Genomic DNA, 57671 nt, shown 5'->3' on the forward strand with positions numbered 1-57671 from the left:
GTACGCGAACGTTAGAAGAAGTAGGAAAAGTATTTGGGGTTACCCGTGAACGTATCCGCCAAATTGAAGCAAAAGCACTAAGAAAATTGCGTCATCCTAGTCGAAGCAAGCGGTTAAAAGATTTCCTAGAATAAAGTGCATTGGAATATAAAATTCAACTGGTCTTGTTCAAAATTAGCGTACAAAGGGGTACTTTGTATTAGTTAGTTGAGAACAGGCCTTTTGAGTTTTCTGTAGTTCTGCTTGGAGGAGAAAATGGACAAGCAAAGAAAAGAAATCATTTTAAAAGAAATAAAGTATTGGAAAGAAACTAAATTATTGCCTGAAAAGTATTGCGATTTTTTAATTACTCTCTACACAGAGGGTGACCAAGCAGATAATGAATCAAGCATTAAGAAAAATTCACCATTGCAAGCCATTTTAATATTCCTTTGCATCCAAGCAATGTTTCTATTAGCTATTCTTGTCATTTATTTTACTGATTTTTCGATTGTATTGCAAATGGGTATCGTGGTTTTTATTGCAATGACTATCATCATTATTGCGAGAAAAACGTCAAATGAACTGTTATTTAGCTTATATTGTATGAATGCAGCGTTTATTATTTTTTTATTGACGATACATATCGTCTTACTATTCGCTAATAATAGCACCGTTAGTTTAATAGTAGCCATTTTAGCTCATTGCCTAGTATGGTTTTATATTGGTTGGAAATGGTCTATACGATTCTTTACAATTGCAGCTGTTTTAACATTACTTTTCTTGGTTATTTTTCTCCTGAGATAAAAGAGTGACAAAAAAAGCAAAAAACAGAAGTATCCCTTTTCATTGTGGTTAATTTCAAGTAGAATGAGAAGGGAATCTTTAAGCGTCTACATAGCTGTTTGACGATATGTGTTGATCCGATATAACTAAAAGGAGGATAAGACGATGAAGGGAAGACCACTATTACCATTTGCAGTTACTGCAGTTATCGGTATTCTGTTAATGGTTGCTCTTTCTTTTGTAGGACTGAATCAACGTGCTGAAATGAACGCAGATCCTGCAGAAGAGGCAGAAGAAGTAACAGAATTTGAAGATCCAGTAAGTGCTGGTCGTGATCTAGCTCAACAATCTTGTATTGGCTGTCATGGTGGAGATTTAGGTGGCGGTGCAGGTCCGGGTTTAACAGGCCTTGAAGGAAAATATTCTGTTGATGAGATTGCTGACATCATCACAGGTGGTTATGGTTCAATGCCAGCTATTTCTAACCTAAATGATGTAGAAGCTGACGCTATTGCGCAATATTTATTAGCTGAATCTGAATAATAACGAAAAAGACGAGAGCAGAGAAACTCTCGTCTTTTCTTTTATCTCATCAGTTGAAATCACGACCTAATATAGTTAGTATGAAAAGAAAATAGTGATAGGTGATAAAATGAATGAAAAACAATTATCTGAACGGTTAATTAAAGTAGCTAGTTACGTTCCAAAAGGAGCAAAAGTAGCGGATATTGGATCAGATCATGCATACTTGCCATGTTATTTATGCTTACAAGACCCAAGCATCAGAGCAATTGCTGGAGAGGTAAATGAAGGCCCTTTTCAATCTGCACAAAATCAAGTTATAAGAGTTGGTTTAGCGGATAGGATTGAAGTAAGGAAAGGAAATGGTTTGGCCGTTCTTGAACAGGGAGAAGTTGATACTATTACGATTGCTGGTATGGGCGGCGGTCTCATTGCCACCATATTAGATGAAGGAATAAACAAGTTAGAAGGAGTCACAACTTTAATATTACAACCAAATGTTAGTGCCGATTTAATTAGACATTGGTTAAGAAAACATGGCTGGTTTCTGTATTCAGAAGATATCATAGAAGAAGATGACAAAATATATGAAATTCTTGTTGCAAAGCCCGGAGATGACAAAGAGCTTTATAAGGAGCAGACTCAAGAAAAATTACTTTTAGGCCCTTATCTTATGAAAGAACGAAACGAGGCTTTCAAGAAAAAGTGGAGCTATGAACTAGCAAATTGGCAAAGGATCTTAAAGGAGTTTGATAAAGCTTCAGGTAACGATCAAATTGAACAGAAACGAACTGAGCTAAACAGACTAATTAACACGGTGCAGGAGGTTTTAAAATGAGAAAGTACATAAACGGACAAGCTGTTATCCAACATTTTGAAATGTGGTCACCGAAGTCATATGCAGTTGAAGGTGATAAGAATGGATTAATGGTAGGAACATTAAATAAACAAGTAAAGAAAATAATGATTGCCTTAGATGTGCTTGAAGATGTAATGGATGAAGCGATTGAAGAACAAGTCGATTTAATCATTGCTCATCATCCCTTATTGTTTCGCCCGCTAAAGAAAATTGATGTTGATACCCCTCACGGAAGAATTGTTGCCAAAGCGATTAAACATGATATTACAATTTACGCTGCTCATACCAATTTAGATATAGCAAATGGGGGCGTAAACGATATGATGGCTGAAGCGCTAAATTTAAAAAATTTAGAGGTTCTAGCTCCAACACAAACGATTCCATTAAAGAAAATAGTTGTTTTTACTCCGAAAACGCATGAGAAGGAACTAAGAGAAGCGCTAGGTAAAATTGGTGCAGGTCATATTGGAAACTACAGTCATTGTACGTTTAATACCATTGGGACTGGGATGTTTAAGCCCGAAGAAGGATCTAATCCGTTTCTTGGCCAACAAGGTGACCTAGAGGAAGTGGAGGAGGTAAAGGTAGAAACCATTATTCCAAGCAACCTGCAGAAGAAAGTTGTTTCTACGATTTTAAAAACACATCCGTATGAAGAACCTGCATTTGATATATATCCATTAGATAATAAAGGGGAAGTTTTAGGGTTGGGAAGAGTTGGTGTTCTTCCAAATGAAATGACTCTTGCAGATTTCGCAGAGTATGTGAAGAAGGCATTTGATGTAACAGGAGCACGAGTCGTTGGAAACTTGCAAGCACCTATTAAAAAAGTAGCCGTTCTAGGTGGCGATGGGAATAAGTATATGAAGGATGCCATTATGAAAGGTGCGGATGTGTTCGTTACAGGTGATGTCTACTATCATGTTGCTCATGACGCGATGATGGATGGATTAAACATTGTGGATCCAGGTCATAATGTGGAAAAGGTTATGAAAGAAGGAGTGAAAAAGAAATTAGATCACTTCCTAATTGAAAAGCGCTATGAAACAAAGGTAATTGCATCTAAGCTGAATACAGATCCTTTTCAATTTGTGTGAAAAAAAGGTTCACCCGAAAGTATCAATTATCCTTTCGGGAGAACCTTAATAGTTTCACTATTGTTTTGCTGCTTTAACTTTTGGAAGAATCTTTTGAAGAGCAACTTTGCGTTCAAGTACCCAAGTAGATTCATCATCTGGAGAGTAACCCTCTAAGAAGGTAATCACTTCCTTAGTGATTGGAGTTGGAGTGGAAGCACCTGATGTTACTCCTACTGTTTCAACACCTTCTAACCATTCTAGCTTTATTTCGGATATGTCACCAATTCGGTAAGCGGTTGTTCCAGCGATTTGTTCAGAAACTTGAGCAAGCCGATTCGAATTATTACTCTTAGGATCTCCGACTACAATTACCAAATCGCATTCTTTAGCTTGTTCTGCTACCGCTTCTTGACGAACTTGTGTGGCAAGACAAATCTCATTATGAACTTCAGCTGATGGATAAGCTTTCATGGCTTTTTTCATGATGTCACTTACATCCCACTGGCTCATTGTTGTTTGATTTGTGATGATAATTTTTTCTGTTGTAATTGCCAGTTGTTCAACATCTTCAACCGACTCAACAAGATGAACAGAGTTTGGAGCAACACCTATCGCCCCTTCTGGTTCTGGATGTCCTTTTTTACCTACATAGATAATTTCATAACCATTGGCAACCTGTTCTTTTATTAAGTCGTGAGTTCGGGTAACATCAGGACATGTTGCATCCACTACGGTTAATCCTTTTTCTTTAGCAAGCTTTCGTACTTCAGGAGATACCCCGTGAGCGGTAAAGATGACAGTACCTTTATCGACTTGTTTTAAGATCTCAACACGATTCTCACCATCTAAAGAAATGATTCCTTCTTCTTCAAAGGCATCTGTAACGTGCTTGTTATGAACAATCATTCCTAAAATATAAATAGGTCTAGGTAAGTCCAAGTTTGCTGCTGCTTGTCTTGCAAGAACCATTGCATCTACAACACCGTAGCAATATCCTCTTGGAGAGATTTTTTTTACTTTCATGAGACGCTCCTACTAGTAGAATTACTCGTTCAAGTATTCTTCTAAAAAAAGAATAGCACCATCCGTATGTACGAATGGTGTATGCTTTTAACATATTTAGTATAAAGGAGATTTCATTCGCTGACAATGCTTACGCTTCTTTTAACTCTGTAAGGGCATCGTCAATGAATTCGTATGCTTGCTCCTCGGTCATATCATTCACTAGTACTAACTCACTCACAATCATTTGGCGAGCTTTCTGAAGGTGGTTACGGTCTTGGATGTGGAGGCCATTTGCCCGTTCTGTTTGTTTCCTAGAAAGGGAAGAAATCAAGTGAGCTGCATCAATAATAGAGCCGCTCTTCAAGAGATTTTCAGTTTCACGAGAAAAATGACTTGTCGACGGTGGAATTTCTGGTCCGTTTTGAAGCGCGTCTACAAGTGAATCTAACTCTGATTGGTCTATAATCTTACGCAAACCTGAATCATTGATTTTGGTCTCGGGTAGCATAAGCTTTACATCAACGAGTGGAAAATTAAGAATGAAGTAAGAGTGAGTTTCTCCTAAAACATCCTTTTCTTCAATATCTTGAATTGTTCCAGCACCGTGATAAGGATAGACTACGTGGTCGCCAACTTTAAACATGGGCATTCCTCCAATCGGGTAGTAATCACATTATAACACAAAAAAAAACAAAAGTAAATTTTACTATCCTCTGATGTTTTTTGTCAATAAAAAAATGAAAAAAGTCGGGCTTTTTATCAAATAGTGTACCCGACTTTTGACTAAACATACAATTTAGGAGCAGGAATGCCATCAATTGTTTTTGGTTTTATTAAGGTTGGAGAAAGAGTTGGATTCTTTTTTCTTTTTATTGGTTTTTCTTCTAGTGAGAAAGGTTGTGTCTGGTCTTTGTTTGCTTGAATCTCATAATGTTGAGTGTGCTGTCTGTCTGACTGAAGTTGATTATATTGTGTTTGTTCATGTGTTGGTGCGGAAGACGAATGACTTTCTGAATTCTCGTCAGAAATGGGAACTTGGGTCGACATTTGAGCTTCAGGTGATACAGTTGTATCCGAATTTGAATCACTACTTCTCATAAGTTTTAAAAGTGCCGGAGCATTTCGGATTAAAGGACCATATTGTTGAACCATCGGTAAAACTTGTTGACCTAAACCTAATACTTTTTGTGCGTTTGTAAGCATGGTTGTAAAGTTCATCCCCCCAGCTCCAGCAGCTTGAGAAAGACCTCCCATCATAGGGGCACTAGCAGCGTTGCTTCCCCCACCTAGGCCTCCAAGCCCGCCTAGAATTCTTGAGAGAAATCCTCCCCCTCCTCTTGCAGCTTGACTACCTAGCCCTGCCATTGCATTAGTAGGTCCTGCACCTTGCATCATGTTAGCAGCTTGTGACATACCTTGCATGGGGGCTTGCATTGGCATTGAACTAAATGGTGGTCCGAAAAATGGTTGCATAAAAACGTCTCCTTTCCTAGTTTCAGAAGAACTAAAAAGTGTACCTTACGTTATTTTTGGTAAGAATATAATAGACACTATAAATGAATGATTTTATCTCTTTATTAGTTATATGCAATCCGTAAGTATCCGGTGAAAGGAACAACTAATTAGCCATGATCCGACAAAGTATGATAAAATGAACTATTGCATAAAGGAATCGGAAGGAAGATGAGTAATTATATGAAAGCAGAAAATTTTAAGAGGTTTGAACTAAAGCCATTTCTTATTGAGGCTCTTAGTGGACAAGGATTTACATTACCGACAGATATCCAAGAACGTTTAATTCCAGCCATTCGTAATGGAAGAGATGTTATAGGGCAGTCGCAAACAGGAACAGGAAAAACATTATCGTTTTTACTTCCTATTTTAGACCGAATTGACTACACGAGACATGAAGTTCAAGCAGTAATAACTGCCCCAACTCGAGAACTAGCGGGACAACTATTTGATGAGTTAAAAAAGATCCTTGAATATTGTCCTGAAAATGAAACGATCCAAGCTAAATTACTAGTTGGTGGTACAGATCGCACACGTGCTATTGGAGGGCTTAAGAACCAACCTCATATTGTGGTTGGAACTGCTGGGCGAATAGCGGATCTTATCGATGATCAAGCACTTCAAGTTTACACGGCAAGTATGCTTGTTGTTGATGAAGCCGATCAAATGTTAGATATGGGGTTTATCGACGATGTTGATAAAGTAGCATCAAGAATGGCTGAAAAATTACAAATGATGGTTTTCTCTGCAACTATTCCTGAAAAACTACAACCATTTTTGAAGAAATACATGACGGATCCAAGACACGTACAAGTAGAACCTAAACATGTGACAGCTACCAAAATTGAACATCGTATTATCCCGCTTAGACATCGTGAAAAAATTAAGTTCGTTGTTGATATAGCAAAATCAATTAACCCTTATTTAGCTATTGTGTTTACAAATACAAAAGAACAAGCTGATGAAGTGGCTAACGCAATGAGTGAAGCTGGATTAAATGTTGAAAGACTTCATGGTGGGCTACAACCTAGACAGCGTAAGCAAGTAATGAAACTTGTGAAAGAAGTTAAAGTGCAATACTTAGTTGCAACTGATCTAGCGGCTAGAGGAATAGATGTAAAAGGGGTAACACACATCATTAATTACGGCTTACCTAAAGATTTAGATTTTTATATTCACAGAGTGGGAAGAACAGCTCGCGCTGGAATGGACGGGTTAGCCTTTACGATCTATGAAGCACATGATCAGCCAGCAATTGAAAAGCTATTAAAACGTGGAGTGAAATTTACTTACTACGATTTTAAACAGGGTGAGTGGGTCAAGTTGGACCGAGCTCCTCTTGGCGTTCCTGGTAAGAAAAAACCAGCAAAAACAACAGATGCGAAAGCAACTACTACGAAAAAACCAGAAGAACAAAAGCGTACTGGTGGAAAAGCGGTTGCCAAAGCGAGAAAAGTTAAACCAGCTTACAAAAAGAAAGCTCGCTTTAAACAAGCAAAAGAAGAACAAAGACAAAGACGAATTAAAAAGAAAAAGTAATGGATTGAATGTAAAAGGGGAGAGGAAACATGGCAATTAAATTAGGATCTCATGTATCTATGAATGGGAAAAAGATGCTTCTTGGAGCAAGTGAAGAAGCAACTTCTTACGGTGCTTCTACATTTATGATCTATACAGGTGCTCCTCAAAATACTAGACGTAAAGCAATTGAAGAATTAAACATTGAAGCTGGGTTGGACCACATGAAAGAAAACGGAATGTCTGATATTGTTGTTCATGCCCCGTATATTATCAATATTGCTAATACAACTAAGCCAGAGACATTTGAACTTGGTGTTAGGTTTCTAAGATCTGAAATAGAGAGAACAGAAGCATTAGGATCTAAACAAATCGTTCTACATCCAGGGGCCCATGTAGGTGCAGGAACCGAAGCGGGTATAAAGAAGATTATCGAAGGCTTGAATGAAGTATTTGAAGAGAAACGTGATGTGCAAATAGCGCTTGAAACAATGGCTGGAAAAGGATCAGAGTGTGGTAGAACATTTGAAGAGCTGGCAACCATTATTGACGGTGTAACACATAATGAAAGACTTTCTGTTTGCTTTGATACTTGTCATACTCATGATGCCGGCTATGATATTGTTTCTGATTTTGATGGAGTATTGGAGTCCTTTGATCGCTTAATCGGAATTGACAGATTAAAAGTACTTCATATTAATGACAGTAAAAATGAATGTGGTGCGGCTAAAGATAGACATGAAAATATTGGTTTTGGTCATATCGGGTTTAAAGCACTTCATTATATTGTCCATCACCCGCAATTAGCTCAGGTACCAAAAATTCTTGAAACTCCTTTTGTCGGAGAAGACAAAAAAAATAAGTTTGCTCCTTACAAACATGAGATCGAGATGCTAATTGCAGGGCAATTTGATGAAGACATTCGTAATAAAATGGTTCAATAAAAATAAGGCTGTTTCGTAAAAATTGTTGATTATAAAAGTTTTTCCTATAAGTAATAGGGTGCGCACTGGAACGAACATGTGAGGAACGTTAGACTTAAAACAACAAATGATACGAAACACTAGCCTATAAAAAGGGGTTATCACAAATCTATTTAGATCTGTGATAACCCCTTTTTTCTATGATATGCTTATAATTTATAGGTATTGACTAAATTGTTGTAATAGTTGTTGAATCACCGAAGATACATATGGATCTACTTCCGTCTGTAAACGGTGAATAATTCTATGCACTTGTGCTTGATTGGCAACATCAATTTGTTCTGTGCGCAAGATGGCAATGACTTTTTCAGCTTGATTGGCAGTAAGCTGAATGTTGTACTGAGTAGCAAGGTCCAATAAATCTTTGGTAGTAAGTGAATTCACCTTATTATTGACAAGTTGTTGCATAATAACATTCATGAAAAGCACCCCTTTTCTTGAGTTAACCATAGTGACAGTTTATGAAGCCCAAGAAGAAAATGTGCAGAAAAAAAAGGAACTGTAAAGGGAAGTAGCGAATTAAGGAGTGAGAAGTAAATCGTGAATTGTAAAAAAACGTAGAATCGATAGAAATAGAGGGGGTAGGTCTAATGGAGAAAAAGGACCTAAATCTAAATAAAACCCCAAAAGGGAGTTCGTTTATGGCGATGAAATCGACTAATAATCGAGAAATGGTTCAAACATCGACAAGAACGGATGAGAGAATGATTGAACATGATTTATTAATTGAAGAAATGGGGATTCCCTTTCTTGAAGTTGATGTTCATTTACATATTCTAAGATGGAACCAAGCTTTTCTAGAGTTAACAAATATAAAAGAAAATGAGTTACGAATGTTTACAATAAAAGAATTAGGAATGGAAGAAAAATGCTTTTTTGTTAGTTCAGAGCTTATAGAGAAAACCTTCCAATTAAAAAGTAAACAAGAAATTGATTTTGAAGAAGAGGAAAGGGTCTATCGAATAAAAGCTGTTCCTTCTTCTTTGACTGAGGTTGTTTATCTAATATTTGAAGATCGCTCCCTTCAAAAACAGTTTGAGAACCTTCTTACGTTTCATCACCAAATGGAAGCAGTATCTCATATAGCTGCAGGAGTAGCGCATGAATTAAGAAATCCTTTATCAGTGATTAAGGGATTTTTACAACTGGCTAAACTTACAAATGACCATAAAAAATATTATGATACCATTATGTCTGAATTAAATCGAATGAATGGAATTTTGGAGGATTTCTTATCCGTTTCGAGACGCAAAATGGACCGGAGATGGCAATCACCTGTTACGATTATGAATTCACTTATAGAGATAATAAAAGCAGAATGTCTCTTACACGATGTTGAATTCAAATTGGAATTAAGTGAAACAGACAAACAAGTATTTGTAAATGAGTCAATGGTCAAGCAAGTGATGTTAAATTTACTTCGTAATTCTGTCGAAGCTTATGGACAATCAAACAACAACAGAAAATTAACAATTGAAACGAAGATACACCAAGATGACTATATTATTGAAGTAAAAGATAATGGTAAGGGAATGCCAGAATCAATCTTAAGCCAATTGGGGAAACCTTTTTTTTACAACAAAATCAAGGGGAACTGGTATTGGTATTCCACTTTGTAAGAAGATCATTGAAGATCATGGAGGTAATTTTCAGATTATAAGTACATATAATATTGGAACGAGTGTTATTATCTCGCTTCCATTAGAATCAAAACGAGAGGGTAACCGAAGTCTGAATGACTAGTTGAACTAGCATTTCGATTTTGAGTTATGCTCTTTTTTTTACGAATGCACTCATTATTTACAAGAGAGTAAATTCAGACTATAATTAACCTTAAGATAAAAGTTTACTTAGGGAAACTTTTATTCCCTATATAAAGTTTTGCACCTTTTTACTGTAAGATCATAATATGTTGTATCTGTTTAGTAGAAGTGTCTCGGCAACTTCATCCAATAGTAGGAGACTAAGCTTGTTTTAATGAAGCATCTCTTCACAAAAGTAAGGAAACTTGAACTCAAAAAGTTGCACTGTGGCAAAACTAATGTGTTCAAAAGTTGGGAGGAAAAGTTAATGGTAGATGTATTAAAAGTTGAATCACTCTCTGTTTACTATGAAAAAAATCCCGCTGTTCAAGATATTAACTTTAATGTCCAGGAAGGAAACTTAATCGGAATTGTCGGTCCAAACGGAGCTGGTAAATCTACATTAATAAAAGCTATTTTAGGTTTAGAAAAGTCTTCTGGTTCAGTTTCGATATTTGGTCAAAAGGTAAATGATGTCAGAAAGCAAATTTCATATGTACCTCAGCGAAATCAGATTGATTGGGATTTTCCTGTTTTAGTGGAGGATGTCGTTTTAATGGGCCGCTTCACACATATCCCTTGGTATAAAAAAGCGAGCAAATTAGATCGAGAAATAGTAGTGGAGTCTCTTGAAAAGGTTGGAATGTTAGAATATCGCAAAAGACAAATTGGAGAATTATCAGGAGGACAACAGCAGCGTGTCTTCATTGCTAGAGCCTTAGCACAGCATGCAGATTTGTTTTTCTTAGACGAACCTTTTGTTGGTATTGATGTGACCTCAGAAGAAATTATTATTAATCTTCTTAGAGAGCTTCGTGACGAGGGGAAGACGGTTTTTGTTGTTCATCATGATTTAAGTAAAGTAGAACAGTACTTTGATCAGTTATTGTTAATTAACAAGGAATTAGTTGATTTTGGGTCAGTACATCAAGTCTATCAACCTGAGATTCTTGCGAAAACATATAAAGGAAGTATACAACTATTTGGTGCCAATGAAAATATAATGGTGGTGAGTGATTAATGAGTAACATTATGATGTTCATTGATCAAGTAGCGCGTTATGCGTACTTGCAGCAAGCTTTAGTTGCTGCAATTTTAGTCGGGATTATTTGTGGAGTTATTGGCTGTTTCATTATTTTAAGAGGAATGGCCTTAATGGGAGATGCGATCTCACATGCAGTATTACCTGGGGTCGTCATTGCATACATGTTAGGGGCGAGTTTCTTTATTGGCGCAACTATAACAGGGGTTTTGACCGCGTTAGCTATCGGTTATGTTTCTCAGAATAGTAGGATAAAAGATGATTCTGCGATAGGGATTATGTTTACGGCTGCCTTTGCGCTTGGGATCGTTCTTATTACTGGATTAAGAGGGACTGGGGTTGACCTATGGCATAGTTTTATTTGGAAATGTCTTAGCTGTTTCTAGAGGCGATTTGCATGTAACTTTGGGTATCGGTGTTTTTGTTTTACTGATGATTCTTCTTTTTTATCGCCCTTTGTTATTAAGTACATTTGATCCAGTTATGGCTAAAGCTACTGGTATTCCAGTAAAAATGATTCATTACTTACTAATGTTACTTCTTTCGCTAGTAACGGTAGCTTCGCTTAAAACAGTTGGAATTGTGCTTGTTGTAGCAATGTTAATCACGCCAGGAGCAACTGCTTATTTACTAACGGATAGGTTACCGGTAATGTTGTCATTATCGGCAATAATAGGGGTTCTCTCTGCTGTAATTGGAATGTTTTATTCTGTTGTATACGATGTTGCTTCCGGAGCTTCAATCGTATTAGTAGCATCTTTTTTCTTCGGATTGGCTTTCTTCTTCTCACCTAAGCAAGGAGTCATTACAAGAAAATGGCGTGCTAGAAATATATAGACGAAAAAACCTGGAGCATTTATTCTGCCTCAGGTTTTTTCAGATTCTATATATTATTCTTCGCTTTTTGTAAATCTAGCCGCAAGCTGATGAAACTTTAATTGACTTTGAACGGGTTGTTCATCTTCAGGCCGATTGACATATTGGTAGCTCCCATCCTCGAATTGCTCGCGTGTTTTCATGTTATCATCAAGGGTAATTTTAAGTATTTCTTTTATTCGCTTTTTATTCATTTTTGAAAGAATTGGAAAAAGAATTTCTATTCTTTTTTCCATGTTTCTAGTCATCCAATCGGCTGAAGATAAATATACCTTCTCACTTCCATCATGGTGAAAATAAAAAATTCTACTATGTTCTAAAAAACGATCAACTATACTAAATACGCGAATGTTCTCACTAACTCCTTTTATCTTCGGCCTTAAGCAACAAATACCTCGTACTATTAAGTCTATTTTCACACCTGCTTGCGAAGCTTCATAAAGCTTTAGAATGATTGGCTTGTCAGTAAGTGAATTCATTTTAGCAATAATGTGTCCATTTCCGTTTTTGGAATGAATTTCAATTTCCTCGTCAATTAATTGTAGAAACTTATTTCTAATTTCAAATGGAGCGATACTAAGGTGATGCCATATAGGTTTCTCACTATAGCCACTAAGGTAATTAAAAAAGTTAGTGGCGTCCACACCAAACTGCTCATTTGCGGTGAGATAGCCGATGTCCGTATATAACTTTGCAGTAGAATCATTGTAATTTCCAGTTCCTAAATGAACGAAACGTTGTATTTGATCGTCTACATGACGAACGATTAATGTAATTTTGCTATGTGTTTTTAAGCCAGTTATACCGTAAATAACATGAACACCAGACTTTTCCAATTTCTTTGCCCACTGAATGTTATTCTCTTCATCAAAGCGGGCTTTTAATTCAACTAGAACGGTTACTTGTTTTCCCTTTTCAGCAGCTAGCGCTAGAGCGTTTATAATGGGTGAATCGCCACTAACACGATAAAGTGTTTGCTTAATAGCTAAGACCTGAGGATCATTTGCGGCTTTAGCAATAAAATCAACGACTGGTTGAAAGGATTCATAAGGGTGATGAAGTATAATATCTTTTTCTAATATAGCTTGGAAAATATCATCATGGCCCGCTAAATCTTCGGCAGGTTGAGGAATAAGCGTTTCGTTGGCTAGGTGTTCATGGTCGTTAATTAGCTCATTATAAAGTTTAAAAAGGAAGGATAGATCTAGGGGACCATTAAAAGTATACACATCATTTGGGTGTAGCTCTAACACATCCAATAATAAATTTAAAACATTTTGATCCATTAAGCCTTCTTGCATTTCCAGACGAACTGCCGATCCCCATTTTCGCTTTTTCAATTCCTTTTCAATTTCAAGCAATAAATCACGTGCTCCTTCTTCATGAATCGTCATATCTGCATTCCTAGTGATTCGAAAAGGAGAAACAGATTTAACTGCAAAACCGTTAAATAGGTCGTTAATAAAGTAACCTATTACATTCTCAAGCAATATAAATTGTTGTTTATCTCCTTCTGTAGGAAGTTTAATAAAACGATTTAAAACAGCTGGTACCTGTACAATAGCGAGCTGTTCCTTTTCCTCCCAATTTCCTAACTTCTTCAAAATAACTGCGAGGTTTAAACTCTTATTTAAAAGCATAGGAAAAGGGCGATATGCATCAATTGCCATCGGAGTTAACACGGGAAAAATATAATTTTGAAATCGTTGCCTTAAAAATTCAATCTGTTTTACGGAACATTCCTCGACGTTCATGAACTGAAAGCCTTCGTGAAAGAGCATGGGAACAATAGTCTCTGAGTAAACAGTATCTTGTAAATGAACTAATTTATGATTTTTATCAGCAATGTGTTTCAATTGTTGTTTAGGAGTGAGGCCAGCCTTGTTTTCAGGTTTATTGTATCCCGCTTTTACTTGATCTTTTAACCCTGCAACACGTACCATGAAAAATTCATCTAAATTCGAACTGAATATAGCTAAGAATTTCAAGCGTTCCAAGATGGGATTTTTCTCATCAATGGCTTCTTCTAAAACTCGTTCATTAAAAGCTAACCAGCTCAATTCACGGTTGTTATAAAAGGTTGGGTTATTGAGATCAATGTGTTCAAGACGATCATAATTTATCTTCATTGTACTCAACCTTTCTGCTTGATTCATCCATTTCAGTTTAACAGCTCATTGTAAATTTTATGTTAAGATTTAATTTTAAGAACCTTATTTAGACGGCATGTACTGAAACTCAATCGTTTGTTTAATTGCCTTTTCAATTTGTTTTTTACTTTTGCTCGCTTGAATATTTTCAAAAAAAGGATCTTCCTTATAATAGAGAGGAATTAATATTTCACCACTCAGTTGTGTGACTTCACCCACTTTGCTGATTACTTTTCTTCGTGTCCGATCAAGTGAGTAAGCTAACTTCATAATAGAACCTAGGAATTCAAATAATTTTAACTCTTTCTTTTGGATCAATTGCTTAAAAGGTTCGGCGTAATGCATCATTAATGATTTTGACTTGAAAGATGAAATAAAGGCAACGGCCAGTCTTTCCTTATGAGATAAACCTTCTATTGTCATATTAGTTAGAAGATAGAAGGTATTTTGGCTACTTGCTTCACTACTAATCGATTCACCTATATACAATACTCTTGCACTGTAATTAAGCAGCTTTAAGGCTTCTTGTTCATCATGTGAAACTTGAGCATATGGAGCTAATTGTTTGTACAATTGAAGAGCTAAAGTTGAAATATGATTAGCATGATCGATTTGTACATGGTAACTATTAGTAATTTGATGAATACTTTCTTCAACGACGTTTGGGAATCGCTTTGTATCCATTTTCTCTAACAATGCTTCATAGAAGACTCCATCTCTAAGTCCTTTCCGACTCATAATAAAAGTATTTGCTTCTACATATGAGACGAGAGAAGAAATAACTTCAGCAGCTGGGATAATGATTTCTACTCTGTCTTTAGATAATCCATCAAGTAATAAGCGCTGTTCAATAGTTGACTGTTGTAACATTGTATTAATAGTAGAAAGATCTTCATTTCCCATTTCATATTGATGAATTCCTGCGAGAGGGTAATCGCTTTGGCGCTGATGGATGAGAGCAAGGTTTCTAGCGCTACCACCTATGCCGATAATAGGATAATCTTCTCTCCCTTTTAGCCAACTAAGGGTTTGAAGTTGTTGATTTATGTATTTTTTTAATTCTGAGATAGCGGCAGGGGCTTGTCCCTCTGAAAAAAACTGTTGCTGTAAGGTGATAGCTCCAAACGGAAAGCTGTGAAAATGTTTTAACTCACGATCAGTAAATAACGTAACTTCAGTACTACCACCACCAATGTCAATTGTAATCCCATTTTGAATAGATGTAGAATTGATGACAGCAAGGTATCCATAAAAGGCTTCCTCGTATTCACTCAAAATACGAATGCTAAGACCCAGTCGATCTTGAACCAGTTTAGCAATGTCCTTTTGATTTTGAGCTTTTCGCATAGCGGCTGTTGCAATGATGGTGACGTCATCTATCTGATGATAATCAAGTACTTCTTTAAAACGTTGAAGGGTTTCAAGAATCAGTGATATACCAGCTTCTTGAAGAACACCATCATCATTTATAAATGTACTAAGCCTAGCAACTGTTTTAAAATTATAAAGTTCTTGATAACGCCCGTTATTATCTATTTCATTAATGACTAATCGAAATGAGTTTGAGCCCATATCAATGATTGCGTAATGTTTTCTAATCATAGTAACCAACCACCTCATTCTTTGAATGTTAAACCTGATTATACCAAATACATGAAGTAGTTCTCAAAGGTAGACAGAATTTAAATAACCATTATAATAGAAAGGAATGTTATAAATCGTAATTGTTCTTATAAGTAGGTTCTTTAGCAAGGATTGTTGTTGTTCCTTGACATAGCAGTGGAACAAAGAACAAGTGCTTAAAAAAGTGCAATGTACCATATACGAAAACAACTTAAATGGGAAGGAGAGTTGACAATGAAAGTTTCTATCCAAACAGATGCCGTGGAAATAGAAAATGTCTCATTCTATTATGGAAATCAACAAATTCTTGAAAATATATCACTACAAATTCCGAAAGGATCTTTTTTAGGTTTAGTGGGTCCAAATGGTTCTGGAAAATCAACATTAATTAAATTAGTTCTCGGTTTATTAGAACCTCAACAAGGAGAAATTCGTTTATTTGGAGAGAAAACGTCTAAATTTCGTCAGTGGGAAAAAATAGGGTTTGTATCTCAAAAAGCAAATAGTTTTAACACGGGTTTCCCCGCAACCGTTTTTGAAGTTGTTTCAATGGGGTTGTACGGCAAAGTAGGATTATTTCGTTTTTTGAATAGGAAACATAAACAATTGGTAAGGGACGCCATTACACAAGTGGGAATGGAAGAATTTATTAACAAAAATATTGGTGAATTATCGGGAGGACAACAGCAACGTGTTTTTATTGCTCGTGCATTAGTAAGTGAACCCGAGTTGTTAATCCTTGATGAACCAACAGTTGGAGTCGATGCAAAGAGTGTTCGACAATTTTATGATATGCTTGATCATTTGAACAAAGAGAAAGGAATAACTCTTGTCATGGTCACACATGACATTGGAGCTATGACTGATCATGTAACCGATGTGGCATGTTTAAACAAAACTCTTCATTTCCACGGAAATACAGCAGATTTCGAAGCAAACCAAGATTTGTCGACATTCTATGGCCACGATGTTCATTTATTGACTCATAATCATAGCCATGGAGGACATTAATTGATGTTGGATGCTTTTTTTCGATATGAATTTCTTCAAAATGCATTTTATACAGGTGTACTAATCGGTTTACTAGCGCCAACATTAGGGGTTTTTCTAGTTGTAAGAAGACTTTCTCTAATTGCCGATGCACTATCTCATATTACTTTATCAGGAATCGCAGCTAGCTTGCTACTTGGTAAATATATTGTGTTTTTCCAAACACTTAACCCTCTATACATGGGGTTAATTTTTTCAGTTGGTGGATCATTGTTAATAGAGCAGCTAAGAAGTGTTTATAAGTTCTATAAAGAAATCGCCATACCGATCATTTTATCCGGAGGAATAGGGATTGGGGTTGTATTTATCTCGCTTGCTGATGGATTTAATAATGATTTGTTTCATTACTTATTTGGAAGTGTAATGGCTGTTAGTAAATCTGATTTATGGACTATTAGTACAATTACAGTGATTGTATTAGGGGTTTTAATATTGCTTTACAAAGAATTATTCTTCTTATCATTCGATGAAGAACAAGCAGTTGTATCAGGAATTAATAGAAGGTTAATTAATTTTATTTTTATTGTAATGGTTGCATTAGTGATAGCATCCTCGATGAGGGTGGTAGGAATACTTCTTGTTTCATCACTTATGACCCTTCCAGTTGCTGCATCAATGAGAGTGGCAGTTGGTTTTAAGCAAATGTTTATCTACTCTATAATCTTTGGAGAAATAGCAGTAATTGGTGGTTTAATCTCTGCATTTTATTTTGACCTCGCACCAGGTGGAATGATTGTCATGATTGCTGTATTAATTTTAGTCATAACAATTTATATTCAAAAGATGATCAATTATCTAGGTCGCGGGAAAAGAAATCAACTAGTTATTAGAAAACATGAAAGTTAGGAGCCTCAGAAAGAATGGGATTATTAGCTCAATTAACCTTTATTGAAAGAGGCGTTATGGCAGGAATAATTATTGGTATTATTGCCCCGATTGTAGGAGCATTTTTGCTAGTTCGTCGAGTGTCGATTATCTCAGAGTCCATTTCTCACATTACGTTAGCTGGTATATCAGCAGGTGTTTTTATTGGAACAGTAGGTTCAAGGTTTGAAATAGTAAATCCAATGTATGTGGGTGTTTTGTTCGCATTAATTGGTGCTTTAATTACAGAGAAGTTAAGGGACGAATATAAACACTTTCAGGAACTAGCGATTCCGATTATTTTATCAAGTGCTGTTGGATTAAGTGCTATTTTCATTTCATTAGCCAGAACAGGATATAATGAATGGTATGCGTATTTATTTGGTAGCATTGTCAGTGTAACAGTAAGTGATTTACAATTCATCTTAATAACTGCTGTATTTGTTTTGCTTATTATCTCTGCTTTTTACAAAGAATTTATTGCTATCTCGTTTGATCAAGAATATGCAAAAGTCTCTGGTTTACCATTAAAATTGGCAAACTTCATGTTTGCCTTATTAATAGCATTAGTAATATCTATGTCGATGAAGGTAGTCGGAATTTTATTAGTAGGGGCACTTGTTGTTATTCCAGTTGCTACTAGCATTCAAGTAGCTAAAAGTTTTAAACAGTTAATTGGATATGGGATTGCCTTTGCTCAGTTGGCTCTAATGTTAGGAATGTATTTTTCTTATCACTTTGCAATAGCTACTGGTGGTATGATAGTTATAATGAATTTATTCTTGTTAGTTATGGTTTTAACTTTTAAGAAATTAAAACCGTAGCGGACTGGAGGGTGAACATGAATGTTAATCAAGCAATGGAACTGTTAAAGGAAAAGGGATACAAGCATACTGGCAAGAGAGAGGATATGTTGCATTTATTTGCAGATGAAAAACGTTATTTGTCAGCAAAAGATGTATTAGAGCACTTGCAATCTGAGTATCCCGGAATGAGTTTCGATACGATATATCGGAACTTATCCTTATTTACAGATCTAAACATTCTAGAAGAAACAGAATTAGAAGGGGAAAAGCGATTTCGCTTTAGTTGTTCAACATCTAAGCATCATCACCATTTGATATGTCTAGATTGTGGTAAAACAAAACACATTGAAAAATGTCCCATGGATTCAATTCGTGAGCAATTTCCTGATTTTGAAGTAACAGGTCATAAATTTGAAATATACGGAAAATGCCAAGAATGTGCACCTAATTAAAAGGCTAAGAAAGTAAGCCTTTTAATTGTCACTTTTGTAAACGTTTACAATTTTCTATAAAGAGTATATAATAGACCATATAAGAAAAAGAGAAAGAATCGTTCTATATACGGGGTGGAATCTATGCAGAGTGACGTTGAAATTCTTTGTAAAGATGTTGAGTTAAAACTGAATCGAACTTTAAATCAGAAAGAAGAAGAAATCATTAAATGGATGCTGTTTAAACAGGATGAAATTCAAAAGGAAAACTAATTTAAGTACTGTTTAAATGGATTCCAGAATTTGATTAGAATGATATGTGTACAATGTCTAATCCTAGCAGTAGGAGGGGATGACATTATGGCTAATCCATTGGTAAAATGTAATGTAGCAAATTGTACGTTCTGGGGTGAAGGAAATAAGTGTCAAGCGGATTCGATACTTGTTGAAATTGATTCGCATGCTAATCGTGACTATAACATGGAGGCAGGAACTGAGCCTTATGAAGCTTCAGAACATAAAGATGCTGCCGACACGATTAAGGAAACGTGCTGTCATACCTTCCAGCCTAAAGAATAATAATTTTAGACCCGCTAGCTAATATAGCGGGTCTTTTTCGACGTTAATTTTCAGAATTCTGTAACCATTGATCAACAAGCCTTGGCATCTTTCCAATTTTGAGCTCTAATTACGTTGTCTGGAATAGTTAAACGGTTATACGGGGTGTCCATTAATATGACAGGAATATTGAACTCTTCCGCAATAGCAACGGCATTATCATGCTTGTCTTCAAAGAAAATATCTAATTGGTGTTCCCGAATAGCCTCAATTTTATCATGCTTGCCAACTAGTTCAATATGATCAAATGGAATGGAATTTGTTTTGAACCAATCAGTAGTTATGTCAGCTAAATGATTTCTTCTTGCTGTAATATAAATTAAATCGTGAGATTGATTCCATTCATGTAATGTATTTTCAACATGAGGAGCTAGCTCTGCTTCTTGGTAAATAGTTCCTTCATAATGCCCCATCCATTCCCAAAACTGTTCTTCAGATATATTTAAAACCGTTGTTAAATCGTAAACAGTTAGATCGTCCAATGTTAATGATTTTTTAAAGTGTTGATTTAAATAAGGAATAAAAGTGCTTGGACACGTAATGGTACCATCGATATCGAGCCCCATTCTTCTTTTTATAGACATACCTTTCACCTCATATATTAACTTCTTTCCTCCTAACATTACACGAAAAGTGAAACTCGGTCTAGTCGACCTGACCTTCCCTGAAAATGAAAAGATTAACACCGATAATTATGAGGTCATGCGTCATACTAAGAAATGTTCCCCGAAACAAAGAAAGTGAGGGATTCATATGACAGACCGAAGATATCCAGATGATGAACCAATTAGGTTAGTTGATGAAGATGACCGCTCGTTAACATTGGTTAACAATCATGTTGATGGTGTTGATGAGAACGGGAGAAGCGATACCCGTGATCTAGAGTTAACAGATGAAGAAAGAGAAAGAGAACCTGTTATTACTAACTTCCAAGAAGAAACAGCTGTGGAATATGGAGTTATGAATGACAGAGTTGAGAGAGATGAAACAGCAATGGCAAATCAAGACGATGTCACCGCTGGACGTGGTGTAGGTACGTTTGCGATTGTTCTATCAATTCTTTCCCTATTCTTCTTACCGATATTACTTGGAGCAGCAGGGATTGTCGTAGGTTTTGTTTCACGTCGCAATGGCTCTACAGCATTAGGTAATTGGGCAATTGGTATTGGTGCAATTTCAATTCTGATGACCGTCTTTTTCTCTCCTTTTTTCTAGATAAAAAAGGGGCGGGGAACATAAAAAGCACCAGCTCATGCTGGTGCTTAATTTTATGCTTTTTCTAATTCACGTTGCTTCTTAAAATGTTCTTCCGCAATTTTATCAATTTCTATCTTTAATTCCTCGACCATCGTTTCCTCAGGAACTTTTCTAACAATTTCACCTTTCATGAAAAGAAGACCTTCTCCACGAGCTCCAGCAATTCCGATATCTGCTTCTCTTGCTTCACCAGGACCATTAACTGCACAGCCGAGAACAGCTACTTTAATTGGGGCCTTTATTTTGGAAATATAATCTTCTATTTCATTTGCGATGCTAATAAGATCAATTTCTATTCGACCGCAAGTCGGACAAGAAATAAGAGTAGCTGCATTTGAAGCTAGGCCGAATGATTTAAGCAATTCACGCGCCACTTTTACTTCTTCAACAGGATCAGCACTTAGAGAGATCCGAACAGTATTCCCAATTCCCATATTAAGAATTGCCCCTAAGCCAGCTGCGCTCTTAATGGTACCCGCAAATAATGTACCAGACTCGGTAATTCCTAAATGAAGAGGGTAATCAAACGCTTTAGCTGCTTTTTCATAAGCTTCGATGGCTAAATTAACATCTGAAGCTTTCATTGACACAATAATGTCATGAAAGTCTAAATCCTCAAGAATTTTAATATGGTGTAGAGCACTTTCAACCATACCATCCGCAGTTGGATATCCATACTTTTCTAGGATTCTTTTTTCAAGTGAGCCAGCATTTACTCCAATTCGAATTGGAATTCCCTTTTCTTTAGCTGCTTTAACTACAGCTTCAACTTTATGACGTTTACCGATATTGCCTGGGTTGATTCGGATCTTATCAGCTCCACCTTCAATTGCTTTTAAGGCAAGCTTATAGTCAAAGTGGATATCGACTACAAGAGGAATATTAATTTGAGCTTTAATATCAGCTATTGCTTCTGCAGCGCGCATATCAGGGCATGCTACACGAACTACTTGACATCCTGCTTCTTCAAGTCGCTTGATTTCTGCGACGGTCGCTTCTACATCATGTGTTTTGGTCGTTGTCATACTTTGGACAACAACTTCATTGTTTCCGCCGATCGTCAAATTACCAACCTTGACTGGTCGAGTTTTTGTACGATGTGTTAATTCGGTCATGGACCAATCGCTCCTTTATGTTCGAAGATAACTCTTCAGTAATCTCACGCAAGAGATTCGTCTTCATTTTACCAATGACAGTAATTGTTTGGCAAGGATAAAGTAGTGAACAAGACTCAACTTCAGTTTTGCTTAATGATAAACAGGGAAAAGGTAGGCTTTACCAATTTGAATCTCTTCTGGCTTAGTTCCTCCGTTTAATTCTTGAAAATCAAACACAATCTCTTGGATCGAGGCTGGTATTGGCCCTTCATGTAAATGCTCAACAATGGAAAGTACCGTATGACCAGGCTCGACTGTTACTTCTTGAAAAGGATCGAACGGAACCGAGGCGTTAATTTCTTCAGTCACAATCTCAGTCTCTGTTTCTTCAATTGTTGTAACTTCAACTTCTGTTAATCCGTTGGGTAAAGTACCAATTGTAAGATCATAATAAACACTATATAAAATAACGAGGATGATGAAAATCGTTCCAATACGTTTCATTTGGCTTGTCCCCCTTAAAAGTAGAGTTATACATTTAAAGTGTATGCTTTTCTTAAAGTTATATGACTAAAAACAGGAAATTATTTCTACGACTTGTTTAGGAGTGGATATTATGAGTGGTCGTTCAACATATATTTTATTTATAATTGGGATTTTACCGATCATTATGGTCGTAGGGAATTCCTTGTTTATACCATTATTACCACAGATGCAATTAGACATGGGATTAACAACAGTTCAAGGCGGATGGCTTTTAACCGGCTTCTCCATTCCTGCTGCCTTACTTGTTCCTGTTGGGGGAATTGTGTCAGACAGGATAGGGAGAAGGAAAGTTGCACTTGTGGCTTTACCGATATTTATGTTAGGTTGCGTCATTTCCATGTTTGCTGGTATGAGAGCAAGTACAATTAGTTCAGAAGTATTTCAACTTATGATGGTTGGAAGAATCCTACAAGGGGTGGGGGCAGGAGGAGTAACCCCTCTTGCAATGGCGTTTATTTCAGATATTTATGAAGGCGAACAGAGAAATCGGGCTTTAGGAAGTATAGAGGTATTTAACGGAGTTGGAAAAGTGATAAGTCCGATCATTGGTGGTTTTGTGTTAGCCTTGTCTTGGTCTTATAGCTTTGTTATACTTCTTGCCATTTCAATATTTGCATTTTTGGGTATTCTATCCTTTCAATTACCTCAATCAGTAAAAGAAGGAAAAGCACTTAAAAAAAGAAAAATGATGGATATTTTTCAAAAGCAATGGCGTTGGATTATTCCCATTTTTTCTTGTGGAGCAATCGGAATGTTTTTATTGTTTGGTTATTTATTTTACTTTGCCTATTTGTTAGAAACAACAACGATTTCTTCTGTTTTAATTGGTTTTCTTTTAGCGATCCCTGTGTTGATGCTTGCTATCGGATCTTCGTTAACAGCGAAAAAATTAGTTGGAAATGAAGAACAATATAAAAAAGCGATCATTATAGGATTTATATTGATGATTATAGGCTCTTTTTTAATAATTGGCTTTACAATTCATGTGTATTTATTTCTGTTTTGTTTAATGGTTTTCGCGAGTGGTTTCGGAATTTTACTGCCAGCAGCAAATGCTGCTTTAGCCTCGATCGTTCAAAAAGAAGAGAGAGGAACCGTTTTTTCTTTGTATTCTATGTTAAGATTTTTAGGGGTTGCGTTAGGACCGTTATTTTTTGGGATTTGGATGATAGATATCGAACAGATGGCTTTTACAGCTTTATTTTTTATAAGTATAAACGGAGTCATTATCCTTTATAGTTGGCGTTGTTTGCCAATTGGAAGAGAATGCGTTGCTACTGAAATGTCACGATTCTAATAAAATAGAGACTAAAGTCCCTTTAAAAAAATGCAGAAAAGGTGTTTCTTATTTAAGAGAGCATTCGTTATATAAAGGTTATTGAACCTAGGAATTTGCTCGGTCAAAAAAGGAGAAGATGAAAATGAAATTGTGGATGAAAAAACTATTGACGCTTACTTTAGTGTTTTCGCTCGTTTTACCAATGCTTGTTGTTGCAGACGCAGCTCCTGGAGATGTTGTTATCACATTGGGAGAAAATTTATCTGAATCACAAAAACAAAGTTTATTATCTGAAATGGGAGCAGCTTCAGACGACCAGATCATTTATGTCACAAACGAAGAAGAACACCACTACCTTGGGAATTATATTAGTGCAGCTCGTATTGGGACAAGAGCACTTTCTTCCTCAAAGATTACACTTAGAGAATCGGGAGCTGGCCTAACTGTTGAAACAAATAATATTGACTGGGTCGCAGAAGAAATGTATGCAAATGCTTTGATTACTGCTGGAGTGGAAGATGCTGATATCTATGTTACAGCGCCCTTTAACGTATCAGGGACTGCTGCTTTAACTGGTTTAATTAAAGCCTATGAGATTGCAATGGAAATTGAAATACCAGAAGAACAAAAACAAATTGCTAATGAAGAAATGGTTCGAACTGGGGAATTAAGCGAATCAATCGGTGTTGAAGAAGCAACAGAATTAATGAATCGTATTAAAGAGGAAATTGCTAATAATCCAGTTGAAACAGAAGACGATTTGAGAGAGTTAATTAGACGTGTGGCTCAGGAATTAGGCATTACTTTGACTGATGAGGAGCTAAATGGGCTTGTGTCGTTATTTATGAGAATGAAAGATCTTAATATTGATTGGAATCAAGTTCAAGATCAAATAACTAAAGTACGTGATAACCTTGGTGATTTCTTAAATCGTGAGGATACACAAGGCTTTATTAGAAACTTCCTCGATTTAATTAACCGACTTATTGATTCACTTCGTGGGCTATTTAGTTCATAATAAGAGAGGATATTCCTCTCTTTTTTTGTTGCATGTGTTTTCGTAATTGTTGCTGGGATATGTGGTTTTTTCCTTTTACAGTGATCTCAATATTAGCTTTCACTTCTCTAGCCTAGTTATCAAAAACAACATAGTATGCGAAAATAGCTTATTGAAACAAAAATAAAACAGTAAATGTTTGGTGAAAGCTGAAACCAATCTTTTAGATTAAACGTATTCATACAAAGGAGGTTTGATTTATGGAGTGGTTAGATTCTGCAACTATAGGGTTTGTCGTTGTGTTTTTAGGAACCTTGTTTTTAATTGGAGAACTACTCGTTCGAGCAAAGGGACTATTTGCCATCTTAGGTGTTGCTATTATGGCTATGTATTTTTCCTATCACCTTTCAGGAGATGTAGGACTTTGGGTAGTAATTTTATATATGGTAGGTATGGCACTTATTGTAATTGACGGCAAGGTTATTACTGATGGAACAGTAGCATTGCTTGGTGTGATTTTAATGATAATTGGTTTAGCAGTTCCAGCACCAAATCTTATTTATGGTGTTTTAGTATCTATGGGATTTTTAGTAGGAGGATTTTCTTCTGCACTATTTTTAAAAGTTTTTCCTTCTAGGAATTTATGGGCTAAGATGACCTTGAAAGATCGGTTAACCGGAGATATTGGTTATAATTCGATAAATGAGCGTTACCATGAACTTGTTGGTAAGCAAGGAAGAACAATAAGCTCATTTAGACCAACTGGAACAATTGAAGTGGACGGAGAACAATATAGTGCGACAAGTGGTAGTTCTTGGCTTGAAGCAAACATGGATATTGTTGTGACGTCAGTAGATGGAACTAGAATATTAGTGAAGAAATTAGAAGATGATGAAAAGAGCGAGTAAACCTTTTTGGGTTAACTCGCTCTTTTTTTGGGAATAGGGATTGACTTTATTGCCAAGAAAACAAGAACTAAGGTTGATAAAACAAACAAACTAAACGGAACAGAAAGTATTAACGTATCAATCCAATAAAGTGAAATGAGGGGTAGCGTAAGCGCATGTGCGGTTATCGACCAAAAATGACGATATTGTAAAGATCTTCGCTCTCCCTTAATAAGGAACCCGAAAAGAGCCAAGATGGAAATGCCTAAATAAACTAACCCTGCTAGTCCTACATAGATAAGTGCTGAGATGATAAGTAATAAAAAAGGCAAAAATGATTGAAGATCAGAAATTCGTTTTGATAGATCATCTTTTGTGAATTCATGTAAACCCATTAACGTGTAAGAAATCGAGTGGACGTGACCATTTGAGATAAAAAGAATATTTTGTTGTTGAAAAGCTGTAGCATCTTTTAATAAAACTAATTCTTGTTCCGTATAACGATTGTCGGGATCAATTAACATAAATCCGTCATTAAATTCTGTCTTATAGACCTCTGCTGAGCCGTCTAGTTTAAGTTCACCATTAACAAATTCAAAGAAAGGCAGATCTTCAGTTAACAGATTATTTAGCCTTTCTACCCCAGTCCATGTTGTACTAGTGAAGGTTAAGAAGTAAGGTATGCTTGCGACGAAGACAATGAAAAGAACGAATCCAATCGTAGTAGTGATTGGTCTAAATCGACTCTGAGCTATTGTCTTCTTATTGTATAAACTTTGTATGAACCATTTCCAAAAATTCAAGGTAAATCCCCTCTTTCATCCTAGCTTATTTTAACTAAGAAAACCTATAAATGCTATTGTCAAATTTTAAAACAAGCAAAGAAAAATGTCTTTAAAAAAACTTTAAGATTTAATTGTTTACAAACCATTAATTTATGCTTAATAATAGACAGAGTGTCCATGTTGATGTTTGTCGAATTATCAGGACAATGAACCTTATGGGATGAAGGGATGAGGATTTTGGATTTACAAACGCTCTTGTTCATGTTTTTCGGTGGTCTAGGAATATTCCTTTTTGGTATTAAGTATATGGGGGATGGGCTACAAAAAGTTGCTGGAGATGGTCTAAGAGATATCTTAGATAAATTTACGACCAATCCTGTTATGGGGGTAATTGCAGGACTTTTTGTTACTGTACTACTTCAGACGAGTACTGGGACAACCGTATTAACGATTGGTCTTGTTAATGCCGGATTTATGACGCTTAAACAAGCTATTGGCGTTATTATGGGGGCTAATATTGGAACAACCGTTACAGCTTTTATTATCGGTATAAAAATATCAGCTTATGCTCTGCCTATTATTGCGGTAGGAGCAGCGCTCATATTCTTTATAAAATCGAAGAAGGTAAATTACTACGGACAAGTTGTTTTTGGTTTTGGTGCACTATTCTATGGACTTGACTTAATGGGAACAGGACTTAAACCGCTACGCGAATTGGAAGCATTTGCGGAATTAACAGTAAATATGAGTAATAATCCGTTATTAGGGGTTTTAATTGGTACGATCTTTACTGTTGCTGTTCAAAGTTCGAGTGCATCGATTGGTCTATTGCAACAATTATACGAACAAGGAGCAATGGGGTTAGACGCTGCTTTGCCTGTTTTATTTGGAGACAATATTGGAACTACAATTACAGCCATTCTTGCTTCGATAGGGGCTTCTGTAGCAGCAAAACGCGCAGCATTAACGCATGTTATTTTTAATTTGATTGGAACGATTCTTGTTTTAATTATTTTTCAACCATTCCTTTCATTAATTAGTTATTTAGCAATTGAATTAGGGTTAAATAAACCAATGACAATTGCTTTCGCACATGGTATTTTTAATGTTTCTAACACATTAATTCAGTTACCGTTCGTTGCAATTTTAGCCATTATTGTAACAAAGTTAGTTCCTGGTGAAGAGTATAGCATTGAGTATAAAGCGAAGCATCTTGACCCACGTTTTATCGGAAGCTCACCAGCGATCGCTTTAGGACAAGCCAAACAAGAAGTGTTACGTATGGCCGAGTTTGCTGAAAGAGGTCTAACAGAGGTTAGTCAATATTTGGAAAATGGCCAGAAGAGACACGCAGAAATGTCTGTTCAGTTCGAAGAAGCCATTAATAACCTAGATAGAAAAATTACCGATTATTTAATTCAAATCTCATCTAGATCTTTATCAGCACATGACTCAAAGTTGCATTCCATGTTACTTGATACAGTGAGAGATATTGAAAGAATCGGGGATCATATAGAAAATATCGTTGAATTAAAGGATTATCAGAAAGCCAATAAAGTTGTTATATCAGAGAAGGCTATTGAAGACTTGAAAGAAATGTCAGAATTAACACTTTCGACACTTAAAGAGGCTATTCAGGCTTTAGAGCAAATAGATGGAGATTTAGCACGTTCTGTATTAGAAAAAGAAGAAAAAATAGATAAGATGGAACGTAAGTTAAGAAAGCAACACATCCAACGCGTAAATGAAGGGAAATGTTCAGGGTCTGCAGGAATCGTATTTGTTGATATTGTAAGTAACCTTGAACGAATTGGAGATCACTCTGTAAACATTGCTGAGGCAGTCATCGGAGAAGAAGAACAATCATAAGTAAGTTGAATGAGGTTGGGATAAAAGAGAATTGTTATGAAAAAATAGTGTGCTAAGCAACCGAGGCGGATATTAACTCAGTTGGATTTTCTGCATCGACATTTTCAGTTGAAAATTCTATTTTGTCCTAGCCTCTTCTATTGTTAGGTTTGATGAGGTTAAGTAAATGAAATGAAATTTGTATAATAAAAAAGTGAAAAAAATGTTTGACTCATTCTTATTATGATGTTATTATAATTCTTGTCTTCAAAAAATATTCCACAGTAGCTCAGTGGTAGAGCAATCGGCTGTTAACCGATCGGTCGTAGGTTCGAGTCCTACCTGTGGAGCCATAATATGGCGGTGTAGCTCAGCTGGCTAGAGCGTACGGTTCATACCCGTGAGGTCGTGGGTTCGACTCCCTCCGCCGCTACTTTTTAAATTAAATAAGACAAAGTTTGGCGATTGTGGCGAAGTGGTTAACGCACCGGATTGTGATTCCGGCATTCGTGGGTTCAATTCCCATCAGTCGCCCCAAATTGGACCCTTAGCTCAGTTGGTTAGAGCAGTCGGCTCATAACCGATCGGTCGTAGGTTCGAGTCCTACAGGGTCCACCAATTTATAAGCTGGAGTTTCAAACGCGGAGGAATACCCAAGTCCGGCTGAAGGGATCGGTCTTGAAAACCGACAGGCGGGTTAAACCGCGCGGGGGTTCGAATCCCTCTTCCTCCGCCATCATACATAATTTTAAGGACTTGCTGATGCAAGTCCTTTTTTAGTGGCTTTAAAAGGAGAATCTATCTGAGAGTTGAAAAATTAGTTCTTCATAATCACGTTGAACGAAAGCTATACCCACCAACCACTTTATAACCAACCCCATGATAAAAATCCAAGGGCTATACAAAAACAAGCAAAATAAGAAAGCTTTGTGTTTTCAACTAAAGAGATTATCCATCTAATTCCGACTAAAGCAAAAAGAAATGAAGTTGTAAATGCGGTTGTCAAAGCAAGAAGTTGAGTCTCATTATAACTTCTTATTAAGTCCGGAAGTTTTAAAAGACTCATACCTAGAAATACCGGAATAGATAAGATAATGGAATAGCGAAGTGACGTTTTTTTATCAAGGCCTAAAAGTAGAGCTACAAAAAGAGTACTACCAGTTCTCGACATACCTGGAATGAGAGAGATAGCTTGAGCAAGACCAATTATGACAGAATCACTCCACCTCAAGTGAGGTAATGAGCGAATGCCGTGTGATAAACCATGTTCCATTACGATTAAGGAAAGGCCAGTAATAACTAAAAATAAGCCAACGGTCGATGGATTTGTTAAATTATCACCAACGTAGAATTCTAAGACAGTAACAGTAAATATTGTAATAAGAGTAGATATGATTATTAACACGGTGAATCGAAAATTAGTTTGAGTGCTAGGTTGTTTTGTCTTTAGATGGCTTAAAAAGTCACTGGAAATTTGTTTTAGGTCATACCTGAAATAAACTATCACTGCTAAAACAGAGGCGATATGTAGGAATGTTTCAAAAGCTAATTTAAAATCTTCTCCGATACTAATATGGAGAAGACGTTGAACTATAAGCATAAGTGCTGTACTTGATATCGGTAAAAATTCTGATATACCTTGTACAAACCCAATTAGTAAAGCTTCAAACCAGGTCATTTTTCTGCCTCCGATATCAGTTTTTTTATATGTTTATTTAGCTAGTCCTCAGGTTATGTTTAATGTTGTTTATTTCAAGAAAGAGAAGGGTAGAGTAAAGGTGTCTACTTTACAAAATTCGTGAGCAAAAACATTGCAAGCTGAAGCAAATTTTGGTAAGGTAAGAACTGGAAGACTTATTAAACATTTATGTTGATAAAGTTAACATTTTGAGGAGGAATTATAATGGCATATGAATTACCGCAATTACCTTACGCAGCAAATGCACTTGAACCACACATTGATGAGGCAACGATGAACATTCACCATGGCAAGCACCATGCAACTTATATTACAAAGCTTAACGCAGCTCTTGAAGGACATGAAGAGTTAGCAGGAAAGAGCATTGAAGAATTAGTAGCTAACTTGGATGCTGTACCTGAAAATATTCGTGGAGCAGTTCGTAACAATGGAGGCGGACATGCAAACCACGCTTTATTCTGGCAACTACTTAGCCCGAATGGTGGAGGCGCTCCAACTGGAGAATTAGCTGATGCAATCAACTCAACTTTCGGAAGTTAGATGCATTTAAAGAAGAATTCGCGAACGCAGGTGCTAACCGCTTTGGTTCTGGTTGGGCTTGGTTAATCGTTGAAGGTGGTAAACTTGCAGTAACAAGTACTCCAAACCAAGATACACCTTTAATGGAAGGCAAAACACCTATCTTAGGATTAGACGTTTGGGAGCATGCTTACTACTTAAACTACCAAAACCGTCGTCCTGACTACATCAATGCATTCTGGAATGTAGTAAACTGGGATGAAGTAGCAAAACGTTATAACGAAGCAAAATAATACTTATAAAAAAGCACCCTTAAGGAAAACCACCTTAAGGGAAAAGCTGAGCCAAGGAAGATCACCTTGTCTTTCAAAAAGCACCCTTAAGGAAAACCACCTTAAGGGAAAAGCTGAGCCAAGGAAGATCGCCTTGTCTTTCAAAAAGCACCCTTAAGGAAAACCACCTTAAGGGTGCTTTTTTTGTATAACCTTTTTCCAAGGTGACACACTATTCTTAAGGGTGGTGGAGTCGTGAATAAGTCTGTGCTTAAGAAAGTGATTGGTGATATAGAGGTGACAAGGGACTTAACTCTTTTGCTTGTTATTGGAGGGCTTTATGCGTTAAGTTTCGCTTTGTCAAATACCTTTGTAAATGTATATTTGTGGAAGCAGTCAGGTGAGTTTGTTGATATTGCCCTTTACAATTTAGGTTCTGTTGTTATGCAGCCTTTTGCTTTTATTTTGGCTGGTAGAGTGGCGAAAAAAATCGACAGGGTGGTTGTGCTTAGAGCTGGAGTCATAACACTAGCCATTTTCTTTTCTACTGTATTGTATCTAGGTGATCAGGCGAATCAGTACCTTCTACTATTAGGTGCTTTAATTGGTACTGGTGTAGGTTTTTATTGGCTTGCATTTAATGTACTCACATTTGAAATTACTGAACCTGAAACTAGAGACTTTTTCAATGGATTTTTAGGCTTATTAACTTCTTTTGCGGGAATGATTGGTCCTATTTTAGCTGGTTTCATTATTACCAGAATGGAACAATTTACCGGTTATACGGTTATCTTTACTATTTCACTCTCGCTTTTTGTAGCTGCAGTTCTAACGAGCTTTTTGCTACAAAGACGTTCTGCGGAAGGACAATTTTATTTTAGAAGAATTTTAAAGGAACGAAAGAATAACCCTAATTGGAAACAAATAACAAGGGCACATTTCTTTCAAGGATTACGTGAGGGAACATTTGTGTTTGTTATTGTAGTATGGGTTTACATTGCAACGGGTAGTGAGCTTGCAATCGGTACATATGGATTAGTTGCATCGGCTGTTCAATTTGTGGCTTATTATATTATTACTCGAATCATAAAACCAACTTTTAGAAAGAAGTTGATATTGGTTGGTGGGATGATTTTATATGCAGCAATTTTCCTTATTGTATTGGGCGAGTTAACATTTACAAAATTAATCATGTATGGTGTGGTAGTGTCGATAGCATATCCAATGTTGTTAGTTCCTTATGTATCTTTAACATTTGATGTTATAGGTAAAGGTTGGAAAGCAGCCGAAATGAGAATTGAGTACATTGTAGTCAGAGAGTTGTTTGTTAATTCTGGTCGAATTGTTTCTGTTTTAGCTTTTTTAGCAACGATTACTTTTTTCTCAGAAGAAAAAGGTATTCCGGCTTTGCTTTTAATTTTAGGGGCCGGGCACGCGGTTATCTACTTCTTTGTTCGCCATGTGCGTTTTAAGGATGGTAATGGTGGAGAAAGCTATACGTTTGCTAGGCAAAAAGGGGGAGACGGTGACCCTACTGGAGGATCAAAAGTGTAGCAATTTTGGTGGGGTTTCCCTTTTGACATTAAAAGTGCGTATGCTATAATAAAGACAAATAAGTTGCCTGCCGTGTTAGTCAGCTTCTACTTGTTTCGAACCTTGAATTTTCAAAGGGAGTTCTAAATTGAACATCTGCCAACATGCCGGTCGTTAAAATCCGGAAGTTGAACGAGGTTCTGCGAACACCCACCTACTTACAGTAGGTTCATGAAACAACTGAAGCAACGGCATACGCGGGTTACGAAAACACAATCTCTAGGCGCCTCTTGTAGGTGCCTATTTTATTGACTGTTTGAGAGGAGTAACGCCAAGTGGGGAATACAAGAAAAAAGAAAAAACACCATGTCCCTCTTCGTTTAAATGTCTTATTTTTCGCTGTGTTCATATTATTTTCAGCTTTAATTTTAAGATTAGGTATGGTTCAGATTGTTGAAGGAGAAGAATTTGTAAAAGAATTAGGAAGAACAAGTAGTACGACAGCTAGAATTGATGCACCTAGGGGCCTAATGTATGACAGATATGGCAATGTAGCTGTTGATAATGAGGTAGAATTTTCTGTTACATACACCAATCCTTCTCGAACGACCAATTCCCAGTCAATTCTCCAATTAGCTCGGGAATTAGAAGAGTTGATTGATGTTGACACAGAGAGAATTACTGAACGAGATAAACGTGATTATATTTTGCTTCAAATGACGCAAGAAGAGCGGTATGAGTTAGTTAGTAAAGAAGAACGTAAAGAAATTGATACAGTTAGTGCTGAGTACCGACTTGAAGTAGAACGAATTTCAGATGAAGCTATCAACAACTTGACTGAGAAGGATATTCAAATACTAGCAATCTATCGGGAAATGTCACGAGGTTATGCTAATTCACCACAGCGAATTAAACGTGGAATAACAGAGGCAGAGGCTCATCTTATAAGTGAGAATTTATATCGTTTACCAGGTATTGATATTTTACGTGATTCAAGACGGGCATACGTATACGGAGATTCATTTAGAGATCTATTTGGATCAACAGGTGCTATTCCGAGAGAAAAGTTAGATTACTATCTTTCTAGAGGGTATGATCGTTCGGATTATGTTGGGACTAGTTTTCTAGAGGCTCAATATGAAGATGTACTCAGAGGGCAAAAAGCTGTGATGGAAAGTATAGTAACTTCAAACGGTAGCACAGCACTTGACAGAAGTGTTACGGAACGAATAGGCCAAAGGGGAAATGATCTAGTTCTCTCTGTTGATATGGAATTACAGCAATTACTTGAAGGAATTATTGAAGATGAAATGAAAAAAGCTGGTAACTCTTTTATTTTAGATCGTTCAGCTTATGGTGTTCTAATGGATCCGAGGACTGGAGATATTTTAGCTATGGCTGGATTTTATGATCCTGCCGGACGTACAAGAGAAAGTAAAGCCGATCATATAGGAAATGTTACAAAAGCTTTTGAAATGGGATCTTCGATAAAGGCGGCTTCGGTATTAACTGGATTTGAAGCTGGTGTTGCTTATCCTGGGAAGTCTTTTAATGACCGTCCGATTCGGTTGCCATCAACTCCAGAAAAGAAATCAGTTCGCAACTATGGTTGGTTAAATGATATTCGTGCGCTAGAAGTGTCGTCAAACGTCTATATGTTTGAGATGGGGATGCTAATGGCTGGCTGTCAATATCCGAACAATTGTCGTTGGACAAACTTACAAGGTGCTTATAATGAAGTGAGATACAGCTTCAGCCAATTTGGTTTAGGTGCTGAAACTGGAATTGATTTGCCATCAACCTCAAATGGATTGGCTGGTGGTACAACAATAGCTGGTAATTTACTAGACTTAATGATTGGACAGTATGACACGTATACGACACTGCAATTAGCTCAATATATTTCTACTATCGCCAATGATGGATATAGAATGCAACCAAGGTTGGTAACGGAAGTTAGAGAACCTGTTTCAACTCGTGGAGAATTAGGGGCTGTTATTCAAAAGTTTGAACCGAATATTCTAAACCGTATTGATATGAGTGACGAATATATTAACCGTGTTCAGCAAGGACTTAGGGGGGTAATGACACGCGGAACAGCAAGTGCTAGATTTGCAAACAAGTCTTACCAACAGCTGGTAAAACAGGGACAGCCCAAGTAAGAGTAGCAGTTGGCGAAGGAGAAAATCGTCGTTTTATAGACGGTAACACTCAAACTTTAGTTGGTTATGCACCGTTTAATAACCCTGAAGTTGCATTTGCGATTGTTGTCCCTAATGTGAAGTTAGAGAGAAACGGTGGAAGACAGGGAATGGCACAAGAAATAGCAAGCCAAGCATTAGATGCTTATTTTGAGTTAAAAGAAGGACGAAATGGACCAATAAAAGCAGACAGACCTATTCTTGAGGATCCGGATCAAGAATAGTTACTAAGAGACCCATTCCTAAATAGGAAGGGTCTCTTTAGTATTACGAGATAATGTTTAATATTTCTTCATGACTCATATCGCTCCTAAGTTGATATGTGCCAATTTTTAAGGAAGTTGACTTTTCTAACGTATCAACAGAATGTAAAAATTCAGAACGGTCTGTAATAACTCGACCTGTTAATAAGCGATCAGCAACATCGTAACTAGTCATACCAGCTGTGATCTCAAGTTGAAAAATATAAATGGATTCTTCCTCGGTGATTTCTTCCTCTTCCTCTAAAGAAACCTCGGGACTCGCTGCCTCTCTCAATTGATGTAACTCGCTTAAAGGTATGACCGCAAATCCTTCGCTCTCCAATTCGTATTTCATTTGTTCATGGCTTAGTGGTTCTTGCTCACTAACCGGTGGGACCTCATTCGAGGATGAGAGCCAATAAACGCCACCTAAAACCGCTGAGGAAATAAATAATCCTCCGGCAAATTGTTGCAACGCATTTGAACTCATCTTATATCCCTCTATTTCTTGTCTGATGAAAGTATGGTTCAAGAATACGATTCACTTCATCAATTGTTAATTGTGTTTTTGAAGCTATTGATTGCGAGTCTAGTCCTTTTTCATAAAGACTCGTTATTTCTAGATAAAGCTTGTTATGAGCATTCGATGTATTCTGCCTAAATAGGGACGATTGCTCGGCACTTAAAAGTAGCTCTTCTTCTAAAAAACGAACTTTGCTTTTTAATTGATACATCTCTTGCATATGTGTAATCGACATTTGTTCGATTTGTTTCTCGAGTTCAGCTGTTTTGTCTTTTCGAAAATAAGATAGAATGAAAAGCAGTGCTGCTAAACTAAATAAAGCGATTAATGCAATTTCTAACATGAAGTTCACTTCTTTCTCAAAATTCACCTTAACTCCTAATGATAAAAGGTTTTTTTACAAATTTTAATACAACATCGTAAACATTATACATCTTCCCACAAAAGTATTCGAACAGAAAAAATTCACAATTTGACATTTCTATCGACATTCCCCTGTTTTTGATAATAAAAACTTGTAAAACCATCAAGGTTCAACAATATACGACTACAATAAGACGACAAAATCTTTTAGCGAAAAAAGACGAATAATTTTTTTTGTTCTTGAATGGTTTAACTGGCTTATAACTGACAAAATTAGACAAATTCGACTGCTTGTCCATAGAAAAGGGGAAATGTATGATTAACGTAACAAAGAATTCGTTATTAATGATGAATAGGAAAGGCGATAATATATAGCTTTCTTAATCAATTAATTCTAGGAGGTGAAGATCGTGATTGAACAGATTTTACTTTTACGTGATAAGGGTTTTTCTTTTCGCAAAATTGCTAAAGAGTTAAATACTACTGTAGGAAAAGTACAGTACCGATATCAAAAACACGTACAGCAACAAGAAACTCCGGAGGAAGAGAATATTCATTTTACTCAGAGTATTCCAGCTAGCTATGACAGAGATGAAATAACGTTGCTTCCGCAAAGTTCAACCGTTCTTTATACGTTTTGGGAATTGAGTGGAACAACTCGGGAACTAGTTGAACATCAAACGAGATTGGCTTGGTCTGAAATCCAAAAGCAAATTCGGATTTATGATTGTACAATGGTTCAATTTGATGGTCATAACGCCCATCGTTTTATGGATATCGACATTCCTGAAATGACGAATAATTGGATTGTTAGAGGATTAGAACCAAATAGAACATATATAGTGGATTTTGGAATTAGAACGCGGCAAAATACGTTTCTGTCACTAATTCGTTCTAATGCTATCGAATGTCCACGTGTAGAAGAAGGCTTAAAAGGAATTCACGTAGACGCTGTTAATGACTGGAAAAACGGTCAAAGCGAGGAACCGAAATGGTTAGAACATTTTAGCACGTATTCTTATTATGAGAAAGTGAAGTAAGGGGGGATTTAGTTGAAGGAAGGATATTTTTCACTCGTTTTACACGCGCATTTACCATATGTAAGACATAAGGAAGAGGGTCGCCTTGAGGAGCGATGGTTATTTGAGGCTATAACAGAATCTTATATTCCTTTGTTATGGGAATTAGAAAACAGTGAAGTAAAAGATGTATTAACGATTTCGTTTTCACCACCTGTACTTGAAATGTTGGCAGATTCTGTCATACAAGAGAGATATTTAGATTACGTAATGAAAACAGAAGAGTTGCTCTTAAAGGAAGCGGAATTAGCTGAAACAAAAGAAGAAAAAGAATTAGTGGCCTTTTACAAAAAGCGTTATCAGAAAATTAAAAACACTTTTGTTAGTTATAACAAAAACATACTGACTGGGTTTAGAAATTTGTTTGAAAAAGGTGTAATTGTTTGTATTACAAGTGCTGCAACACACGCATTTTTACCTTATGTAAAAACAAAAGCAGCAATTCGTTCCCAAGTGGTTGAAGCGATACGTTGTTTTGAACAACATTTTGAAGTTAAACCAAAAGGATTCTGGCTTCCTGAATGTGCGTTTGCTCCAGGAATTGATCGAATTCTAGTTGAAGAGGGAATTACATATTCATTTGTAGATGAGCACGCTATCGTTAATGCTGATCCAACCCCAACAAAAGGTTCAGGCTCACCCATTTATTCCCCGCATGCTTATACTTTTTCCAAGACACACTGATCTCTCAAGTAAAGTATGGAGTTCAACTTTAGGTTATCCAGGAGACGTGGATTACCGAGAATTTTACCGAGATATCGCTTATGATCGTGACTGGGATTACATTAAGCCATATGTCCATGAGGAAGTCAGAATTGACACTGGAATCAAGCATAAACGAATTACTGGTTTAGGTGAAAATAAGGAAATATATGTACCTGAGTGGGCAAAAGGGAAGGTTCAGGCTCATGCTGATCATTTTTTAACTTCGATTGAACAAGAAATAGAGGAGCACGGTGATCAATGCTATCCACCATATTTAATGGTAACACCTTTTGATGCAGAGCTTTTTGGACATTGGTGGTTTGAAGGTCCTGAATGGATTGGACAAGTTTTAGCCAAAGGAGAGAAAAGGATTCAGTTTATTACCCCACAAAGCTATATTAATCGACATTTCCGGGATTTTGAAACGGGGCATGTTTCTTTCGCCACTTGGGGAAGAGATGGCTATGGTCATGTTTGGGTTAATGAAAAGAATCAATATTTATATAGACATCATCAGAGGATGGAAATGGACTTAGCAACAATGGTAGCTCTTATCTCGCACCCTAGTGTTCTAGAAGAAAGGGCGCTAAAGCAAATGGTTCGAGAATGGATGTTGGCCGTGAGTTCTGATTGGGCCTTTATTATAGATGGTGATAGTGCGGTTCAATATGCCGAGGAAAGATTTTCCACACATCTAAGTCGTTTTGATGCAATTAAAACTAAATTAATTAATGGTGATGTAAGTGAAAATTGGTTAACAACAGTTGAAAATGAATTTCCATTCCTAAAAGCGGTTGACCATAACATTTTCTTATCTCCACATGATTTCTATGTTCAATCTAGAGAGAGTGAAGAAGATAAAAGAAATGAAAAACGTTCAATTCTTATGTTGAGTTGGGAATTCCCACCGATGATGGTTGGAGGATTATCACGGCATGTGTTTGATTTATCAAGAGCAATGGTTAATTTAGGTCATGAAGTACATGTTTTAACTTCACATGTAGATGGTTATCCAGATTATGAAATAAACCAAGGTGTACATGTTCACCGAGTCAGAGGATTACAACCTCATTCTGATCAATTTTTTGATTGGGTCGGCAGTTTGAATCTAGCAATGGTTCAATATATGAACAAGTTTGCTAGAAAACATGATTTCGATGTTATTCATGCCCATGATTGGTTAGTTGGTGTTGCTGCAACAGCACTAAAGCGTTCGCTTCAAATTCCGCTTCTTGCGACGATTCACGCAACTGAACACGGAAGAAATAACGGAATTCATAGTGAATTACAGTATGAAATAAATCAAAAGGAATGGGAATTAACATATGAAGCAGACCGCGTCATTGTCTGCAGTGATTATATGGAAAAAGAACTGTCTACCATCTTCTCTTTGTCTAAAGATAAGTTATCTATTATACCAAATGGGGTAGATTTTGAATTAATTAAACCGAAATCTGTTTCAAGACATATTGAAACAAACGAAGCTTTTACCATTTTTTCAGTAGGTAGAATGGTTAGAGAAAAAGGCTATCAAACGGTTATTGACGCAGCGTCAATTTTAAAAGAAAGAAACATGAAAATACGATTCGTTATAGCTGGTAAAGGACCTATGCTTGAAACGTATCAACAACAAGTAAGAGATAGACAATTGGAATCACATATTACTTTTCTTGGCTTCATTAGTGATGAAGAAAGAAATGAGTGGTTTTACAGATGTGATGCGACCATTTTTCCGAGCTTGTACGAACCTTTTGGGATTGTTGCACTTGAAGGATTAGCCTCTGGTAAAGCGACGATTGTATCGGATACAGGTGGACTAGCAGGAATTATTAGGCACGAAGAAAATGGAGTTAAGTTTTATCCAGGGGACGAGATGAGTCTGGTCAGTCAAGTTCTCTATTTATATAACCATCCAATTCTTAGAGAAGCTTTAGCAACAGAGGGGTTAAACGATGTAAGGACTCGGTTTGATTGGGGGACAATCGCAACCGAGACAGAAAAACAAATAGAGAAGTGTTTAGGAGAAGAGTTAGAGCTAACTATTTAATCTTAGGGAGGATTGATGTAATGAAAGGTGTCATCATGGCTGGGGGAAAAGGAACAAGATTACGCCCATTAACTTGTAATGTACCAAAACCAATGGTTCCATTAATTGAAAAACCGGTAATGCAATATAGTATTGAATTATTAAAAAAATATGGGATTACAGAAATTGCTGTTACAGTTCAATATTTACCTGATGTAATTAAAGACTATTTTGGAGATGGGTCAAAACTCGGGGTTCAATTAACATATTTTGAAGAGACTACCCCACTTGGTACTGCTGGCAGTGTCAAACAAGCAGAAGCTTTCTTAGATGAACCTTTTATTGTTGTTAGTGGAGACGCATTAACTGATTTTGATCTTCAAAGGGGTATTGATTTTCACGAAAAAAATAATAGTTTGACGACTATTTTTATGAAACAAGTTGAATGTCCACTTGAATTTGGAGTCATTATGACAGATGAACAAGATCGAATTGTTCGATTTTTGGAAAAGCCAAGTTGGAGTGAAGTTTTTAGTGATACCGTTAACACGGGGATTTACATTATGGATCCAAGTATTTTCTCTTATATTCCTGAAGATTCAGTTTGTGACTTTAGTAAGGATGTTTTCCCGCGTCTATTAGAGGAAGAAGCACCTCTTTTTGGTTACGCAGCCGACGGCTATTGGTCAGATATTGGTAACTTAAAGCAATACCGCGAAGCGCATAGTGACATTTTAAATGGAGACGTTTCGGTAGATATCATTGGTAGAGAAATTGAGCCAAATATTTGGGTTGGCGAAAATGTTACTTTTGAGACTGGAGTGAAATTAGAAGGACCAGTGGCGATAGGTTCTAATTCTATTATTCGCTCTGGAGCTCAAATTGGACCACATACTATTATTGGATCGGGTTCTACTATATCAAATCAAGCGTCATTGAAGCGAACAGTTATTTGGAATGAGGCTTATATTGGTCAGAACAGTGAGTTAAGAGGAGTAACTCTGTGTCATGGTGTGACAGTAGGAGCCAAAACTTCCTTATATGAAGATGTTGTAGTTGGACATCAAACTGTTGTTGGTGAGGGCGCTGTTATTCAACCAGAGGCTAAAATCTGGCCATATAAAAGAATTGAAGCCTATTCAACAGTAGAGAAGGCATTTGTATGGAATGAAATTGGTGTTCGTTCACTCTTGAAAGGCCATAGAGCGACTGGGATCGCAAATATAGAGCTAACTCCTGAGAACGGTTCAAAGCTTGGTGCTGCATACGGTAGTGCATTAAATCAAGGTGACAGAGTGATGGTAGCGAGTGATGGACAACCTTTCTCGAATCTACTCAAAATGTCTCTCATTCAAAGTTTACAATCAGTTGGAATTAATGTTGTTGAATTGGGTCAGACAATGCTTCCGATATTGCGTTACAGTGTGGAGAATGAAGCTGTACAAGGCGGTATCTACATCAGACTTTCTGGTCGGAATGAAGAAAAGCAACTGATGATTGAGTTTTTTGACGAATTAGGTTTGCCTATTGATACTTCATTGCAACGTGAATTAGAGCAAATTATTACCTTCCATACGTATCGTCGCGTGGCATTCAATCATATCGGGGAACTTGAATACAATCAGCAATTTGAAGAAAAGTATGAAGATCACTTATTAAGATCTATACATTTACCTGCATTACAAGAGCGGAAATTGAAAATTGCCCTACATGATGAGGCAACAAGTAAACTTCAATTCTTATCTCGATTACTTTCTAAACTTGGTTGCGAGATTGCAGAAGTACCAAAAGGTATAGATGTAGACTCAATGAGAAATTACTTACTTAATCATGCCGTGGATCTGGCTATTATTGTTGGTGAGAGCGGTGAGTTTGTCAGTCTTATGACAGCTAATGGAGAATTTATTACAGAGGAAGAACAGTTGACTATGTTTATTTTATTGCAACTAGAAAAAGGCACTCGTCCAAGCTTAGCAATTCCTCTTTACGGCGGTTCAGCACTAGAAGCGTTAGCAGCCAGCTACAATAAAAAACTAGTACGAACTAAAACTTCTGCGAGGTCAATGATGGAATCAGAAGGCACTGTACAGATGATGTATTACGATGCACCGTATGCAATTGGCCATCTACTTGATTATTTAGTCATACAAAATTTATCTTTAGGTGAACTATTAACAAGACTTCCTATTCAAGCAATCTATAAAGAAGAGGTTAACTGTAAAACAGAACAAAAAGGCCTCGTCATGAGAAAATTAATGGAATCATTAAAAGGAAAAGAAGTTGAGCTTATTGATGGGATGAAAGTGCATCAAGAGGGAAGTTGGACTTTTATTGTACCTGATCAAGAAGAAGAACGTTTCACCGTTTACGCACAAGCAAAGGATCAAGGGCATGCAAAACAACTGGCAGGTGAGTATATTGAACAAATTAACGTTATTAAACAACAATCATCTTAACAACGAAAATTTATTAACAGTTCGATCTTTTAATAGCTTTGGAATTTGGCTTGAAGGTAGATGCTCATGGTTGAGTAGCGACGAGTGGGATTTTTCTCCTAAGTTTGATCAATCCAACCTAGCTATTTTAGTTGCTTATCATAAGGAGTGGAAGATTCAAGTAACGGTTTTACAAGAAAATTCTCCAACTGAAAATGGGAGTTTCTTCACAATAATCTTGAATAACCCGACAGAGTTTAGGAGAGACATTAGATTTGTCTATCATCGTAAAATGTTAGGGAATAAAAATTCAATGTCTTTTGTTTCTCCTTTAAAACATATTGTTCTACATTACAGCGGAGACAATTCCCTTTCATTACTATCTTCAACTTTCTATGGAGAGGCCAGGAGTTATGTAGCTGTTGGAGAAAAAGAAAACATATGGTGTGAAAAAAAAGCTGAATTGTCCCTTTCTCCTTTATGCCGTCAAGGGAGGGAAAGTATGATTGTCAGTAAAATCGTTCTTGAACCTTTTCAAGAAACGTACGGTCGGATATGGGAGTTATTTGGTACTTCTGAAAAGGAACTATATAAGGTTCATGATAGACAACAATCTATGCAACAACTAAAAAATGCAACAGAACAATCGATGTAATAGATAGCATGAAAAATTTACCTTTTTAGATGTAAAGAAAAAACACTTGATTGAAGACTCGTAATTTGCTATCATATTCAAGTATGAAGTAAGTACAGTTTGGAGGGATAGCAAATGCGTGTACAAGTAACTCTTGCTTGCACTGAAACAGGCGATCGTAATTATATTACAACAAAAAATAAACGTGAAAATCCTGAGCGTATCGAATTAAAAAAATACAGCCCAAGATTAAAGCGTCATACGCTACACCGTGAAACAAAGTAAGCAGCTGGATTATCCGCTGCTTTTTTTTGAATTAATTCAATTAAATTAAGAGAGAGTGAGAAACTTTGGAGAAAAAGACTTGTATTCGTACCAAAGTATTAGACCGGCTTAATTATTTGACGAATGAACAATACATAGAGGCATCAAAAACAATTGAAACTCAGCTAATTAACTCATCTTATTGGAAAGATGCAAAAGTGATTGCAATAACTGTCTCTAAAAAGACAGAAGTTGATACTTATGGTATTATCCAAAAAGGTTGGGATCAGAAAAAGACAATGGTAGTTCCGCGAGCTGATTTTAAAACAAAGAAAATGACGTTCTATAAGTTAACCTCTTTTTCTCAATTAGAAGAACAACGTTATGGGTTAATGGAACCTAAGCAAACTCTCTGTCAAAAAATATCAAATCATGACATTCATTTAGTTGTGGTTCCTGGAGTTGCTTTTGATATAAATGGAAACAGACTAGGGTATGGTGGGGGATTTTATGATCGTTTTCTGGCTACTTCCCATGCGAAAACAATTGCTCTAGCTTTTGATTGTCAAATCATAAATGAAGTTCCAATGGAATCACATGATAAAAAATTAGACCAAATTATATCAGAAAATGGATTTCTCTTATGACATTATTTCTTATCTTTGGCGTTTTTTTACTAGCACTAGTTGCCTACTTTAAAAAGAAATTAACGTTCTCTGGTTCAGTTGCGTCCATTTTTGTTGGTTCAGTCATTGCCTTAGGATTAGATATTTTTGGATTGCTACTTCTAGCGGTATTTTTCTTTAGTTCTACAGCGCTAGGTTCTTTTTATAAAAAAACAGGAGATGACATAGTTGAAAAAGGGCAACAGAGAGATGCAGTACAAGTTTTAGCAAATGGGGGAGTTGCAGCTATATTTGCCTTTCTTTATATGTTTATCCCATCACCTATTATTATTTATGGATTTGTTGGAAGTTTAGCAGCTGCTAATTCTGACACTTGGGCATCAGAACTTGGTTCATTTAGTAAACAACGACCTTTTCATATTCTTAAAAGAAAGCGTGTTGAAGTAGGGACATCAGGTGCCATGTCTTTATTAGGTACAGCGGCGGCTTTTGCAGGTAGTTTTATAATAGTTGTATGTGCTATTTTTTTCTGGTGGGGAGACTATCATAATAGTCACATCTTATTACTCATTCTTACTTTTACAGGCTTTGTAGGTCATTTTATTGACAGTTTAGTGGGAGCAATGTGGCAGGTTTTATTTCGTTGTCAAACTTGTTTAAAGGAAACAGAACGCAAATTTCATTGCGGGAAACTAACAGTTAAGATAAAAGGTAAGTATTGGATAAATAATGATATCGTTAATTTATTCTGTACCATTTCTGGTGCATTAATGGCAGTTGTGTTAGGTTGGTTATTATTATAATGTGTTACAAGATTAATGAATTAAGAAAGTATAGCTTTTAAGGAGAGACTAGTATGGAATCATTGGAGCGGTACTCAAGACAAATTCGCTTTTCTCCTATTGGCGAAAGTGGCCAAATGGAATTAGCTAGTAAATCTGTTTTAATTGTTGGTGTAGGGGCATTAGGTACAGTACTCGCCAATCATCTAGTTCGGGCTGGTATTGGGTTAGTCCGTATTGTAGATAGGGACTATGTGGAGATGAGTAATTTACAAAGACAGATGCTTTTTGATGAACAAGATGTCAAGGATAGCCTTCCAAAAGCCGTTGCAGCAGAAAAAAAATTAAAGGCTATTAATTCATCTGTGAAAATAGAAGCAACCGTTACAGATGTTACAAAAGAAACATTACCGGCTTTGTTAGAAGGTGTTGACTTAGTCTTAGATGGAACTGATAATTTCAGGACTCGCTTTCTGTTAAATGATATGTGCTACAAAATGGGAATTCCGTTTGCTTATGGAGGTGCTGTAAGTGCAAGAGGAATGTCTGCGTTATTTATTCCAGAGAAAACTCCTTGTTTGCGTTGTTTTATTAATCAAGGGGAAGGAACTGGTCAAACGTGCGACACAATAGGTGTGATTAGTCCCGTTGTTGATATTGTCGCTTCTTATCAAGTTATTGAAGTCCTTAAGTATTTAGTTAATGATCATGAGGCATTAAGGGGAACGCTTCGAAGTTTTGATGTCTGGAAAAATCATCAATTTGACTTGAAAATGGACACTCCTAAAGTCGGTTGTCCAACTTGTCAAACAAAGCAATATCCAGCTTTAACAATAGAAGAAGATCATGTTACTACTCTTTGCGGAAGAGAGACTGTTCAAATCCAAAGAAAAGAAAAGATTAATTTGCAAACATGGGCTGATCGACTTGCTGGAGTATCTGATATTCAACTAACTCCATTTCTTCTAAGAGTACAGTTATCAGAAGGAGAGCGCCTCGTGTTATTTCCTGATGGTAGAGTACTTGTACAGGGGACTGAAGATTTGGTAAGAGCTAAGACTTTATATAGCAAGTACATTGGAGAATAAAATAAATACTATTCCCAATGAAAGTCTGGATAAAAATATAGGATTATACAAAGAATGAAATGTAGGAGGGATGATGATGTTCCAACGACTCATTTCAATTCTATCGTTTATGTTTTCAGTGTATTTTGCGTATAAGTATCGTTATCGCGTGATCAATGCTGTGCTTGGTCGCAGGATGTTAAGGAAATTGGCTGTTATGGCGGCCATGCAAATCCCTTTTATCCGCGATAAAGTTCTTGGTTCGGTTCTACAATTTAACCGACCACAACAAAATGTGTAACATGCTTCGGGTTATCCTTAAAGGTCGAATTTAGACCTTTTAGGGTAACCCTTTATTTATGGAACTTCTAGTTAAGAAAAAAATTGATATAATAAAAGAGGGTGTGATGAAAGGAGGGCTTTAAATGGAAACAATACGGCAAGACTATTTCTTTTGGCGTATGGTCCATTACTTAGTTTTTCAGAAGAAATACCGCCTTCTTGAACAAGGTTTTAGAGAGGTTTGGTTAGAAGATGAAAACATGAAACCACGAAGAATTGTGAGACTGGTTCGGGTAGATATAGATTTTTCTAGCTGGGTAAAAAGAGATGTTTTACAGTCTGTTAAACAATTTGAATTGGTTCGCAAGCAATTACGCCTTGGCAAATTAGAAGGTGAAAATATATATATAAGTGTTTATCCCCCCGTTGACTCTTGGGATGATATTAACAAACCTTATTTTGAAAGTCGAAAGAAGAGAACGATTGTTTCTAGCTCCATAATCGATAGTGCAAAGGCAAATGAAACTGAACTACCTCCTGCACCCATTCTTCAGTCTATTGAAGAGATGGAGACTGCTATCTTTCATTTGAAGGAACAAATTAGGGTAGAGGGAAAACGCAGGGAGGAAAAAGAAAAATCCTTCTTTTTTTATGGAAAACCATTTGCTACTGTTATGTTGCTTATTGTCATCTCTATTATGTTTTATTTTCTTGAACGACATGGAAGTAGTACTTCTGTGTTAACTTTAATTGAATTTGGAGCGAAGTATAATCCACTTATTGAAGAAGGAGAATGGTGGCGTCTTATATCAGCCATGTTCTTACATATTGGTTTTTTACATTTATTTATGAATTCTCTTGCATTGTTCTACCTTGGAAGTGCCGTAGAAAGAATGTTTGGCACTGGTCGTTTTTTGTTTATTTATTTTATTGCAGGTGTTTCAGGTTCTTTAGCTAGTTTTGCTTTTAATGAACAAGTTGCAGCAGGTGCATCAGGAGCTATTTTCGGTTGTTTTGGGGCATTGCTTTATTTTGGGATTGTTGAGAGGAAACTTTTTTTTAGAACGATGGGTAAGAGTGTTGTGACAATATTGATTATAAATCTTGTCTTCGGTTTTGCTGTTCCAATGGTAGATAATGGAGCTCATATTGGTGGATTAATTGGGGGGTTCTTAGCGTCTTTCGTAGTTCAACTGCCCAAATTAAAGCATTCTATAAAACAATTGGTTTTCTTAGGTGTTACGTTTCTTTATGTCGTTAGTCTTTATTGGTTCGGTGGCTTAAATGAACATAAAGCAAGTAACCCTATTTTAGAAGTACAGATTGGTCAAGAGTATTTACAAAAAGAGGAATATGAACTTGCATATCCGCATTTACAACGTGCAGTTAACTTAGATGCCGATCTACCTGAAGCAACTTTTTTGTTAGCATATGCGGAAGCGATGTTTGAAAATTATGAGAGAGCAAGAGAACTCTTACTTCAAACAATTTCTTTGCGCTCCGATTTTCACGAAGCTCATTATAATCTCGCTTTGGTGTATTATGAACTTGGGGAAATAGAAGAAGCTCGTGCCGCTGTCAGTCGAGCGCTTGAACTTTACCATGATGATATTTATTTAGAACTCGAGAAAAAGTTAAAGTGACCTTAAAAAGCCCAACTGTTCATACAGTGGGCTTTTAACCTTTATTGGATTGTCTGTAACAATTGAACAGGCTCTCCGTCTTCTGTGCGAAACAATACAAAGAAGTGATCAGCTGAGTTAGGTACAAGGATAACGGGGACTGTACTACCGATAGGACTTACAGTCGTTCCGTCTTGTTTGGTAATTCCTAATACATAATTTTTATATAGTCCTTCCCAAAGTCCGCCAAGAAATTGAGCGTGTTTTTCTGGGGTCAAACCAGGTAGTGGAGTTTCTTCATACAGAACTAAATCAGTTAATGGAACTCTTAAATATTCTTCTTTGGGTAGGTTGTAGTAAGTGAACAAAGCATCCCAGTCATAATTTTGTTGTTGAGTTAAAATATAATCTAAGATACGTTTACTTTCTTTTTCTTCTTCGGTTTCAGGGGTGCGAAAGGCATGTAATGGACTTAAGGGAGAGTCGATCACATAAAGTTGATCAAAACTAATTTTTTGTGCACTTTTAATTTCATCATTTGGGTAATGTAATTCAGCATGATGAAAAGTAACAACACGATAATGCCCACTATCATCTGATTTTACGTCCTTTTCCATTTCAATTGTTGTGGTATTCTCTTTCCATGTAGAGAGAGTGTCTTTTAAATACCCATCTTCAAATAGTAACGATACATCTTGCCTTAAGTATGCTTTTTGATTCAAGACCGAACTAACTGTCCAATCTAATGTGTATTCGTCTTCATCTTCCATCGTTTGAAAATCAATTCTAGAAGATGCTTCCTCAAACGTTGCATTAGGATCTATCGGAAAAAAGATCAATGCATCTCTCAATGGCTCTGGTTTAATCGTTATGACTAGAAAGAGGCCAACGCAAAAGGAAGTGATTAATAATGTTAATGCAAATTTCCATTTACTCATCCCAGTCCCTCCAATGGACAAACTATTTGCACCATTTATATGTCTTAAAAAAAGGTCTTATGCATGGAATGTTCATCAAAAGCAAATAATGTAAGGGAATTGGAGGTGTGAGGTCGATTGAGTAACAAAAAAATTAAGAACCCAGTCACTATTATATATCAGGATAATATTGATTTTTTAAAAAGGGAATTGGATGTTGATACAAGTTTTGACTTAGTCCATTTAGAGTTAGAGTATGCAGAGCGCCAGATGTCATTATTTTTGGTAGATGGATTTGGAAAAGATCAGGCTATTACTCAAATTCAGCGAGAATTGATTAGAGTTAAAGCTGAAGATTTAGAAGACCGCCCGCTAGATAAGTTAATGAAACATCATATACCTTACGCCGAGATTGAGGCTACAGATGATTTAGATAATGTAGTTGATCAGGTATTAGCTGGTCCAGCAGCATTGGTTGTTGAAGGTATAGATCAAATTATTTTAGTAGACACTCGTGAGTATCCAGTAAGAGGACCAGAGGAACCAGATACAGAGAAGGTAATCAGAGGCTCAAAAGATGGGTTTGTTGAGACAATTGTTATGAACGCAGCTCTAATGAGAAGACGCGTGCGTGATCGAACAATGCGAGTTGAACATGTATCAGTTGGCCGACGTTCTAAATCGGATTTAGCTATTACATATATTGCTGATATAGCCGATCAAGAGTATGTTCAAAAAATTAAAGCTGGATTAGATAAGATCGAAACAGATGGATTGCCAATGGGAGATAAAACGATAGAAGAGTTTATTTTCGGACATAATTACAATCCGTACCCTATGGTTCGTTACACTGAGAGACCAGATGTTGCAGCATCTCATTTATTAGAAGGTCATGTTATTATTATGGTAGATGGATCACCAAGTGTGATGATTTCACCAACTACTTTTTGGCATCATATGCAACATGCGGAAGAATATAGCAGAAGCCTTTAGTTGGTCTGGTCTTAAGAATCGTACGCTATTTAGCCGTTTGGGCATCGATCTTTCTAATTCCTCTTTGGTACCTGTTAGCTACTAATGAGCAATTTAGGCCAGAAGCATTAGGGTTTATAGGAGCTGAGGAGTCAGGTACTATTCCTTTATATATTCAATTCCTAGCAGCGGAAGTAGGAATTGAAATGCTCAGAATGGCTGCGATTCATACACCTAATGCCCTAGCAACTGCCCTTGGTCTTGTTGCAGCATTACTAATAGGAGATGTAGCAATCAACGTAGGTTTATTTTCTCCTGAAGTAGTGCTTTATTTGGCCGTAGCCGCTGTAGGTACTTTTGCAACGCCAAGCTATGAAATGAGTCTTGCTAATCGGATTATCCGAGTCGGTCTTTTGATTGTAACAGCTATCTTTGGAGGTCCTGGATTTATTGTTGGGACAACCATTTGGCTGTTAATGTTAGTACACTTAAAACCATTAGATACACCTTACATGTGGCCTTTTATCCCATTTAACTCTAGGGCATTAAAAGACGTATTGTTTCGTGTTCCAATTCCAACTAAAAAGCAGAGGCCACAAGCAATACATCCCAATGATCCTGACCGTTAATAAAAGATTGAGTTCATTCAAAACAAAAAAACATCCAGCTTGGATGTTTTTTTTGTTTTGAATGATTTCTTAATAATATTGCTTTAGATAATGTTTCATAATTAACTATGGCGGAATAGATTGGATATACGCCGATCCTGAGTTGATAATAATTAGGATCTTTCATCCATATCTCTTAAATATAAATCATCTTTAATAAAGGCGTCTTTAACATCAACAGCGTCCTTTTCATCAGCTAATACTAATCCAAAAGGCGTTGGTTTAGTTGGGTTTACAATAGTAAAACGTATTCCCTGTTTATTTGCTTCTTGAAGGTAGTTTGAATAATTTGTATAAGATAAATCTCCATTTAAATATAAATGTAGGTTGCGTTTCTTCTTCATAACCTCTATTACTTCAGGGTACATTCCTTTTAAAATAACTTGTTTCTTTGTGAGAGCGATATGGATTCTCTCTAAAAAAGTGGTTAAAAATAAATTCTTTTCCTCAGGTTTAATCTCAGGATTACCATAAAGCGCTCGATCAATGATGTTTTGGATTTCTTCACTCATCTACTTTTCCTTCTTTCTAACTAAACTTTGTCCTTCTTATTTTCTTTCCTCGAACATATGATAACATAGCGAATTCCAACAAAACTGTGATATAGATTGTTGCACACAGATTGTTCTTAAGAGGATGGTGGTAAAAATGTGGATTGTCGTAATTTTACTTTTATTTGTATTTACAATTGGATTAACAATCGGAGGCTTACTCACTGCCCCAAGAGAACCAGTTAAACCGATTCATCTAATTCTATTTACTTTGTTTTTCTTGTTTCTTTGTTACTTAGGCATGATTACAGGTATGTTTCTTTCAGGGTGGATCGCTATTCGTTTCATTGAAATCGTGTTAGCCATCTTGTCACTCTTATTTATCGTTGCTTGTTTTAGTCGTTTTCATCCAACTTTAGGATTTTTTCATCCAGAAGATAAAATTTTAATTAGTGTGTTGGCTTTTTTGTTTTTTCTAATGGGTGTAGAATGGGGTGTATTAGAATTTAGAACGTTTTTTACGCTAGCTTGTGGGATATTGTTCGCATTTGCTTTAGCTGCTGGTGTGTTTATTCAATTGCAAATTAAACAAGCTTTGTGGAGAAATTACTATTGTGCGTTTGCTCCCCTTGTTTGGCTTCTTTTCGTATCTATACTGAAGCTGTTATAATATCTATGAGGTGGGCAAAAAATGAAGACAATGTATGATATAGGACAACTGTTAAAAAAACATGGGACGATCGTTTATACACGAGATCGTTCGGTAGATTTAATCTTAATGGAAGATGAGTTACGAGAACTTTATGAGATGAAGTTAATAGATGTTACTGAATATCAGCAAGGTTTGCTTATCTTACGTTCCGAAAAATCTAAATTGAGTTAAAGGTGGAGAAACATGTTAGACAAATGGTATGTAGGTGTAGATATTGGTGGGACAACAATTAAATTAGCGTTTGTTACAACTGAAGGTGAGATCGTAACTAAATGGGAAATTCCAACGAATACATCCGAGGATGGCAAGCACATAACTAAGGATATAGCTATAGCAATAGAAGAAAAATGTCAGGAGCTGGAAGGGAATAAAGCCAATCTTATCTCTATTGGCTTAGGGGCTCCAGGCTTTATTAACATGGAAACGGGCTTTATTTATCAAGCTGTTAATATTGGGTGGAAAGATTTCCCACTTAAAGAGGAACTAGAAAAGGAAACAGGCCTTTCGGTAACTGTAGATAATGATGCTAATATTGCAGCGTTAGGAGAAATGTGGACAGGAGCGGGAGAAGGTGCGTCTAATCTTCTATGTGTTACTCTTGGTACTGGTGTTGGTGGGGGCATTATAGCGAATGGTCAAATTCTTCATGGTGTCAACGGGATGGCTGGCGAAATTGGACACTATACTTCATTGGCAGAAGGTGGCGCGCCATGTAACTGTGGAAAAACAGGATGCCTCGAAACAATTGCTTCTGCTACAGGAATTTCAAGAATCGCGATTGAGAAGGTAGCGGAAGAACCTACTAGTATACTACAAGCGAAACTATATGAATTTAACACATTGACTTCTAAAGATGTTTTTGATGCAGCAGCTGCTGGGGACAAGCTAGCTAATTCCGTTGTGAATGAGGTTAGCTTCCATCTAGGGCTAGCATTAGCTAATTTATCAAATGGTTTAAACCCTGAAAAGATTGTTATTGGTGGAGGAGTTTCTAAGGCTGGTGATGTTCTTTTAAACGCTATAGAGAGACAATTTAAACGTTTCGCTCTTGGACGAGTAGCTGAAGGTTGTGAATTTAAAATAGCTACATTAGGCAATGATGCTGGTGTCATTGGTGGAGCTTGGCTTGCGAAACAAAACGTGGTCGCAACTAAATAAGCATGTCATAATATAAATAGAGACAATCATCAAAGTAAGTTATACAGAGAAGGAGATTATGTTGATGTCAGAATACAGGACGGAAAGAGATTTAATTGGAGAAAAGCAAGTACCTAAGGATGCTTATTATGGCATCCAAACGATGCGAGCTAGAGAAAATTTCCCAATTACCGGCTATCCCCCGCACCCGGAACTGATTCGTGCGTTCGGTTATGTGAAAAAAGCAGCTGCGATGGCGAATCGAGATGTTGGTGTTTTGCAAATTAATATTGCTGATGCCATCATCGAAGCAGCAGAAGAAGTGATTGAAGGAAAACTCAATCAACATTTTATTGTTGATGCTATTCAAGGGGGAGCAGGGACGTCCTTTAATATGAATGCAAATGAAGTAATTGCGAATCGTGCCATTGAGCTGCTTGGGGGACAAAAGGGCGAATACATGCGTGTTAGCCCGAACACACATGTAAATATGGCTCAGTCAACCAATGATGCTTTTCCAACGGCTATTCATATTTCAGCCTTGCGATTAGCAGATGGTTTAACAAAAGAATTAGAAAAGTTAATTGACGTTTTGAAACTGAAATCACAGGAGTTCGATGACGTATTAAAAATGGGTAGGACTCACCTTCAAGATGCAGTTCCAATCCGTTTAGGTCAGGAATTTGGAGCTTACCAACGTGTTTTGTCTAGGGATTTAGGTAGGATCAGACGCTCAGTTGATCATCTTTACGAAGTAAATATGGGAGCAACAGCAGTGGGGACTGGTTTAAATGCCAAGCCAGAATATATTAAGAAGGTTTCTAAGTATCTAGCTGATATTACATCTTATCCATTTAAAACAGCTGAGGATCTTGTAGATGCTACTCAAAATACAGATGCATATACAGAAGTATCAAGCGCACTAAAAATTGCGGCCATTAATTTATCTAAAATAGCCAATGATTTACGCTTGATGAGCTCAGGACCACGAACAGGTTTAAATGAAATAAACTTGCCTTCACGTCAGCCAGGTTCTTCTATTATGCCTGGCAAAGTAAACCCTGTCATGTGCGAGGTTATTAATCAGATTTCATTCCAAGTTATTGGAAACGATCATACGATTAGTTTAGCCTCAGAAGCAGGCCAACTTGAACTGAATGTTATGGAGCCTGTATTAGTGTTTAATTTATTGCAATCTTTATCAATCTTACAAAACGGAATTCGTGTTTTTCGGGAGTATGCGGTTGAGGGCATTACAGCGAATATTGATCATTGTCGCGAGTTAGTCGAGCGAAGCGTTGGAATTGTAACCGCCATAAATCCACATGTAGGATATGAGGTTGCCTCAAGAGTTGCGAAAGAAGCGATTCAATCGGATCGACCAGTGAGAGAGATTTGTTTAGAACGTGGTATTTTAACTGAAGAAGAATTAAATGAGATTCTTGACCCGAAAGAAATGACCAACCCGGGAATTGCTGGTTCTCACTTTATTCAAGGTTAAAAAGCATTTAAAAGATGACTCAATTACATATACTCTGCTACCAAAAAAATAAATGAAATTAATTTATTTTACGCTTATAATGGTGAATCTAGAGTATATTAATTCGAGTGATCTTTTTTTGTTATAAAAATGAAACATTTGCTTGTACTAATCCGTCTAATATATAGTTGTATAGACGATAGAAATATATTAAAAGGGGAGAGTGCTGTACTGTGAGAAAAATTTTAATAATCATTTTAGCTTTAGCAGTAACCGGCTGTACACAAGCTCCCCTAGAAAGCCAACCTTTACCCAAAAGTCAAATAGATGCTCCAATTAAGAGAGATGTACCAAACGCTTTCTTTTCAGGTACAAAGATCGTTGAAATTAAAGAGGAACATCGGGCTGTAGAAATTATGAGTTGGTTTGATTCTAATCATGTACTATTTTTACAAGAAGACTTAGACGGTTCAACTTTGATCAAGCACAACATTTATTCAGGTACTACTTCCGAATTCTATGAAATAAGCGGCTGGATCCTAGACGTTGTAGCAAACGTTGACCATTCATTATTTGCTTTGCAGGTAATAAACGAAGAAGACAAAGCAGAAGTGATTATTGTTAGTAAAGAGGGAAATGTTGAACTAACAATTAATGATTTTGGTGAAGATTACTCTGTATTTTGGAACGAGTATGATGCAGGTTCTCTTATTCTAACCTCTTATTTGCCTGACTGGGATTTTGAAACGTATTTTGTTGATGTTGAAAACGATAAAATGAGACAAATAGAGATTGAACAATCTTACATTCAGTGGGTTTCTAAAGATACCGTTGCATTTTTAAAGTGGGATGAACTTGAACCAAGTTTTGAGGCTCCACTTTATCTTGTTAATGTGAATACGGGTGACTATGAGGTTTGGGAGGACAATGTTATTGCTTATATTAGCTTTCCGGACGAATTGTCGCTGTCTATTTCGGTTGATACTGATTACGATCTGTATTCCTCTTATAAGTTTTATGATCAGCAAGAAGTTTTTAGGGAGATCGAAATACCAATTTTAAACACATATTCTGAACAATGGTGGATTCCTTATTACACTTACGATGACAAAAACGGTATTTTTTATTTTCTGAGACCTAAATCAAGTGGAGACTTTATCAGCTATCAGGATGGATATGATCTAGTTGCTTATAATGTTTACTCTGATTCTGAAGAAACGTTGACGACATTGGAGCGCCATACACCTATTTTAATTTCTCCAGATGGAGAAGTGTTATTAGTTGGTGAACGTTTTGAGACAGCTATGAAGCTAGACGAAAGAGTTCTCGTTCCGTTATGGCAAGACTAAATGAGATGTTGATTTCCCTTGCTTTTTAGAAGAAGTCTGTCATAATAGTGGTAATAATAAGTGAAATGAAAGACTAGGGGTGCCTATGTGAGTGGGCTGAGAAAAAGGTGTTCCTTTTACCCTCGTACCTGATCTGGATCACGCCAGCGTAGGGAAGTCACCGCAGCCGTATTCCGTATGTTCGGATACGGTTTTTTTCGTATTAGTTGACTCGATTCTTAACATTCACTTAGAACCACAAACTTAAATTAGAGGTGAAAACAGCATGAAAGAGTTTAAGTTATATGCTATTACTGGAGAAGAATTTCATCAAGGTCGAGACCTAATCGAGGTCATGGAACAAGCGATACTTGGAGGAGTCGATATCATTCAACTTCGAGACAAAACAAGTAGTAAACGTGAGGTACTAAGAAAAGCGAAGGCATTAAGGGAATTAACGCATAAATATAATGTAACTTTTATTGTGAATGATCATATTGACGTTGCTCTTGCAGTAGATGCTGATGGCATTCATATCGGACAAGATGATTTACCATTGGAAGAGGCGAGAAAGATCCTCGGTGATAAAATTATTGGAATATCCACACACAAAATAGAAGAAGCACGGGAAGCAGAAGCTGGTGGAGCTGACTATATTGGGGTTGGACCTATTTTTCATACAAATAGTAAAGTTGATGTCGTAGATCCGGTTACGACAACTTACATTCAACAAGTAGCAGATGAGATATCCATTCCTTTTGTAGCCATCGGTGGAATTAAGTTGCATAATGTTGATCAAGTATTAAAAGCGGGTGCAACACGAATTTGTATGATTAGTGAAATTGTTGGAGCGCAGGATATTAAAGGAATCTGTGAAACTTTCACTAAAATATTGAATGAAAAGGGAGAAGTTTAATGCGTCTAATTATAAATGGTGAAGAGCATCTGATTAGTGTAACGAATCTTGCTGATGTAGTTGCTCACTTCGAACTTGAACCACACTTAGTTGTAACGGAAGTAGATGGAACTATTATTGAACGTTCAAATTGGGAACAGACAAATTTAACTGATGGAATGAAAATTGAACTTGTTCAATTTGTAGGAGGAGGATGAATGATGAAGAAATTAACGATTGCAGGAAAAGAATTATCTTCGAGATTTTTTTTGGGTACAGGCAGATATCCGAATCCATTTGTTCAAAATGAAGCAATTAAAGCATCAGAAGCAGAAGTGTTAACATTCGCAATACGTCGGGTAAATTTAGGTGCTCCAAATGAAGATGCAATTTTACAGCATTTAGAAGGAATGTCTTTTACTTACTTACCGAATACATCAGGAGCTAAAACGGCTGAAGAAGCCATTCGTATTGCAAGGTTAGCTAAGGCTTCTGGCTTAAGTGATTGGATTAAGGTTGAGATTAGTGCAGACGAAAAAACCTTGCTCCCTGATCCAATTGAAACGTTAAAAGCTACTGAAGTTCTGGCGAAAGAAGGATTTGTTGTACTTCCTTATACTTCAGATGATCCGATATTATGTAGAAGATTAGAAGAGGCTGGTGCTGCTGCTGTCATGCCAGGAGGAGCGCCAATAGGAACTGGTTTAGGAATTTTAAACCCGTATAACTTAGAGTTAATCGTAGAGCAAGCGAATGTTCCTATTATTGTAGATGCAGGGCTAGGCTCAGCTATGGACGTCGCTATGGCAATGGAACTTGGAGCAGATGGTGTGTTAATGAATACTCCTGTAGCCAAAGCAAAGGATCCTGTTAAAATGGCAACGGCTATGAAATTCGCTATCGAGGCAGGGAGACTTTCCTTTGAATCTGGTCGAATTCCAAAGAAGAAATATGCTACGGCTAGTAGTGGGTTATCTTCTTTCGTATCGAAATAGACAGAGTGTAGGGGGAGTCAATTGTGAAAGAACAAGTAATCATCTTAGGAGGCGGTGTCATTGGTCTTGCTACAGCGTTTGAGCTTAGTAAGAGAAATTACAATGTAACGGTTCTCGAGAAAACAACGTGTGGGGGACAAGCATCGGGAGCAGCTGCCGGAATGCTCGCGCCGTATTCTGAAATTGGCGAAGACCAGATGATTTTTTTCGCTTGTGTTTAGATAGTCTACGGATGTATAAAGGTTGGCAAGCGGAAGTAAAAGAAGTTGCTCAATTGGATTTTGAATTCACAGAAAGTGGTAGCTTACACGCCGTTTATCATGATGCAGATGTGTTAGCCCTTGAAACAAGACAATCTTGGCAAAGGGAATGGGGAGCAGAAGCAGAACTGATCACAGGAGATCGCTTGTGGAAAATGGAACCAGAGTTATCAAGAGACGTGAAAGCAGCGATGTATTACCCAGAAGAAAGCCATGTCTTTGCACCAGACTATGTAAAAGCACTTGAAGTGGCATGTCGTTTAAATGGTGTTGAGATAATTGAAGAACTTGAACATTTAAAAGTTGTAGATTGGAAGCAATCTGTTAAGGTACACTCAAAAGATGGACGAGTTTTTAACGGAGATAGATTAGTTGTTTGCTCGGGAGCTTGGTCTGGAGAGTTAGAGGAAACGTTCGGAATTAGAATACCAGTTTATCCGATCAGAGGCCAAATATGTGCGTATGAAGTGCCTGTTACACAGGTGAAGCATATTGTTTATACAAGTCAAGGTTACTTAGTTCCAAAAGCAAATGGAACACTTGTAAACGGAGCCTCAGAAGATATTGCAGGCTTTCAAACAGACGTAACAGAAAAGGGTATTGCCAGGTTAACAAACTGGAATAAACAAGTTTTTCCTTTTTTGAAAGAAAAAATTCCTTTTCATACATGGGCAGGATTACGTCCAGCAACACAGGACGGGTTTCCTCTTATCGGAAAATTAAATGAGGCGCCACATGTTG

General features: G+C 36.8%; 58 protein-coding genes, 5 tRNA genes, 1 other RNA gene, 4 pseudogenes and 1 riboswitch (2 of these 69 running past the window's edge). Of the genes and pseudogenes, 53 read left to right on the forward strand and 15 right to left on the reverse strand.

Translation table 11 applies throughout. The annotated features are described in order from the left end of the window. From rpoD to JCM9157_RS01950, 5 genes are all read left to right on the forward strand, one after another. A protein-coding gene (gene rpoD / locus JCM9157_RS01930; protein WP_035661512.1) for an RNA polymerase sigma factor RpoD crosses the window boundary here: on the forward strand, positions 1-134 show its end. It extends 985 nt beyond the left edge of the window; only the last 134 of its 1119 coding nucleotides appear in the window; its start codon lies off the left edge, out of view; it ends in the stop codon at positions 132-134. A gap of 121 nt (positions 135-255) precedes the next feature. Next, the gene (locus JCM9157_RS01935; RefSeq protein WP_035661514.1) at positions 256-786 is read left to right on the forward strand and encodes a hypothetical protein; all 531 of its coding nucleotides are present in this window, start codon (positions 256-258) and stop codon (positions 784-786) included. 144 nt (positions 787-930) lie between these two features. After that, a complete protein-coding gene (gene cccA / locus JCM9157_RS01940; RefSeq protein ID WP_035661517.1) occupies positions 931-1308 on the forward strand; it encodes a cytochrome c550 in 378 nt (125 codons plus the stop codon). Positions 1309-1417: 109 nt separating this feature from the next. Then, entirely contained in the window at positions 1418-2125 is a 708-nt protein-coding gene (locus JCM9157_RS01945) for a tRNA (adenine(22)-N(1))-methyltransferase (RefSeq protein ID WP_035661520.1), read from the forward strand. Next, positions 2122-3243 carry a Nif3-like dinuclear metal center hexameric protein gene (locus JCM9157_RS01950; protein ID WP_035661523.1) on the forward strand — a complete coding sequence of 374 codons (1122 nt, stop codon included), beginning with the start codon at positions 2122-2124 and terminating at the stop codon, positions 3241-3243. The genes JCM9157_RS01945 and JCM9157_RS01950 overlap by 4 nt, the downstream gene beginning before the upstream one ends. A gap of 57 nt (positions 3244-3300) precedes the next feature. Here the strand turns inward: JCM9157_RS01950 and JCM9157_RS01955 are convergent, their stop codons facing one another. The 3 genes from JCM9157_RS01955 to vrrA form a co-directional block, all read right to left on the reverse strand. Next, entirely contained in the window at positions 3301-4248 is a 948-nt protein-coding gene (locus JCM9157_RS01955) for a 4-hydroxy-3-methylbut-2-enyl diphosphate reductase (RefSeq protein WP_035661526.1), read from the reverse strand. A gap of 130 nt (positions 4249-4378) precedes the next feature. Then, on the reverse strand, positions 4379-4873 hold the full coding sequence (locus JCM9157_RS01960; RefSeq protein WP_035661528.1) for a CarD family transcriptional regulator: 495 nt from the start codon (positions 4871-4873) through the stop codon (positions 4379-4381). Between the two features lie 140 nt (positions 4874-5013). Beyond that, positions 5014-5703: a VrrA/YqfQ family protein gene (vrrA, locus tag JCM9157_RS23180; protein ID WP_052012889.1), complete on the reverse strand. Its 690-nt coding sequence runs from the start codon at positions 5701-5703 to the stop codon at positions 5014-5016. A 222-nt stretch (positions 5704-5925) separates the two neighbouring features. On the opposite strand from vrrA, the gene JCM9157_RS01970 reads away from it, so the two are divergent. Continuing rightward, positions 5926-7281 (forward strand): DEAD/DEAH box helicase, encoded by a 1356-nt coding sequence (locus JCM9157_RS01970; protein WP_035661531.1) that lies wholly within the window; start codon positions 5926-5928, stop codon positions 7279-7281. 29 nt (positions 7282-7310) lie between these two features. Further along, positions 7311-8204 (forward strand): deoxyribonuclease IV, encoded by an 894-nt coding sequence (locus JCM9157_RS01975; RefSeq protein WP_035661533.1) that lies wholly within the window; start codon positions 7311-7313, stop codon positions 8202-8204. Between the two features lie 195 nt (positions 8205-8399). On the opposite strand, the gene JCM9157_RS01980 is transcribed toward JCM9157_RS01975, so the two are convergent. Next, positions 8400-8663 (reverse strand): DUF2624 family protein, encoded by a 264-nt coding sequence (locus JCM9157_RS01980; protein WP_035661535.1) that lies wholly within the window; start codon positions 8661-8663, stop codon positions 8400-8402. Between the two features lie 170 nt (positions 8664-8833). Here JCM9157_RS01980 and JCM9157_RS25600 point away from each other — a divergent pair, with 170 nt between their 5' ends. The 4 genes and pseudogenes from JCM9157_RS25600 to JCM9157_RS01995 all read left to right on the forward strand — a co-directional run bounded on the left by JCM9157_RS25600 (position 8834) and on the right by JCM9157_RS01995 (position 11924). Further along, positions 8834-9862 carry a two-component system sensor histidine kinase NtrB gene (locus tag JCM9157_RS25600; protein WP_052012890.1) on the forward strand — a complete coding sequence of 343 codons (1029 nt, stop codon included), beginning with the start codon at positions 8834-8836 and terminating at the stop codon, positions 9860-9862. A gap of 7 nt (positions 9863-9869) precedes the next feature. Further along, positions 9870-9986 carry a hypothetical protein gene (locus JCM9157_RS25605; protein WP_268870910.1) on the forward strand — a complete coding sequence of 39 codons (117 nt, stop codon included), beginning with the start codon at positions 9870-9872 and terminating at the stop codon, positions 9984-9986. A 327-nt stretch (positions 9987-10313) separates the two neighbouring features. After that, positions 10314-11066 carry a metal ABC transporter ATP-binding protein gene (locus tag JCM9157_RS01990; protein ID WP_035661538.1) on the forward strand — a complete coding sequence of 251 codons (753 nt, stop codon included), beginning with the start codon at positions 10314-10316 and terminating at the stop codon, positions 11064-11066. Beyond that, a pseudogene (locus tag JCM9157_RS01995) lies at positions 11066-11924 on the forward strand (metal ABC transporter permease). The gene JCM9157_RS01990 and the pseudogene JCM9157_RS01995 overlap by 1 nt, the downstream one beginning before the upstream one ends. A 53-nt stretch (positions 11925-11977) precedes the next feature. Here the strand turns inward: JCM9157_RS01995 and JCM9157_RS02000 are convergent. Beyond that, positions 11978-14092 (reverse strand): RNA degradosome polyphosphate kinase, encoded by a 2115-nt coding sequence (locus JCM9157_RS02000; RefSeq protein ID WP_035661541.1) that lies wholly within the window; start codon positions 14090-14092, stop codon positions 11978-11980. Between the two features lie 84 nt (positions 14093-14176). Beyond that, positions 14177-15715, reverse strand: coding sequence for an exopolyphosphatase (gene ppx, locus JCM9157_RS02005; RefSeq protein ID WP_035661544.1), 1539 nt, complete (start codon positions 15713-15715; stop codon positions 14177-14179). A gap of 255 nt (positions 15716-15970) precedes the next feature. Between ppx and JCM9157_RS02010 the strand changes: the two genes are divergently transcribed. The 6 genes from JCM9157_RS02010 to JCM9157_RS02030 all read left to right on the forward strand — a co-directional run bounded on the left by JCM9157_RS02010 (position 15971) and on the right by JCM9157_RS02030 (position 19466). Then, positions 15971-16747: a metal ABC transporter ATP-binding protein gene (locus JCM9157_RS02010; protein WP_173401242.1), complete on the forward strand. Its 777-nt coding sequence runs from the start codon at positions 15971-15973 to the stop codon at positions 16745-16747. A 3-nt stretch (positions 16748-16750) separates the two neighbouring features. Then, positions 16751-17632, forward strand: coding sequence for a metal ABC transporter permease (locus tag JCM9157_RS02015; protein ID WP_035661821.1), 882 nt, complete (start codon positions 16751-16753; stop codon positions 17630-17632). 14 nt (positions 17633-17646) lie between these two features. Continuing rightward, positions 17647-18474, forward strand: a complete 828-nt coding sequence (locus JCM9157_RS02020) for a metal ABC transporter permease (protein ID WP_035661546.1) — start codon at positions 17647-17649, stop codon at positions 18472-18474. Positions 18475-18491: 17 nt separating this feature from the next. Next, positions 18492-18908 carry a Fur family transcriptional regulator gene (locus JCM9157_RS02025; protein WP_035661549.1) on the forward strand — a complete coding sequence of 139 codons (417 nt, stop codon included), beginning with the start codon at positions 18492-18494 and terminating at the stop codon, positions 18906-18908. Between the two features lie 123 nt (positions 18909-19031). Continuing rightward, entirely contained in the window at positions 19032-19160 is a 129-nt protein-coding gene (locus JCM9157_RS25610; RefSeq protein WP_268870908.1) for a hypothetical protein, read from the forward strand. A gap of 87 nt (positions 19161-19247) precedes the next feature. Further along, positions 19248-19466, forward strand: coding sequence for a DUF1540 domain-containing protein (locus JCM9157_RS02030; protein ID WP_035661552.1), 219 nt, complete (start codon positions 19248-19250; stop codon positions 19464-19466). A gap of 71 nt (positions 19467-19537) precedes the next feature. Here the strand turns inward: JCM9157_RS02030 and JCM9157_RS02035 are convergent, their stop codons facing one another. Further along, positions 19538-20089 (reverse strand): nucleotidase, encoded by a 552-nt coding sequence (locus tag JCM9157_RS02035; RefSeq protein WP_035661554.1) that lies wholly within the window; start codon positions 20087-20089, stop codon positions 19538-19540. A 169-nt stretch (positions 20090-20258) separates the two neighbouring features. On the opposite strand from JCM9157_RS02035, the gene JCM9157_RS02040 reads away from it, so the two are divergent. Further along, positions 20259-20720, forward strand: a complete 462-nt coding sequence (locus JCM9157_RS02040; RefSeq protein ID WP_035661556.1) for a DUF4190 domain-containing protein — start codon at positions 20259-20261, stop codon at positions 20718-20720. 53 nt (positions 20721-20773) lie between these two features. On the opposite strand, the gene ispG is transcribed toward JCM9157_RS02040, so the two are convergent. Together ispG and yqfZ are read right to left on the reverse strand one after the other, a co-directional pair. Beyond that, positions 20774-21877 (reverse strand): flavodoxin-dependent (E)-4-hydroxy-3-methylbut-2-enyl-diphosphate synthase, encoded by a 1104-nt coding sequence (gene ispG, locus JCM9157_RS02045; RefSeq protein WP_035661558.1) that lies wholly within the window; start codon positions 21875-21877, stop codon positions 20774-20776. Positions 21878-22009: 132 nt separating this feature from the next. Continuing rightward, the gene (gene yqfZ / locus JCM9157_RS02050) at positions 22010-22363 is read right to left on the reverse strand and encodes a protein YqfZ (RefSeq protein ID WP_035661560.1); all 354 of its coding nucleotides are present in this window, start codon (positions 22361-22363) and stop codon (positions 22010-22012) included. A 112-nt stretch (positions 22364-22475) separates the two neighbouring features. Between yqfZ and JCM9157_RS02055 the strand changes: the two genes are divergently transcribed. From JCM9157_RS02055 to JCM9157_RS02065, 3 genes are all read left to right on the forward strand, one after another. Next, positions 22476-23702, forward strand: a complete 1227-nt coding sequence (locus JCM9157_RS02055) for an MFS transporter (protein WP_035661562.1) — start codon at positions 22476-22478, stop codon at positions 23700-23702. Between the two features lie 124 nt (positions 23703-23826). Beyond that, complete coding sequence (locus tag JCM9157_RS02060) at positions 23827-24702, forward strand: DUF1002 domain-containing protein (RefSeq protein WP_035661565.1); 876 nt, start codon at positions 23827-23829, stop codon at positions 24700-24702. A gap of 239 nt (positions 24703-24941) precedes the next feature. After that, complete coding sequence (locus JCM9157_RS02065) at positions 24942-25589, forward strand: NfeD family protein (RefSeq protein ID WP_035661567.1); 648 nt, start codon at positions 24942-24944, stop codon at positions 25587-25589. 11 nt (positions 25590-25600) lie between these two features. Here the strand turns inward: JCM9157_RS02065 and JCM9157_RS02070 are convergent, their stop codons facing one another. Then, positions 25601-26371, reverse strand: coding sequence for a DUF1189 domain-containing protein (locus JCM9157_RS02070; protein WP_035661570.1), 771 nt, complete (start codon positions 26369-26371; stop codon positions 25601-25603). A 219-nt stretch (positions 26372-26590) separates the two neighbouring features. On the opposite strand from JCM9157_RS02070, the gene JCM9157_RS02075 reads away from it, so the two are divergent. The 6 genes from JCM9157_RS02075 (at position 26591) to JCM9157_RS02100 (ending at position 28937) form a co-directional block, all read left to right on the forward strand. Further along, positions 26591-28222: a Na/Pi cotransporter family protein gene (locus tag JCM9157_RS02075; RefSeq protein ID WP_035661573.1), complete on the forward strand. Its 1632-nt coding sequence runs from the start codon at positions 26591-26593 to the stop codon at positions 28220-28222. 257 nt (positions 28223-28479) lie between these two features. After that, a tRNA-Asn gene (locus JCM9157_RS02080) sits at positions 28480-28554 on the forward strand. 6 nt (positions 28555-28560) lie between these two features. Continuing rightward, positions 28561-28634, forward strand: a tRNA-Met gene (locus JCM9157_RS02085). 28 nt (positions 28635-28662) lie between these two features. Next, positions 28663-28738: transfer RNA gene (locus tag JCM9157_RS02090), tRNA-His, on the forward strand. Between the two features lie 4 nt (positions 28739-28742). Further along, a tRNA-Ile gene (locus JCM9157_RS02095) sits at positions 28743-28819 on the forward strand. A gap of 25 nt (positions 28820-28844) precedes the next feature. Further along, positions 28845-28937, forward strand: a tRNA-Ser gene (locus tag JCM9157_RS02100). A 129-nt stretch (positions 28938-29066) separates the two neighbouring features. Here JCM9157_RS02100 and JCM9157_RS02105 read toward each other — a convergent pair. Further along, positions 29067-29879, reverse strand: coding sequence for an undecaprenyl-diphosphate phosphatase (locus tag JCM9157_RS02105; RefSeq protein ID WP_035661575.1), 813 nt, complete (start codon positions 29877-29879; stop codon positions 29067-29069). Positions 29880-30104: 225 nt separating this feature from the next. On the opposite strand from JCM9157_RS02105, the pseudogene JCM9157_RS02110 reads away from it, so the two are divergent. The 4 genes and pseudogenes from JCM9157_RS02110 to JCM9157_RS02120 all read left to right on the forward strand — a co-directional run. Then, a pseudogene (locus tag JCM9157_RS02110) lies at positions 30105-30712 on the forward strand (superoxide dismutase). A gap of 234 nt (positions 30713-30946) precedes the next feature. Beyond that, positions 30947-32245, forward strand: a complete 1299-nt coding sequence (locus JCM9157_RS02115) for an MFS transporter (protein WP_052012891.1) — start codon at positions 30947-30949, stop codon at positions 32243-32245. A 61-nt stretch (positions 32246-32306) separates the two neighbouring features. Then, a non-coding RNA gene (ssrS, locus tag JCM9157_RS23775) (6S RNA) lies at positions 32307-32492 on the forward strand. A gap of 262 nt (positions 32493-32754) precedes the next feature. Beyond that, positions 32755-34505 (forward strand): annotated as a pseudogene (locus tag JCM9157_RS02120) (peptidoglycan D,D-transpeptidase FtsI family protein); the annotation flags it as partial. A 187-nt stretch (positions 34506-34692) separates the two neighbouring features. Here JCM9157_RS02120 and JCM9157_RS23185 read toward each other — a convergent pair. Then, the gene (locus tag JCM9157_RS23185; RefSeq protein ID WP_052012892.1) at positions 34693-35157 is read right to left on the reverse strand and encodes a hypothetical protein; all 465 of its coding nucleotides are present in this window, start codon (positions 35155-35157) and stop codon (positions 34693-34695) included. A 1-nt stretch (position 35158) separates the two neighbouring features. Next, positions 35159-35560 carry a hypothetical protein gene (locus tag JCM9157_RS02130; RefSeq protein ID WP_052012893.1) on the reverse strand — a complete coding sequence of 134 codons (402 nt, stop codon included), beginning with the start codon at positions 35558-35560 and terminating at the stop codon, positions 35159-35161. A gap of 403 nt (positions 35561-35963) precedes the next feature. On the opposite strand from JCM9157_RS02130, the gene JCM9157_RS02135 reads away from it, so the two are divergent. From JCM9157_RS02135 to JCM9157_RS02180, 11 genes are all read left to right on the forward strand, one after another. Then, positions 35964-36593: a DUF4912 domain-containing protein gene (locus tag JCM9157_RS02135; RefSeq protein WP_035661577.1), complete on the forward strand. Its 630-nt coding sequence runs from the start codon at positions 35964-35966 to the stop codon at positions 36591-36593. A 12-nt stretch (positions 36594-36605) separates the two neighbouring features. Next, the gene (locus JCM9157_RS25105) at positions 36606-37316 is read left to right on the forward strand and encodes a polysaccharide deacetylase family protein (RefSeq protein WP_235714769.1); all 711 of its coding nucleotides are present in this window, start codon (positions 36606-36608) and stop codon (positions 37314-37316) included. 46 nt (positions 37317-37362) lie between these two features. Then, a complete protein-coding gene (locus tag JCM9157_RS02140) occupies positions 37363-39384 on the forward strand; it encodes a 1,4-alpha-glucan branching protein domain-containing protein (RefSeq protein ID WP_235714770.1) in 2022 nt (673 codons plus the stop codon). 20 nt (positions 39385-39404) lie between these two features. Further along, positions 39405-41819 carry a sugar phosphate nucleotidyltransferase gene (locus JCM9157_RS02145; protein ID WP_035661579.1) on the forward strand — a complete coding sequence of 805 codons (2415 nt, stop codon included), beginning with the start codon at positions 39405-39407 and terminating at the stop codon, positions 41817-41819. After that, entirely contained in the window at positions 41782-42453 is a 672-nt protein-coding gene (locus tag JCM9157_RS02150) for a hypothetical protein (protein ID WP_035661582.1), read from the forward strand. Before JCM9157_RS02145 ends, JCM9157_RS02150 begins: the two co-directional genes overlap by 38 nt. A gap of 114 nt (positions 42454-42567) precedes the next feature. Then, positions 42568-42717: a 50S ribosomal protein L33 gene (gene rpmG / locus JCM9157_RS02155; RefSeq protein ID WP_012958201.1), complete on the forward strand. Its 150-nt coding sequence runs from the start codon at positions 42568-42570 to the stop codon at positions 42715-42717. Positions 42718-42782: 65 nt separating this feature from the next. Next, positions 42783-43343 carry a 5-formyltetrahydrofolate cyclo-ligase gene (locus JCM9157_RS02160; protein WP_035661586.1) on the forward strand — a complete coding sequence of 187 codons (561 nt, stop codon included), beginning with the start codon at positions 42783-42785 and terminating at the stop codon, positions 43341-43343. Beyond that, positions 43340-44125: a DUF92 domain-containing protein gene (locus tag JCM9157_RS02165; RefSeq protein WP_035661588.1), complete on the forward strand. Its 786-nt coding sequence runs from the start codon at positions 43340-43342 to the stop codon at positions 44123-44125. The genes JCM9157_RS02160 and JCM9157_RS02165 overlap by 4 nt, the downstream gene beginning before the upstream one ends. A gap of 53 nt (positions 44126-44178) precedes the next feature. Continuing rightward, positions 44179-45192, forward strand: coding sequence for a ThiF family adenylyltransferase (locus JCM9157_RS02170; RefSeq protein WP_035661590.1), 1014 nt, complete (start codon positions 44179-44181; stop codon positions 45190-45192). Between the two features lie 76 nt (positions 45193-45268). Further along, positions 45269-45472: a protein YqgO gene (gene yqgO / locus JCM9157_RS02175; protein WP_035661591.1), complete on the forward strand. Its 204-nt coding sequence runs from the start codon at positions 45269-45271 to the stop codon at positions 45470-45472. A 124-nt stretch (positions 45473-45596) separates the two neighbouring features. Beyond that, positions 45597-47096, forward strand: a complete 1500-nt coding sequence (locus JCM9157_RS02180) for a rhomboid family intramembrane serine protease (protein ID WP_035661594.1) — start codon at positions 45597-45599, stop codon at positions 47094-47096. 41 nt (positions 47097-47137) lie between these two features. Here JCM9157_RS02180 and JCM9157_RS02185 read toward each other — a convergent pair whose 3' ends face one another. Then, complete coding sequence (locus JCM9157_RS02185; protein WP_035661595.1) at positions 47138-48013, reverse strand: hypothetical protein; 876 nt, start codon at positions 48011-48013, stop codon at positions 47138-47140. 117 nt (positions 48014-48130) lie between these two features. Here JCM9157_RS02185 and JCM9157_RS02190 point away from each other — a divergent pair. Continuing rightward, positions 48131-49593: pseudogene (locus JCM9157_RS02190) on the forward strand (spore germination protein). Positions 49594-49745: 152 nt separating this feature from the next. Here the strand turns inward: JCM9157_RS02190 and JCM9157_RS02195 are convergent. Continuing rightward, positions 49746-50144, reverse strand: a complete 399-nt coding sequence (locus JCM9157_RS02195; protein WP_035661597.1) for a YueI family protein — start codon at positions 50142-50144, stop codon at positions 49746-49748. 136 nt (positions 50145-50280) lie between these two features. Between JCM9157_RS02195 and JCM9157_RS02200 the strand changes: the two genes are divergently transcribed. The 10 genes from JCM9157_RS02200 to thiO form a co-directional block, all read left to right on the forward strand. Then, positions 50281-50793, forward strand: coding sequence for a hypothetical protein (locus JCM9157_RS02200; RefSeq protein WP_035661599.1), 513 nt, complete (start codon positions 50281-50283; stop codon positions 50791-50793). A 21-nt stretch (positions 50794-50814) separates the two neighbouring features. Then, a complete protein-coding gene (locus JCM9157_RS02205) occupies positions 50815-51006 on the forward strand; it encodes a YqgQ family protein (protein WP_035661602.1) in 192 nt (63 codons plus the stop codon). A gap of 12 nt (positions 51007-51018) precedes the next feature. Continuing rightward, positions 51019-51993 carry an ROK family glucokinase gene (locus JCM9157_RS02210; RefSeq protein ID WP_035661604.1) on the forward strand — a complete coding sequence of 325 codons (975 nt, stop codon included), beginning with the start codon at positions 51019-51021 and terminating at the stop codon, positions 51991-51993. 64 nt (positions 51994-52057) lie between these two features. Continuing rightward, entirely contained in the window at positions 52058-53473 is a 1416-nt protein-coding gene (gene aspA, locus JCM9157_RS02215) for an aspartate ammonia-lyase (protein WP_035661606.1), read from the forward strand. 212 nt (positions 53474-53685) lie between these two features. Continuing rightward, entirely contained in the window at positions 53686-54801 is a 1116-nt protein-coding gene (locus tag JCM9157_RS02220) for a YqgU-like beta propeller domain-containing protein (protein ID WP_035661608.1), read from the forward strand. Positions 54802-54866: 65 nt separating this feature from the next. After that, positions 54867-54973: riboswitch (TPP riboswitch) on the forward strand. Positions 54974-55066: 93 nt separating this feature from the next. After that, positions 55067-55696: a thiamine phosphate synthase gene (gene thiE, locus JCM9157_RS02225; protein WP_035661611.1), complete on the forward strand. Its 630-nt coding sequence runs from the start codon at positions 55067-55069 to the stop codon at positions 55694-55696. Next, complete coding sequence (gene thiS / locus JCM9157_RS02230; protein ID WP_035661614.1) at positions 55696-55893, forward strand: sulfur carrier protein ThiS; 198 nt, start codon at positions 55696-55698, stop codon at positions 55891-55893. Before thiE ends, thiS begins: the two co-directional genes overlap by 1 nt. A gap of 3 nt (positions 55894-55896) precedes the next feature. After that, positions 55897-56670 (forward strand): thiazole synthase, encoded by a 774-nt coding sequence (locus JCM9157_RS02235; RefSeq protein ID WP_035661829.1) that lies wholly within the window; start codon positions 55897-55899, stop codon positions 56668-56670. A 23-nt stretch (positions 56671-56693) separates the two neighbouring features. Then, positions 56694-56891, forward strand: a complete 198-nt coding sequence (locus JCM9157_RS25940) for an FAD-dependent oxidoreductase (protein WP_369384677.1) — start codon at positions 56694-56696, stop codon at positions 56889-56891. Positions 56892-56902: 11 nt separating this feature from the next. Beyond that, positions 56903-57671 carry the 5' portion of a glycine oxidase ThiO gene (thiO, locus tag JCM9157_RS02240; protein WP_369384678.1) on the forward strand. It continues 128 nt past the right edge of the window, so only the first 769 of its 897 coding nucleotides appear in the window; it begins with the start codon at positions 56903-56905; its stop codon lies off the right edge, out of view.

The sequence above is a fragment of the Halalkalibacter akibai JCM 9157 genome, assembly GCF_000513135.1.
Classification (GTDB): Bacteria; Bacillota; Bacilli; order Bacillales; family Bacillaceae_D; genus Halalkalibacter; species Halalkalibacter akibai.

Excerpts from the sequence above, each read along its gene's own strand:
- JCM9157_RS01935 (WP_035661514.1), top strand. The coding sequence starts at position 256 with ATGGACAAGCAAAGAAAAGAAATCATTTTAAAAGAAATAAAGTATTGG.
- cccA (WP_035661517.1), top strand. The coding sequence starts at position 931 with ATGAAGGGAAGACCACTATTACCATTTGCAGTTACTGCAGTTATCGGT.
- JCM9157_RS01945 (WP_035661520.1), top strand. The coding sequence starts at position 1,418 with ATGAATGAAAAACAATTATCTGAACGGTTAATTAAAGTAGCTAGTTAC.
- JCM9157_RS01950 (WP_035661523.1), top strand. The coding sequence starts at position 2,122 with ATGAGAAAGTACATAAACGGACAAGCTGTTATCCAACATTTTGAAATG.
- JCM9157_RS01955 (WP_035661526.1), bottom strand. The coding sequence starts at position 4,248 with ATGAAAGTAAAAAAAATCTCTCCAAGAGGATATTGCTACGGTGTTGTA.
- JCM9157_RS01960 (WP_035661528.1), bottom strand. The coding sequence starts at position 4,873 with ATGTTTAAAGTTGGCGACCACGTAGTCTATCCTTATCACGGTGCTGGA.
- vrrA (WP_052012889.1), bottom strand. The coding sequence starts at position 5,703 with ATGCAACCATTTTTCGGACCACCATTTAGTTCAATGCCAATGCAAGCC.
- JCM9157_RS01970 (WP_035661531.1), top strand. The coding sequence starts at position 5,926 with ATGAAAGCAGAAAATTTTAAGAGGTTTGAACTAAAGCCATTTCTTATT.
- JCM9157_RS01975 (WP_035661533.1), top strand. The coding sequence starts at position 7,311 with ATGGCAATTAAATTAGGATCTCATGTATCTATGAATGGGAAAAAGATG.
- JCM9157_RS01980 (WP_035661535.1), bottom strand. The coding sequence starts at position 8,663 with ATGAATGTTATTATGCAACAACTTGTCAATAATAAGGTGAATTCACTT.
- JCM9157_RS25600 (WP_052012890.1), top strand. The coding sequence starts at position 8,834 with ATGGAGAAAAAGGACCTAAATCTAAATAAAACCCCAAAAGGGAGTTCG.
- JCM9157_RS01990 (WP_035661538.1), top strand. The coding sequence starts at position 10,314 with ATGGTAGATGTATTAAAAGTTGAATCACTCTCTGTTTACTATGAAAAA.
- JCM9157_RS02000 (WP_035661541.1), bottom strand. The coding sequence starts at position 14,092 with ATGAAGATAAATTATGATCGTCTTGAACACATTGATCTCAATAACCCA.
- ppx (WP_035661544.1), bottom strand. The coding sequence starts at position 15,715 with ATGATTAGAAAACATTACGCAATCATTGATATGGGCTCAAACTCATTT.
- JCM9157_RS02010 (WP_173401242.1), top strand. The coding sequence starts at position 15,971 with ATGAAAGTTTCTATCCAAACAGATGCCGTGGAAATAGAAAATGTCTCA.
- JCM9157_RS02015 (WP_035661821.1), top strand. The coding sequence starts at position 16,751 with ATGTTGGATGCTTTTTTTCGATATGAATTTCTTCAAAATGCATTTTAT.
- JCM9157_RS02020 (WP_035661546.1), top strand. The coding sequence starts at position 17,647 with ATGGGATTATTAGCTCAATTAACCTTTATTGAAAGAGGCGTTATGGCA.
- JCM9157_RS02025 (WP_035661549.1), top strand. The coding sequence starts at position 18,492 with ATGAATGTTAATCAAGCAATGGAACTGTTAAAGGAAAAGGGATACAAG.
- JCM9157_RS25610 (WP_268870908.1), top strand. The coding sequence starts at position 19,032 with ATGCAGAGTGACGTTGAAATTCTTTGTAAAGATGTTGAGTTAAAACTG.
- JCM9157_RS02030 (WP_035661552.1), top strand. The coding sequence starts at position 19,248 with ATGGCTAATCCATTGGTAAAATGTAATGTAGCAAATTGTACGTTCTGG.
- JCM9157_RS02035 (WP_035661554.1), bottom strand. The coding sequence starts at position 20,089 with ATGTCTATAAAAAGAAGAATGGGGCTCGATATCGATGGTACCATTACG.
- JCM9157_RS02040 (WP_035661556.1), top strand. The coding sequence starts at position 20,259 with ATGACAGACCGAAGATATCCAGATGATGAACCAATTAGGTTAGTTGAT.
- ispG (WP_035661558.1), bottom strand. The coding sequence starts at position 21,877 with ATGACCGAATTAACACATCGTACAAAAACTCGACCAGTCAAGGTTGGT.
- yqfZ (WP_035661560.1), bottom strand. The coding sequence starts at position 22,363 with ATGAAACGTATTGGAACGATTTTCATCATCCTCGTTATTTTATATAGT.
- JCM9157_RS02055 (WP_035661562.1), top strand. The coding sequence starts at position 22,476 with ATGAGTGGTCGTTCAACATATATTTTATTTATAATTGGGATTTTACCG.
- JCM9157_RS02060 (WP_035661565.1), top strand. The coding sequence starts at position 23,827 with ATGAAATTGTGGATGAAAAAACTATTGACGCTTACTTTAGTGTTTTCG.
- JCM9157_RS02065 (WP_035661567.1), top strand. The coding sequence starts at position 24,942 with ATGGAGTGGTTAGATTCTGCAACTATAGGGTTTGTCGTTGTGTTTTTA.
- JCM9157_RS02105 (WP_035661575.1), bottom strand. The coding sequence starts at position 29,879 with ATGACCTGGTTTGAAGCTTTACTAATTGGGTTTGTACAAGGTATATCA.
- JCM9157_RS23185 (WP_052012892.1), bottom strand. The coding sequence starts at position 35,157 with ATGAGTTCAAATGCGTTGCAACAATTTGCCGGAGGATTATTTATTTCC.
- JCM9157_RS02145 (WP_035661579.1), top strand. The coding sequence starts at position 39,405 with ATGAAAGGTGTCATCATGGCTGGGGGAAAAGGAACAAGATTACGCCCA.
- rpmG (WP_012958201.1), top strand. The coding sequence starts at position 42,568 with ATGCGTGTACAAGTAACTCTTGCTTGCACTGAAACAGGCGATCGTAAT.
- JCM9157_RS02165 (WP_035661588.1), top strand. The coding sequence starts at position 43,340 with ATGACATTATTTCTTATCTTTGGCGTTTTTTTACTAGCACTAGTTGCC.
- JCM9157_RS02170 (WP_035661590.1), top strand. The coding sequence starts at position 44,179 with ATGGAATCATTGGAGCGGTACTCAAGACAAATTCGCTTTTCTCCTATT.
- yqgO (WP_035661591.1), top strand. The coding sequence starts at position 45,269 with ATGTTCCAACGACTCATTTCAATTCTATCGTTTATGTTTTCAGTGTAT.
- JCM9157_RS02180 (WP_035661594.1), top strand. The coding sequence starts at position 45,597 with ATGGAAACAATACGGCAAGACTATTTCTTTTGGCGTATGGTCCATTAC.
- JCM9157_RS02185 (WP_035661595.1), bottom strand. The coding sequence starts at position 48,013 with ATGAGTAAATGGAAATTTGCATTAACATTATTAATCACTTCCTTTTGC.
- JCM9157_RS02195 (WP_035661597.1), bottom strand. The coding sequence starts at position 50,144 with ATGAGTGAAGAAATCCAAAACATCATTGATCGAGCGCTTTATGGTAAT.
- JCM9157_RS02200 (WP_035661599.1), top strand. The coding sequence starts at position 50,281 with ATGTGGATTGTCGTAATTTTACTTTTATTTGTATTTACAATTGGATTA.
- JCM9157_RS02205 (WP_035661602.1), top strand. The coding sequence starts at position 50,815 with ATGAAGACAATGTATGATATAGGACAACTGTTAAAAAAACATGGGACG.
- JCM9157_RS02210 (WP_035661604.1), top strand. The coding sequence starts at position 51,019 with ATGTTAGACAAATGGTATGTAGGTGTAGATATTGGTGGGACAACAATT.
- aspA (WP_035661606.1), top strand. The coding sequence starts at position 52,058 with ATGTCAGAATACAGGACGGAAAGAGATTTAATTGGAGAAAAGCAAGTA.
- thiE (WP_035661611.1), top strand. The coding sequence starts at position 55,067 with ATGAAAGAGTTTAAGTTATATGCTATTACTGGAGAAGAATTTCATCAA.
- thiS (WP_035661614.1), top strand. The coding sequence starts at position 55,696 with ATGCGTCTAATTATAAATGGTGAAGAGCATCTGATTAGTGTAACGAAT.
- JCM9157_RS02235 (WP_035661829.1), top strand. The coding sequence starts at position 55,897 with ATGAAGAAATTAACGATTGCAGGAAAAGAATTATCTTCGAGATTTTTT.